Below are 57,671 nucleotides of genomic sequence, written 5' to 3' on the forward strand. Positions count from 1 at the left end.
TAATATTACATCCAAATGAAATTTTTTAAAATATTATGAAATCTAAAAAGTAAAATATAAAACATGAAAAAATCAATAAATATGTTTCACGTGAAACATCGTAATGAAATGTAAATATATAGATTTAAATAGACAAATAATTGTAGTTTTATTAACTACAATTATTTTATGATATTTTTTTCCATTAAGGAATTAGTGAGTTTCCTCATTGCTTCTTTATGGTTTTTTAGAAAATCTTCATGAGCAGTTTCATTTGTATAGTTTGTTACAACAAAAATTCCTCCAACAGGAATCTCAAACTCTTTTGCAACTTGCAATACTGCAAAAAATTCCATATTTTCTACTCCGATTCCATAAGCATTAAATTTTTTACTTAATGAAAAATTTGATGAGATATAGTTTGAACTATTTACAATTGTATCATTTTTTACAAATTTATTTTCTGATTCTAAAACATTATCTAATGGAGTATAAGAGTTATTTTCAAGAAATGATAATTCAATATTTGCAGCTCTTTTTGATTCAACTATATCAAATATATTATGTTCTCCGTACGAGCCAGCACTTCCAACAAAAAGTAAAAAATCTGGTTTATCAAAAAGACATCTTCTAGTTAAGTTTATAGACATTTCTATTAAGCCTACTCCCATTGGTTCAGCAAAACTAAAAGTTTCACTTCTTCCTGCACAAATTATCATTTACACTCCAATCTATAATTAACATTCATCTTAATTGGTTTGCTAGTTTGTTCAGGAACTGCAATAGCTGCATCAGAAGATTTTGCGCTATACATTACTTCTCTTGAGCCTCTAAAGTATGGATTTTGTAAAGAGTTAATATTTATATTTTTTACTTTACACTCTCTTTTTAAATCTGAAGATAAGTTTTTTGCATATTTTTCAGCCCAAGTTATTGCTTCAAATCTTAATAAATCAACTGCAACATTTGAAGAAGATTCCTTAACTTTCCACATTAGATTTGATACAATAATTGAAGTATCTCTATGTTCTTTTAAATTTATAAGGCCATTTATAAATCTACTAACTTTTTTAGGGTCATTTGATTTTATACTATATTTTATCTCTCCTAAATAACCATCAATTTTTGGAGTTTTACTAACATATCTATATCTTGGTCTTATGTTAAATACTCCAAGATTCTTCTCAATATACTTAACATTTTTTATATAATCATTATATCTATCAAGTTTATTTGATACTTCCTTCTCGCTATCAAGCTCTATTCTAACTTTTATATCAGAATTTAAAGTATCAGGTAGAAGTTTTTTTGAGAATGTTTTATTGAAATTCACTTCATATGATAGAAGTGAAAAAGGTAGAGTGGACATAAGTAGTCCACTTATTAGAATCTTTTTCATGTTAAATCCTTACGGGAATATTATTTTCTTTTAAGTAGTGCTTTAAATCCATTATATCAATCTCTTTAAAGTGAAATATTGAAGCTGCAAGTGCAGCACTTGCACCATGTTCAAATGCCTCTTTTATATGTTGCATTGTACCAGCACCACCACTAGCTATAACTGGTATATCAACAATTGATGAAATCTGTTCAGTAATATTAAGTTCAAATCCAGTTTTTGCTCCATCTGTATCCATAGAAGTAAGAAGAATCTCTCCAGCTCCTCTATTATATACCTCTTTAGCCCATTGTAATGCATCAAGTCCTGTATCTTCTCTACCACCTTTTACAAATACGTGATAAGAACCATCTTCAACTTTTTTTACATCAATTGCTACAACTATACATTGACTTCCAAATCTTTTTGCACCCTCATCTATAAAATCAGGATTTACAACAGCAGATGAGTTTACAGATACTTTATCACAACCTACATTAAGTAGTTTATATATATCATCAAGTTTTCTTATCCCTCCTCCCACAGTTAAAGGAATAAAAACCTCTTTTGCAACATCTTTAACAATATCAACAATAGTATCTCTATTTTCATGACTTGCAGTAATGTCAAGAAAAGTAATCTCATCTGCACCTTCATTGTTGTATCTTTTAGCTACTTCAACAGGGTCTCCTGCATCTTTTAATCCAACAAAGTTTACACCTTTAACTACTCTTCCATCTTTCACATCTAAACAAGGTATTATTCTTTTTGCAAAATTACTCAACATCTTTCCTTCCAATTAATCTGAAAAATCTTATCTAAATGTAAGTTAAAATCAGCTATACTATTGTCTTATGGAAAATATTAAAGCTAAGAAAAAATACGGACAAAACTTTTTAATAGATAAAGCTGTTTTAAACGGAATCATCCAAGCGATGCCCAACAATAATAATTATCTTGTTGAGATTGGGCCTGGCTTAGGTGATTTGACAGAAAAATTAGTCAAGTACAAAGATATGACTGCTTATGAAGTAGACACTGATTTAATTGGTGTTTTAAGGTCTAAATTTCAAGACGAGATAGCAAGTAACAGATTTAAATTAGTACACAAAGATGTACTACAAGCTTGGGAAGGGCAAAATACGTTACATGAAGGTAAATATGATTTAATAGCGAATTTACCTTACTATATCGCAACAAACATTATATTAAGAGCGTTAGAAGATGCTAATTGTGAGCATATAATAGTTATGATACAAAAAGAAGTAGCACAGAAATTTATTGCAAAAGTAAATGAAAAAGAGTTCTCTTCTTTAGGTATTATTTCACAATTATTAACAACCGATTCTAGGATACTTTTTGATGTACCTCCTGAATCATTCAACCCTGCTCCAAAGGTTGTTTCTTCTATACTATATCTTAGAAAAGATATGACTAAATCTTTAAGTGATGATTTTAAAAAGTTTTTAAAAGCCTGTTTTTCACAGCCAAGGAAAAAACTTTCTAAGAATCTTTCCTCACTTTTAGAAAAAGCAGAGATTTCTAAGATTTTTAGTGCACTTAATATAGATGAGAACAAAAGACCTCATGAAGTTAGCGCATCTTTGTATAGCCAAATGTATACAAAGGTTAAAAATGGAAGAGAAGAAAGTTCAAGAGGATAAAGTAGAACAGCAGCAGAAGCCAAAGCAACAACAGCAAAAAAGTTCAACAAATTCAAGACAGAGAAATAGTAGAAAACCGGCTTCAAGAAATAGTAATAATTCTACTACTAACAATAAAAACAATACTCCACAAGATAATAAAAAAAATAATAGTAATAATAACAATGCTACAACTCAGAGAAAAAGAAAACCAAGACCAAAACCACTAAAAGGTGATGGATGGATAGGTGATTTAAAAAAAGCACATCAAATAAATGAGAAAATTCATAGGGATAGACTGAACCCTCATTATAAATTAAATCTAAATACTAATGCAAAAGTTAGAATTACACCACTTGGTGGATTAGGTGAGATTGGTGGAAATATGATGGTAATTGAAACTGAAAAAAGTGCAATTATCGTTGATGTTGGGATGAGTTTTCCAGATAATGATATGCATGGTGTTGATATTTTAATTCCTGATTTTACATATATTAGAGAGATAAAGAATAAAATTGCTGGTATTGTAATAACACATGGACATGAAGACCATATTGGAGCTATGCCATATTTATTTAAAGAGATGCAGTTTCCTGTTTATGGAACATCATTACCTTTAGAAATGATTGGTTCAAAGTTTGATGAACATAAAATGAGAGAACATAGAAAACTTTTTAGAGCAATTCAAAAAAGAACTCCTATAAAAATTGGAGAGTTTGAAGTTGAATGGATGCATATTACTCACTCAATTATTGATTCATCTGCAATTGCAGTAAAAACAGAAGCAGGAACAATAATTCATACAGGTGACTTTAAAATTGACCATACTCCAATTGATGGGTATCCAACTGATTTACATAGATTAGCATATTATGGAGAACAAGGAGTTTTATTATTGACAAGTGATTCTACAAACTCACACTCTCCTGGATTTACAAAATCAGAAAAAACTGTTGGACCAACATTTGATAAGATTTTCTCTACTGCTAAAGGTAGAGTTATTATGTCAACATTTTCATCAAATATTCACAGAGTTGCACAAGCTATTGAAAGAGGAATTAAGTTTAATAGAAAAGTCTGTATTATTGGTAGGTCAATGGAAAAAAATCTTGATTTAGCTATGAGTTTAGGTTATATAAAATTTCCAAAAGAGTCATTCATTGATCCTCATGAAGTAAATAAATATAATGATGCAGAGGTTTTAATTGTTACAACTGGTAGTCAAGGAGAAGCTATGAGTGCTTTATACAGAATGGCTATTCATGAACACAGACATATTAAAATTAAACCTAGTGACCAAGTAATACTTTCTGCAAAAGCTATTCCAGGTAATGAAGCTAGTGTTTCAGGAATTATTAATCATTTATTAAAAGCTGGAGCAAAAGTAGCTTATCAAGATTTTAGTGATATTCATGTTTCTGGACATGCTGCTCAAGAAGAGCAAAAATTAATGTTAAGATTAGTTAAACCAAAATTCTTTATGCCAGTTCATGGTGAGTATAATCATGCATTAAAACATGGACAAACAGGTGTTGAGTGTGGTATTTTAGAAAGAAACTTATATATTATGAGTGATGGAGAACAAGTAGAAGTAACTCCAAAATATCTTAAAAAAGTAAAAACAGTTAAGACTGGAAAAGTATATATTGATAATCAATTAAATAATAAAATAGCAGATGATATAGTTATTGATAGACAAACTATGGCAAATGAAGGTGTTGTAATGATTGTCGCTCAAGTAAATGAAAATGAAAGAACACTTGCACAAAAGCCTAAAGTTACATCATTTGGTTTAGTTCCAGATAGACAAGATAGAAGTTTTGCAAAAGAGATTGAAGATATTCTTCAAATTGCATTAAAAAATGCAAAACCAGGTATCTTTAAAAACAATAGAATTTTAGAAGATGAAATTAGAAAAGTAGTAAGAAAACATTGTTTTAGAAAATATAAAAAATATCCAATGATTGTACCTACACTAATTGTTCAGTAAGGATAAAAAATGAATTATAAAGAGCTTGCAAAAGAGGTGTTATTGACTGAAGCAAAAGAGTTACAATTAGCAGCACAAAATTTAGATTTTGATTTTGAAAAGCTAATTGACTTAATTGTTAGCTCAAAAGGTAAGTTAATAGTTACTGGTGTTGGTAAATCTGGATTAGTAGGTAGTAAAATTGCTGCTACGTTAGCTAGCACTGGTACTAGTTCATTTTTTCTACATCCTACTGAAGCTATGCATGGTGATTTAGGTATGATTGGAAAAGATGATATTGTTTTAGGAATCTCATATAGTGGAGAGAGTGAAGAGTTAATTCAAATTCTTCCCCATTTAAAAAGATTTGATATTCCTTTGATTGCAATGGCAAAAAGTAAAGATTCAACTCTTGGTAAATATGCTGATTTCTTTTTGAATATTAATGTTACAAAAGAGGCATGTCCTTTAGATACTGCCCCAACCTCTTCTACTACATTAACTATGGCAATGGGAGATGTATTAGCAGTTTGTCTTATGAAAAAAAGAGAGTTTAAAAAAGAGGATTTTGCTTCATTTCATCCTGGAGGGAGTTTAGGTAAGAAACTTTTTGTAAAAGTTTCTGACTTATTACGAAAAGATAATTTACCTGTGGTTTCACGTGAAACAAAATTAAAAGATGCTATTGTAACAATGAGTGAAGGAAGACTTGGAAGTGTTATTGTAGTAGATGAGAATAAAAAAGTAGTTGCTTTATTAAGTGATGGTGATTTAAGAAGAGCACTTATGAATAAAGACTTCTCAATTGATTGTAATATAGAAGAAGTAGCTACATTAAATCCAAAAGTTTTAAATGATAAAAATATATTAGCAAGTGATGCTTTACAAATTATAGAAGACTATAAAATTCAATTATTAATTGTAGTTGATGATAACGAAAAGTTAGTTGGGGTTTTACATATTCATGATTTAATTGAAGCAGGTATAAAATAAGGAAAACCATGGCTAAAGATAAAAATACAAATAAAAATAGTGTAGAATTAATTAGATTAAATAAGTTTCTATCTCATAACAGTACTTACTCAAGAAGAGAAGCTGATAAGCTAATTGAAGAAGGTAGAGTATCTGTTGATGGAAAAGTTATCTCAAATCTAGCAACAAAAGTAACTGAAAATAGTCTTGTAAAGATTGATAAGAAAGTAATCAAAGCTGATAAAAATAGAATGTACACAGTAATTGTATATAATAAACCAAAAGGTGAGTTAGTAACTAAAAATGATCCACAAGGTAGAAAAACTATTTATGATAGCTTAGGTAAGAAATATAGACACTATATGCCAATAGGAAGACTAGATTATGCAAGTGAAGGTGTTATTTTACTTTCAGATAGTGTAGATGTTGTAAATAAACTTATGCACTCTAATTTAGAAAGAATATATAAATTAAAAGTTGATGGAGAGATAAACTATAAAGTAGAACACGCAATGATGGAAGGATTAGAGTTAGAAGATGCAACTTCTGGTGCTCATGAAAAATCATCAATTAAATCTATGTCTTTTGCTCCATTTGTTGCTTATCAGATAATTTCAAGTAATCATAACTTTTCTAAATTGAAAGTAGCAATTAGTGAAGGTAAAAATAGAGAGCTTAGAAGGTTTTTTGGACACTTTGGACTTAATGTTATGGATTTAAAAAGATTAGAGTTTGGAGGTATTTCGCTAAATAACCTACCAACAGGAAAAAGTAGATACTTAAGTAAAGAAGAGTATAGAAACTTAAGAAGATATCTAAATAGTGATGATGATTGATTTATCAAACCAATTAAGACCAACAACTCTACAAGAGTTTGTTGGTCAATCTCATATAATAGGAAAAGACAAAGCTTTATATAAGCTTTTGATGAAAAAAGAGATACCACATCTATTTTTTTATGGGAAGCCTGGCACTGGAAAAACTACTCTTGCAAAAATAATTGCAAAACACATAAATAGTGACTATTACTATTTTAATGCAACTACAATTAAAATTGATGAATTAAGAAAAGTTTTTGATAAATATAAAAACTCTTTAATAAAGCCTATTGTTTTTATAGATGAAGTTCATAGATTATCAAAAAATCAACAAGAGGTACTGTTACCAATAATGGAGAGTTATCAAGCTATAATTATTGGAGCAAGTACAGAAAATCCATTTTTTACTCTTACTTCTGCTATTCGTTCAAGATCTTTTTTATATGAGTTTAAGCCACTTACAAATATTGAATTAGATGGAATAATACAAACAGCACTAAAAAATAGTGGTATAACGCTAAGTAAAGAGGCAAGAGAGTACTTAATTGCATCAAGTAGTGGTGATGCTAGGGCAATGTTAAATTTGCTTAATTTTGCTTCTAAAATAGAAAACAATATAAGTTTTGATACTTTAAAAGAGTTGCGTTCAAATGTGATAGGTGATGGAGTTAGTTCAAGTGATAGTCACTATGATTTAGCAAGTGCAATGATAAAATCTTTAAGGGGTTCAGATATTGATGCAGCACTTTACTATTTAGGAAGATTAATCAATGGTGGTGAAAGTGTTGATTTTATAACTAGAAGAATGGTTATTTTTGCAAGTGAAGATATTGGTAATGCAAATCCAAATGCTTTGAATTTAGCAGTAAGTACAATGCATGCTTGTAATAAGATAGGTTATCCTGAAGCTAGAATAATACTTGGACAATGTGCAGTATATTTAGCCTCATCTCCAAAATCTAATAGCTCATATAATGCAATTAATAAAGCGTTAGCTGATATAAAACATGGTAGAATTTTACAGATACCAAAACATATAGATTCACTGCATAAAGGGTATAAATATCCTCATGATTATGGTGGATGGGTAGAACAAGAGTATCTTGAAGAGCCAGTAAGTTATTATGAAAGTCAAAATATAGGTTTTGAAAAGAATTTAAATGAATGGCTTAAGAAAATTAAAGGAAAAGAATAATGGATTTAATGCAATATTACTTATGGATAGTAGTATTTCATATCATGGCTATGATGTCATGGATGGCAATGCTTTTTTATCAGCCAAGATTGTATGTATATCACACAGAACATAAAAATAAACCAGATTTTGTAGAGGTTGTGAAGATTCAAGAGTATAAGATGTATAAATATATTGGTCTTCCTGCAATGTGGGCAACAGTAATAAGTGGTTTACTAATGATATATTTAAGACCAGAGATGCTTAATCTAAATGACCCATGGCTTTTTGCAAAACTATTTTTTGCAGGACTTTTAGTAGCTTACTCTTTTTCTATGGAGTATTTTAGAAAAAGATTAGAAAAAGGTATTTATCCAAAAAGTGGTAACTTCTTTAGAGCTTATAATGAAGTTCCTACTGTTTTATCTATTTTAATAGTTGGATATGTAGTAGTAAAGACTTTTTCTTTATTATTCACTTTTATTACCCTACTTTTTGGTGCTTTTATAATCTATAAAGTACTAAGACAAAAACCAAAAGATGAATCATGATGTTTGATAAAGTTTATACTTTAGATACAAATATTCTTTTAGAAGATGCAAAAAATATTTTTAAATTAAGTGATGAAGATAAAAACTTAATTGTATTACCAGAAACTGTTTTAGATGAGATTGACTCAAAAAAGAGTGGATTTGATGAGATTAATTTTCAAGCAAGAGAGTTTGCGAGGATTTTAGAAAATTCACAAATCATACAGAGTAAAAAAGTTAATGATTTTAAAATTGTAAGATTGAAACTTACAGATAATATTGAAGCAACAATTGATGTAATCTCAAAAGAAGAGTACATAATTAATAGTAAAAATGTTGCTTTAAATATTATAAATGATAGAAAGATACTAGAAATTGCTAAGTTTGCACAAACATATTATGAGTGTGATACTGATTTCTTATCTCTTGATATTATGGCAAGAACAAGAGCAATTTCAATGGATATTAAAACTGACTCATTACTTGGTTCAAGTGAAGAAGAGTTTAATTATGAGTTCATAAAAACTATTGAGATTAAATTTGAACAATTAGAAACTATTAGTAACTCCCCTATTCTTGATTATGACAGTGAATATAAACCATATAATTTCGCATATTGTTTTAAGATCAAAGGTTCTGACCAAGTTTTACTTGCATGTGTACAAAATAAAAAAATTGTTGTTCTTGATGAAACTGAAGTACGAAATCAAACCATTACTCCTTTAAATAAAGAGCAATTATTTTTCTCAAATGCTATTTTAAATCACTATTTTAATGTATTAATAATAGAAGCAAAAGCTGGGAGTGGTAAGACTTTATTAGCTTTAAGTGGAGCATTAAAATTAGTAAGACAAAAACATTTTCAAAGAATAATATATATTAGAAACTCAATAGAATCATTAGATAAAGGTGAAGATATTGGGTATTTACCAGGATATGAAGAGAAGTTTAAGATATATAATCACCCTTTAATGGATAGTTTAGATTATATTGTAAGAAGTGAGCATAAAAAGAAATCTAATAAGAAAAATTTTCAATATGATGAACTTGATGATGCAGAAGTAAATGCAAGAATAGAACAGCTTATTCAAAATTATAGTATTGAAACTATGTGGGTAGGAGAGATGAGAGGAAGAACTTTATCAAATGCATTTGTAATTATAGATGAAGCACAAAATATGTCTAATAAAACAATGCAAATGGTTTTATCAAGAATTGATAATAGCTGTAAAGTTGTAATTTTAGGAAGTAATAAACAAATTGATAACTTTTATGTAAATAAACACACGAATGCTTTAACTACTCTTTTAAAATCTACAAAAGAAGAGAGTGATTTAGTAAAACCATTTGCTATAAAACTAGAAAAAGTCTTAAGAGGTCCAATTACTGAATGGGCTGAGCAGATATTTAGTACAAAACACAAATAAAAATCATTTTAAATTAAATTTAGCTAAATTTTGATACCTTTACATAATAAAATATGTAAAGGTATACACAATGAAAATAGTATTCTTAGATAGAGCTACTTTAGGATTTGATATTTGCTTAGATGGTTTCAATAAGTTTGGGGAAGTAATAGTTTATGATGTTACAAAACCAACTGAAACACTAACTAGAGTAAAGGATGCAGATATTGTTGTTACAAATAAAGTTGTAATCAATAAAGAAATAATGGATAATTCTTCTATTAAATTAGTATGTATTGCTGCAACAGGAATGAATAATATTGACCTAGAATACGCTAAACTCAAAAATATTGAGGTAAAAAATGTTGCTGGTTATTCAACTGCAAGCGTAACACAACTTACATTCTCTTATGTATTTTATTTCATCCAAAAACTTAACTATTATACTTCATATGTAAATGAAGGCAATTGGCAAAAATCTGATATATTCACTCATATTGACAAACCATTTTACGAACTAGAAAACAAAAATTGGGGAATAATAGGACTTGGAAATATTGGTGAAAGTGTAGCAAATATTGCAAAATCTTTTGGTTGTAATGTGAGTTATTATTCAACTAGTGGTAAGAATAATAATACAAAATTTGAAAGTAAAAATTTAGATAACTTACTTAAAGAATCAGATATAATTTCAATACATTGTCCTTTAAATAATACAACTACTAATTTGCTTAATAAAACAAATTTATCTTTGATTAAAGATGATGCAATTCTTATGAATTTAGGACGAGGTGGAATAATAAATGAAGAGGATTTAGCAACTATTATTGATACTAAAAGGCTTTATTGTGGTATTGATGTAGTATCAAAGGAACCTATTGAAGAAAATTCACCTTTATTAAAAGTAGTAAATAAAGACAGGTTAGCATTGACACCTCATATTGGTTGGGCATCAATAGAAGCTCGTAATCGACTTATAAATTCTATTATAAATAATATAGAAGAATTTGTAAAATAATACATACTGTAATTTGTATTGGAGTACAAAATGAATTATTTACAATATACATCTAAAGAGATGTTCTCATCAACAGAGCTAATTAGAAAAAGTAAAATGGTTTTTGAAAAACTTAATAAAAATGAGATAGAAAAAGCAGTCATTTTAAGAGATGGAAAACCTAGTTTTATGTTACTTGATTTTGATACTTATGAAACTCTCATGCAAGAGTATATAAAATTAAAAGATAAGACAGATATTTGTGATGTAAAGAATAAACACAAAAAAGAAGAACCAAAAGAGCAAGCAAAAGTACATAAAGTAGTTCAAAGTGATAAAAATTCAATTGAAGAGATTGATGAGGAAGAACTAAAAAAAGCTTTTGAAGAGATTGAAAGTATAAACTTTGAAGAAAATAATAGTGCTTTAGATGAGGATAATTTTGAAGAGGTTTATATTGAAGAAAGACCAATTGATAAAAATGATGAATCCCTAAAAGATTTTTGGGATTAGGTAAATAATAATTTTTATTAATTGAAAAAAATAATTTTTAAATTTAAGTAATATTTTAGTATAATCAAAACTTATATTATATCTATAAGGATGGTTATGCTAAATAGACTTACAATATTAACAAAATTAAAGCTAAACAGCGCGTTGATAATTTTTTCATTGCTAGCTTTAGGCTTGATAATTTATAACATTTTAGACTCATTATCAAAAGAGTACAACAACTCTCTTGCTATTTCTAAACAGAGTGAAACATTAAGTGCAATTTATATTAATGGCTTGCTGTATAACTCTTCTTCTGGTGTTGTTTTTCAAAATCCAAACTCTGCTAAAGCAAAAAAAACTATGAAAATGGCTATAAAAAATGTTCAAGAGGCAGCTATTAAGTTTGAGAAAATAAATTATGATTTATATTTAAAGTTTAAGCCAAAAGTAATTAATTTTTTAAGTACAGCAAACTCTTTAAATAAAAAGGTAATTGAAGGTAAACTTTTAGAAAAAAATGATATGAAAAAGTCATTAAAAGCATGGAGAGATTTAAAGTTTACAATTACTGATATTATAAAAATAATAAAAAATAACTCTCATTTAGCACAGGATAAATATAACACTACAATAAATGAATCAATTGTTACTATTATAATTTTGATGGTACTGTTTTCATCTATGCTTCTAATATTTAATATACTATTATCAAAAAATATAGTTTCTCCCCTTGAAATATTAAAAGATGCAATGCAAAAATTGACAAGTTCAAATAGTAAAGATATAAAAATTGATATAAAAACTAAAGATGAAACAGCACAAATTGCACAAATTTTTAACAATTATATAAATAAAATAGAAAAAGAGCACCTAGAAGATAATGAAGTAATACAAGATGTTAATTTTGTAGTAAATGAGATTAAAAAAGGTAATTTAAGTGCTAGAGTTACTAAAACTAGTTCAAATGAGTCTATAAAAAAATTAGTTAATGCATTAAATAGTATGCTTAATACTTTAAATAATATTGTAAGCCATGCTATTGAGACATTAAATAAGTATCAACACGAAGATTTTACGCAAAAAACCTCTATAAACTCACAAGGAGAAATAGATTCTTTACTTAAAGGAATAGATTCCTTAGGCGAATCAATTTCTAATATGCTAGTTCAAAGTACAAAAAGAGGAGTTGAGTTAAAAAATAGTTCGGATATACTCCTTGAAAATGTTGATAAATTAAATGAAAGCTCGTTATTAACAGCAAAAAGTCTTGAACAAACTACAAATTCATTAGAAATTATTACTTCAAATGTAAAAAATAGTACTGCTAAAATTAATGATATGACTAACTTATCTAAAGATGTTAGTAATTCAACAAAAAAAGGAGAAGTTTTAGCTAAAAAAACAAGCTCTTCTATGGATGAGATTGATGAGCAAGTAACCTTGATTAATAATGCTATTACAGTAATTGATCAAATTGCATTTCAAACAAATATTTTAGCATTAAATGCATCAGTAGAGGCTGCTACGGCAGGAGAGTTAGGAAAAGGATTTACTGTTGTTGCACAAGAAGTTAGAAATTTAGCAGCAAGATCATCTCAAGCAGCAAAACAGATAAAAGATTTAGTTGAAAATGCAACTATAAAAGCAAAAGAAGGAAGAGATATCTCAGATGAAATGATAAATGGTTATAACACTTTAAATAAAGATATAGAACAAACATTACAATTAATAAAAGAGGTGTCTTTTTCTAGCTTAGAACAAGAAAAAAGTATTATACAAATAAACGACACAATTTCAAAACTTGAACAAAAAACGCAAAGTAATGCTACTACTTCAGCACAAGTACAAGAAATAGCATTTTCTACAGAAAAGTTAGCTACAAATATTGTAGAAGAAGCAAAAAGTAAAAACTTTATAGGAAAAGAGCAATTATAATAATATCAAACTCAAAAGAGTTTGATATTATAGATTATCTTTAATGTATTGATAGTCAGATATTATACTCCACTCTCTAACTTTTTTCATATACTCTTCTTGTGAATTGAATATCTCTTTTAAAAGTTTAGATTTTGAAGCCATATTATCTCTTAACTTTTTATTTGCATCTTTTAAAAGCTTTTTTACATCATCAGGAAAGCTTTTGATTTTTATTTCTGGATGCTCTTTTTTCATCTTTTGCCAAGCTTTAGCATTCATATCATAATTTTGAATGTACATATCATATGCAGCTAATCTAAAAGCTAAAACTAAAACCTCTTGTAATCTTTTAGGTAATTTATTAAATACTCTTTGATTGACAATAAATTGTAACTCTGAAGCTGGTTCATGCCAACCTGTATAGTAATATTTTGCAACTTTATGAAATCCCATATTTATATCCATTGATGGACCAACCCATTCTAATGCATCAATAGTATTTCTTTCAAATGCTGTGTAAAGTTCACCTGGTGGTATATTTGTAACTAATGCTCCTGCTTTTGCCATAATTTCTCCTGCAAAACCTGGGATTCTCATTTTTAAGCCTTTTAAATCATCAACTGATTTAATTTCATCTTTAAACCATCCACCCATTTGAACGCCAGTGTTACCACCAGGGAAAGATAATACTTTGTGTTTTTTATAAGCTTTTTGCATCAACTCTAAGCCACCTCCATGGTAAAACCATGCGTATTGTTCAGGTGCAGTCATGCCAAATGGCATAGAAGTAAAAGGTAAAGTGTTAATATCTTTTCCTTTCCAATAATATGAAGCACTATGTCCTAAATCATACTGCCCTGCTTTAACCATATCTAATACACCTAAAGGTGCTTTATGTTTATTTGCACTATCAACTCTAATTTGTAGCTGACCATTTGACATAACTTTTGCTAAGTGTGCTACTTGTAAAGAAGTATCAATTAGTGGTGTTGCTGTTTTACCCCAAGTGGTAGCCATTTTTAGTTTATAAACTTTCTGTTTTGCACATACTGTCATACTCATAGCAATAAGTAAAACAGATATTACTCCTAATTTCCCAATTAATTTTTTCATTTTTCTCCCTTTAAAAAAATTATTTAAGAATACACTCTTTTAAGCTTTTTTTCTTTTCCCATTTTAATGTTTTCAATTCTGGCTCTTCTAAAAAATCTTTTGTATATCCAATACATAAATAACCTATTAGTTTATGCTCTTTTGAAATATTTAAGATTTTATTGATTTTTTTTGGTTTTACTATTGATACCCAACCAAGTCCAATATTCATAGCTCTTGCTGTTAACCACATATTGCAAATTGCACAAACAACAGAGTATTCTCCACTTCTTTTCATATAAGTTTGCCCTAGTACTTGTTTTTTATTTTTTTTATAAAATACAGCAATATTTATAGGTGCTTCTTTTATACCTTCAAGCTTTAAACTTTTATAAAGTGGTCTTTTTTTAAATTTTTTAAAGCTTTTTTTATAGCTTTTATCAAACTGTTTGAAAACTCTATTTTTTATACTTTTATTTTTTACAATTTTAAAACGCCAAGGTTGAGAATATCCTACTGATGGTGCTTGTAAAGCAGATTCTAAAATAATTTTCAACTCTTTATTAGATACTTTTTTATCATTAAAATAGTTACCTCTAACATCTCTTCTAGAGTTAATTATTTTAGTTAAAGTATCTAACTCTTTAGTAGAAAAGTTTAACATTTAAGTGGTTTTAATTTTTCTAATAAAAAAGACTCAACTATTTCATCAATACTTTTTTCTTCATTTGCACTAAGAACAGCAATCTCTTTTTGCTTAAAATCAACTATATAATCAGTTTCATTTATAACAATGATGTAATCAATCCAGCAATTTGCTTCTTTTCTGTCTTTAAAAAAGTCACAATTTACTATTCTTCCTTCATCTAAGTCAATATAAGCCCAATAATTTGCTTCTTCAATGGCACTTATTATAGCTTCATGTCTACTGTTGCAGTCTACTGGAATTAGTATATTCATTTTTTCCCTCATAATTATTAGCTTCTAAAATAATATCTAATATTGATTTAAAGATGTATATTATTTAAGCAGTTTTTATAAATACTCTTTTTCAAACCATTTAGAAAATATAAATAATGACCAAAGATGTTGTTTAAACTTCTTATCCTTTGCAAGCTCGTATATCTCTTTTATATAAGTTTCATTAAATAGATCTGTTTGCTTATTTACTCGTAAAATTAAGTTTAATATTTCATCTTTATACTCTTTTTGAATCCACTCATTAAAAGGAGAATTAAATCCTTTTTTTGTTCTTCTAATAATTTTTTCAGGGATATATTTTGAAGCTATTTTTTTAAGAAGATATTTATTTGTATCCCCTACTTTTATTTTAGAATCAATACTAAACATATAATTTACTAAATTGTAATCTAAAAAAGGTGTTCTAACTTCTAAAGAGTTAGCCATAGATACCCTATCAACTTTACTTAATAAGCCCTGCCCTAGCCAAACTTTTAAATCTATATAACTCATCCAATCAACTGGGTCTTTTTTTGCCGTTTCACTTTTAAAAGTAGGTACTTTTTTAAATAGCTTTTTCTTTTGAATAGCTGTATAAACTTCTCCAAAACCATTATAAAGATTCTCTTTTTTAATTATTCTTCTTAAATATTCGCTCTCTTTTGTATTATTTTGTAAAGCAGATATTATACTGTTTAGGAAGTTTGTTTGATTTTTATGTAATGTTTTTTCAAACTCATAATATTTTAAAAATTTTGCATAATTATCATAGCCTAAAAATATTTCATCACTGCCTTCTCCACTTAATACAGTTTTTATTCCCATTTGTTTAATTTTTTTTGTTAAAAGAAATAAAGGAATAGCAGCACTATCTGCATGGGGCTCTTCTAGTGCTTCTAAAGTCTCTTCAAAGCTATTTATAAAATCTTTTTGTGATATAACTAATGGATGGTGAATTGAGCCAATATGCTTTGCTGTAAGTTGTGCATACTTTAGTTCACTATAATTTTCATATTCATCATACCCTACACTAAAAGTATGTATTTTTTTTCCTGAAATATTTGTGTAAAGTGCTGAAATCAAAGAGCTATCAATTCCTCCACTTAAAAGAGAACCCACTTCAACATCAGATGTTAGTCTTGTATTTACACTTTTATATAAAAGCTCTTCAATATCATTTATTGCAGTTTTTTCATCTTTTATTTTTTTATAGGTATTGATTTTGTAATACTTCTTAATCTCTAAAGTATTATTTTCTAAAAAAAGATAGTTTGCTGCTTTTAGTTTTTTAATATCTTGGTAAAAGGTATTTTCATCTAAACTTACAAAATATTGCATATATTGTGATAGTGCAACTTTATTTAGTTTTGGTTTTTTATCAAGTAGTTCTAATATTGATTTAATTGATGAGGAAAAGATAAACTTATTATCTTTAAAGTAGTAAAAAAATGGCTTTTTGCCATATCTATCCCTTGCACAAAAAAAAGTTTGTTTTTTCATATCAAAGATACAAAAACTAAACATTCCATTTAAAAAGTTTAAAAAATTTTTTTCATACTTCTGATAAAGTCTTATGATAACTTCTGTATCTGAGTGAGTTTGACATTTTAAATCATGCTCTTTGATTAACTCTTTATAATTATAAATTTCACCATTAAATACAAGTAGAATTTCATCAAAAACCATAGGTTGATTTGCATTGCTATGTAAATCAATAATTGATAATCTTGTATGAGCAAAGGTATTGTTTTGTATTTGTTTAATCTCTTGATAGTCTGGGCCACGATTTTCTATGAATTTTATTGCTTTATCAAATCTATCATCTATAAAGTTACCACCTAATATACCACACACTAAGCATCTCCTATAAAATATTTAATAATATATAAGTAAAAATATAGCAATCCTGAAAATAAAATAGTTGATATTAGTACACTTGCAGTTACATCATAAGGCTTACAGTTATATAAAGCTGCTAAATTTACATTATTTACTGCAAGAGGTACCATTAGCTGCATAACTAAAATTGAAGCCACATAGACGCTTAAATCACTTTGTAATACGATAATAATTCCAACTACTGGAAGAAGAATATGTTTTATAAATGATATATGCAAAGATAATTTCCAATTTATTGTTTTTAATTTTACTTCACTTAAGTAAACACCAAATACTATAAGTTGTAAAACCATAGCTGCATATGCACCCATTTGTAAAACTCTTGATATATCATTATGAATAGGAATTTGAAAATAGTTTATTAAGATTGCAAAAAAAGCAACCCAAAGTCCAGGAAGTTTGATAATTGAGCTTATTGATTTTTTCACACTAAAACTATCTTTTGCAAAAAAATATACACTAAATAAGTATATGAAAAACATATTTGCAATATTAATAATACTTGTATAAGGAACTGATTGTTCTCCAAATAGTGCAATCCCTAAAGGAACTCCTATATTCCCTGTATTCCCTACTAATGATACTGCTAAAAAAATAGTTTTATCTTTACTATTTTTAAAAATTGCATTTGAGAATAGTAAAAGCAGTGTTAAAACTGAAAAAATTGCACAATAAAAGATAAAAGGAGACATAATAAAACCATAATCAATAGGACTTTTTGTTAATCCCCAAAATACTAAAATAGGTTGAAGAAAATAAAATGATAAAATCACATAACTTTTTTCATCAATCTTCTCTTTAAAAGCTTTTTTTGTTATTAATCCAATAAGTATAAAAAAATAGACAGGAAGTACTGAGATTAATGTTTCGATAGAATACCTTTACTTATAAAATAACTACAATTTTATCATAAAGTAATATAATGTTTGATATATTTTCAATATGATTAAAGATTTACAAAAACTAAATATTTTATATGTAGAAGATGATGATTTTATAAGAGAGCATACAAGTTCACTTTTGAAATCTATTTTTAAAGATGTTCTTACTGCAAAAGATGGAAGTGAAGGTATTGATACATATAAAAAGCATCATAATAGATTAGATGCAATTATTACTGATATAAATATGCCAAAAATATCAGGTTTAGATATGGCTAAAAGAATTAGAAAAAACTGTAAACAAAAGACTCCAATAATCGCAGTTTCTGCTTATGATTGTGATGATTATGGTATAACAGAAATATCAAAGAATTTTGCTCACTATTTAAGAAAACCTATTCAAATAAAAGATTTATTAACTAGTATTGATAAGGCAATAAAAGGGGAAGTCGGAGATTACTGTAAGTAATCTTACGACATAATTCCTTTTATCATAAAGAAGATTGATGCAGATAAACAAGCAGCAGCAGGAACAGTAATAACCCAAGCAGCTACAATTTTCTTAACGGCATCTCTTTTTACATATTTAACTCTTTTTTTAGCTTTAAAGTCTCTTTTTTCTACTCTAACTTGTTCAATTTTTTCTTCAATAAGTTTATAAAGTTCTACAATTCTTATGTAATCAGATTTGCTCTTTTTCTCTTTATCTTCAAGCTCAATTAGTTCTTTTTCATGTTTATCTAAAGTTTTTTTATCTTTTTTAAGTTTTTTTCTAATATCACTTAAGATTTTTGATTCACTAGAGTCTAAGAACTCTCTTAAGAATCCTACTCCAAATACTCCACCAACAGCAATATGTGTTGATGATACAGGAAGTCCTAGTTGACTTGCAATAATAACAGTTACAGCAGCTGCCATAGCAATAGCATAAGCTCTAACTTGATCTAATTCTGTAATTTCTGAACCAACAGTTTTAATAAGTTTTGGCCCATAAAGTGCTAAACCAATAGCAATACCAATAGCACCTACTGCCATTACCCAAAAAGGTATACCAACTTGTGTTGAAACAGCAGAACTAACAACAGCATCGTTTATTGCTGCAAGTGGACCAATGGCATTTGCAACATCATTTGCACCATGGGCAAATGATAATAAAGCAGCAGCAAAAATAAGTGGAATTGTAAATAGTGAGTTTATTCCTGTTCTATTGTTTTCAATTTTACTTGCAGCTTTTGATATTAGTGGTTTTACTAGAAAATATACTGCTACTGCAATAAATAAACCAATAATAGATGCAGTTAAAAAGTCAAGTTTTATTAATCTTTTTACACCTTTTAAGATTAAATATGTAGAAAAAGCCCAAGACATCACAGCAACTAAATAAGGAACAAATTTTTTAGCAGAAGTTACCATATCTTTTTGGAACATAATATTTTTCTTAATAAAAAACAAAAATCCTGCAGCAATAATACCACCAAAGAGTGGAGAAATTATCCAAGAAGCAGCAATTTTACCCATTGTTCCCCATGAAACAATAGAGAAGCCAGCAGCTGCTATACCTGCACCCATTACTCCACCAACTATTGAGTGTGTGGTTGAAACAGGAGCACCTACTGAAGTTGCAAAGTTTAACCATATAGCAGCAGATAATAAAGCTGCAGTCATTGCCCATATAAATATATCAGGGTCAGAGATTAATGCAGGATCAATTATTCCTTTTTTTATAGTCTTAACAACATCTCCACCGGCTATTAATGCACCAGCTGCTTCAAAAGTAGCTGCTATTACAATTGCCCAGAACATTGTCATTGCTTTTGACCCAACTGCAGGCCCAACATTATTAGCAACATCATTTGCTCCAATGTTCATAGCCATATATGCACCAAATACTGCTCCAATAATTAAAAATGAATTATTTGGAACATTACCATGAGAAGTATAACTCCACAAAAATACAACAACTATAAATAGTAGTCCTAATGATAGTTTAGCAAAGCCTGGAAGTGTCTTATCTGTAGCTTTATCCATCTTATTGATAGTTTCAAAGTCCAATGTAACCCTTTATGTAACCATTTTGTAATTTAATTTATATAGTATTGTAATGGATAATTCTTTACATAACCTTTAAGAAAGCTTAAAAAATATATAGATTTAATATTTATAATATTTAAATTCTCTATATATTATTCTTTTTGAATTTAGAAATTTAATAGTATTTAAATAGTAAAATAAAATAATTAATTAATGAGTTCTTAAGATTTTATATATATAATGGCTATAAAATATAGAGAAAATACATAAAGGAGTAGTTATGTTAAGTATTAGAATTTTAACAAAAAACGATATTCCTAAAATTGAAGAAATGAAACAAGACTTTAATATATTTAGAGTAGTTGATACTAAAAAAGGTAAACTTGAAATGGTTGAATTCTTCAATAAAGATGGAGTATTTAGAGGTTTTGGTAGAGATACTAAAGCAGCTTATAAAAAAGCAAAAAGAGCGGTAATTAAATATTACAAAAGTAGTAAATAAAGAAGGGAATACCTTCTTTATTTTTAGTTACTTCTTCGTCTTCTATTTGAAGAATTAGATTTACTTCTATTTCTAAAGTTTCCACCTCTTCTTCTGTGGTTTCCACCTCTTCTATTATCTCTTCCTCCGTGTCTTGCAGCACTTTCAATTAGTTTTTGAATATCTTTATGCGATTTACCAATTGAGTTATTACCCTTAACATAAGTTGAGTTTGTAAGCATTGAAGCTAGTTTAAATGCAATTGTAGAAATATCATAATCTTCTTTAAGCTCTTCTACTATTTTAAGTGCAGCTTCATCAACCTCTTGCTCTTTAATTTTTCCAATTAAAGTAGTAGTTTTTTTATCTTTAACTGACTTGATATTTGGAATAGTTTTAGCTTCAAGTTTTCCACCAGTTGTTTTTTGAATCTTTTGTAACATTCTAAATTCATGAGGAGTTACAATTGAAACTGCCATTCCATCTTTTCCTGCTCTTCCTGTTCTTCCAATTCTATGAACATAACTTTCAGAATCAAATGGTAAGTGGTAATTAAATACATGCGTTACATCATTTACATCTAAACCACGAGCAGCAACATCAGTAGCTATTAGTACTTCAAGTCTTCCCTTTTTAAAAGCATTAATTGCTTCTTCTCTTTGTCTTTGTTCCATGTCTCCATGAAGACCTTTTGCACTAAAGCCTTGAGATACTAAAAATGTAGAAAGTCTATCAACTTCTTTTTTTGTTCGACAAAAAATAATAGATTTCTCTGGATTTTTATAATCATATAATCTTAGTAGGGCATCATCTCTTTCATACTCATCTACTACATAAAATGATTGTTTGATTTTTGAGTTTGTTATTTCACTTTTTGTAATAGTAATAAACTCTGGTTCATTTAATATATTTTTTGCTAATTGCTTAATTGCACTTGGCATAGTTGCTGAAAACATAAGTGTTTGTCTATTTTCTGGCATATATGTAAATATCTCTTTAATATCATCTAAAAATCCCATATCTAGCATTTCATCTGCTTCATCAAGAATCACAAAGTTAGGCTTGATTTCTATTTTTTTACCTCTTAATAAGTCTAAAAACCTACCAGGAGTTGCTATTAAAACTGAAGCATTAGAGATATGCTTTAATTGTCTGCTATATGATTGTCCACCATAAACTGTTGCAGTATTTATATTTAGATTTTTACCAAACTTAAATAACTCATCTGATACTTGCATCGCAAGTTCTCTTGTAGGAACAATTACAACTGTTTCTACTTCTTTATTGCACTTCATCATATTTAAAACTGGTAAACCAAATGCTGCAGTTTTTCCTGTACCTGTATGAGCTTGACCAACTATATCTTTTCCTTTTAAAATAACAGGAATTGCATCTTGCTGAATTGGACTAGGCTCTTTAAAACCTGCATCATCAATTGATTTTTGTAAATTTGTTTTGAAATTGAACTCTTTAAAAGTCACTTCTTACCTTCGTATATTTGAATTTAAAATACACTTTATATAACTTCTTTTTTGTTCTTTTTTTTAAAAAAATTTATGATAAATAATTGGGTGTCAATAATTTAAAATCTCTGAGTTGAAATCAAAGTAAAATAGGTATATAACTGTGTATAATTGCCCAATTATATCTAATTTTATATAAATTTAAGCTTTAGAGTTAAAGTAAGGCTTATTGCCCTACTTTTAACCTTTGTAGTTTTCTAAGTATTTTGTATCGTAGTTATTATTTTTAAAATCATCATTTTGCATCATTTTCATATGAAATGGAATAGTTGTTTTAATTCCTTCTACTTCAAATTCATTTAATGCTCTTTTCATAATATTAATCGCTTTATCTCTATCTCTTCCCCAAACAATTAGTTTTCCAATCATTGAGTCATAATATGGAGGAACATCATAGTTTGTGTAAACATGAGAATCAACTCTTACATTTCTTCCACCAGGAACCATCCATTGTTTTACTTTTCCTGGACAAGGTAAGAATGTAATAGGGTCTTCTGCTGTAATTCTACACTCAATTGCATGACCTCTAAATTTAATCTCTTCTTGCGGTGGAACTTTTTCCCCTTCAGCAACTTTAATCATAAGTTCAATTATGTCAATTCCTGATACCATCTCTGATACTGGATGTTCTACTTGAAGTCTTGTATTCATCTCCATAAAGTAGAAGTTTTGCTTGTCATCTGCTAAGAATTCAAATGTTCCAGCACCTTCATAATTTAAGTATTTAGTAGCTTTAACTGCAACATCTAAAAGTTTTTGTCTTGTTTCTTCATTTAATAAAATTGCAGGTGATTCTTCAATAACTTTTTGGTGTCTTCTTTGTAATGAACAATCTCTTTCACCAATATGAATTGCATTACCATGTGAGTCACCAACAACTTGAACTTCAATATGTCTTGGATTATTGATAAATCTTTCTAAATACATAGTTCCATCACCAAAAGCTGCAAGGGCTTCAGAAGAAGCTGACATGAATAGTTGATCAAATTCTGACTCTTCATTAATAAGTCTCATTCCTCTACCACCACCACCAGCAGCAGCTTTAGCCATAATTGGATAACCAATTTGCTTTGCAATTTCTCTTCCTTCATCTAGTGAATGAATAGCTCCTTCACTACCAGGAACAACAGGAACACCTGCTCTTACCATCTCTTCTTTAGCTTTTGATTTATCAGCCATTTTTTCCATAACTTCAACAGAAGGACCAATAAATTTAATACCATGTAATCTACAAATCTCAACAAAGTCTTGATTTTCAGATAAGAAACCATAACCAGGGAAAATTGCATCACAACCTGTCATTTCAGCTGCTGTAATTATTGCTGGAATATTTAAGTAAGAATCTACTGATTTAGCTCCACCAATACAAACTGCTTCATCTGCATGTTTTAAATAAGATGCATTCTTATCACCTGCACTATAAACTGCAACTGAAGTTTTTCCCATCTCTCTAATTGTTCTAATAGCTCTTTGAACAATTTCACCTCTATTAGCTATTAAAATTTTCTTAATTTCGGCCATATTTAGCTCTTTCTTATAATTTTTCTATTGTAAACAGTGGCATATCAAATTCAACTGGATCAGCATCATTTACTAATACTTCTAAAATTTTACAATCACACTCAGCTTCTACTTCGTTCATAATTTTCATAGCTTCTAAGATACATAAAGTATCACCTTTTTTAACTGTATCCCCTGGTTTTACAAATGCTGAAGAATCAGGTGATGGAGCAGCGTAAAATGTTCCTACCATTGGTGAATTGATAGTATCAGAACAAGTTTGAGTACTCTTTTCAGTAGTACAAGAAGTTTCAACTGGTGCACTTATACTTGGAGAAGGAGCAGCAATTTGTTGTGCTACAGGTGCAGAAGCAACTTCAACAGTTCCATCAAATCCTTTCCCCATAGAAATCTCAAAATCGCTCTCTTTTATTTTTAGTTTATTAAGTTCACTTTTGTCAAATACTTTAATTAGTTCTTTAATTTCTTTAAAATCCATGACGTACCTTTTTTGATTAATTTTCGCTATAATATAGCAAAAAAATGATTATAAACCAATTTAATCTATGGAGTTTAAGTGTTAAGTGATAGAAATTTTATAAATATTGCTCATGAGATAGCAAGTGCATCAAAATGTGTGTCAAAACAAGTTGGTGCAGTAATAGTAAAAGATGGAAGAATACTTTCAACAGGATATAATGGAACACCAGCTGGATATGTAAACTGTTGCGAACATTGGGAAGGTGAATATACAAAAGAGCACCATGATTGGTCAAAAACTTATGAGATTCATGCAGAGATGAATGCAATTATTTGGGCAGCAAGAAATGGAATTAGTATTGAAGGTGCCACTATTTATGTAACTTTAGAACCTTGTGCAGATTGTTCAAAAAATTTAATTGCAAGTGGTATTAAAAGAATAGTTTATGATAGAGCTTATGAACATACTAATTCAGATGTAGTTACAAAGTTCATAAAAGATAATGGTGTAATAATAGAACAAATTGTTCAATGCAGTTAGATAATCACACTTTTTATAAACAAGCTATTTTAAAATATGGAATAACAGCAAGGGGAGTTCACTGGAACTCCAAATTTTCCCAATATGTAAGGTTTGAGGTTATTTCAAAATATATAAATCAAGAGCAAAATATAAGTATTATTGATGCTGGTTGTGGTTTTGCAGAGTACTTAAATTTCTTACAAAATAGAAAACTTTATTTTAAAAGTTATATTGGAATAGATTGTGAAGAGCATATGATTCAAATCAGTAAAACAAGATTTCCAAACTATAAATTTTATAAGCTTGATGTATTAAATGATAAATTACCTTTTGCAGACTATTATATTTGTAGTGGAGCTATGAATTTATTGACTCAAGTACAGATGAAAAGTTTTATTAAAAACTGTTTTTTTGCAAGCAATAAAGGTTTTGTTTTTAATTTTTTAAAAACTCATAGCTTTACTAATATAAATAAAGATAATATTTTAAGTTATTGTAAAAAACTAAGTAATAAAGTTAGTGTAGAAGATAATTATTTAGAAAATGATTGTACTATTTTTCTTGAAAAATAGCCTAAAAAAGGCATTTTTGATAAGAATATCATAACTTTTTCATATTTGTAGTGTAAAATCTGTTATAACTAAAAGGAGTTTGCATGAAAATTGGATTATTTATACCTTGTTTTATGAATGAGCTTTATCCAGATATATGTATGGCAACACTTAAAATCTTAAAAGAACAAAATTTAGATGTTGATTACCCTATGAGTCAAACTTGCTGTGGTCAACCAATGGCTAATTCAGGCTGTTCAAAAGATGTTGAGACATTAGCAAAACAGTTTGTAGAGAACTTTAAAGATTATGATTATATTGTTGCTCCAAGTGGTTCTTGTGTTTCTATGGTAAAAGAGCATTATGAACCATTTTTTCACAATGATAGTGATTACAATAAAGTAAAAACATCAATATATGAGATTTGTGAGTTTTTACATGATATTATAAAAGTTGAGAAGTTTGATGTGAGTTTCCCTCATAAAGTAGGGGTACACAATTCATGTCATGGGCATAGAATGCTTAAACTTGGAAGTGCTAGTGAGCTTAATATTCCTTATGAATCTAAATTAAAAAATCTATTAGCCTTAGTAAAAGATATTGAAATAGTTTCTTTAAAAAGAGATGATGAGTGCTGTGGTTTTGGTGGAACATTTAGTGTAACAGAAGAGGATATTTCAGTTGCTATGGGGAAAGATAGAATTAAAGATCACATAGATTCTCAAGCACAAGTAATAACAGGTGCAGATATGTCTTGTTTGATGCATATGGATGGAATTATTAATAGAAATAATGAAAATATTAAAGTTATGCATATAGTTGAAATACTTGCAGGAGTTAAATATGAGTAATAAACATCCACAAAATGCAAAAGAGTTTGTTGCAAATGATGAAAGAATGCATTGGCATGACCAAGCTTTATGGTTTGTAAGAGAGAAAAGAGATAAGGCAACTAAATCTATTCCTGAGTGGGAACAAATAAGAGAGTATGCAAATAGTATCAAAACTCATACAATGGCAAATCTTGATAAATATTTATTAGAGTTTGAAAAAAATGCTACAAACAAAGGAATAACTGTTCATTGGGCAAAAGATGCGCAAGAACATAATGAGATTATGTATAAAATCTTATCAAAAAACAGTGTTAAAAAAGTAGTAAAATCAAAATCTATGTTAACTGAGGAGTGCCACTTAAATCCTTTTTTAGAAGAAAAAGGAATAGAAGTTGTTGATTCAGATTTAGGAGAAAGAATTGTTCAACTGAGAAAAGAGCCACCTTCTCATATAGTTTTACCTGCAATACATTTGAAAAAGCAAGATGTTTCTGATACTTTTCATGAAAAAATGGGAACACAAAAAGGTAATTATGACCCTACTTATCTAACAAGAGCTGCAAGAGCTGATTTAAGACAAAAGTTTTTAGATGCAGATGCAGGAATTACGGGAGTTAATTTTGCAATTGCAGATACAGGAGCAGTTGTAGTTTGCACAAATGAGGGTAATGCTGATATGGGTGCAAATTTACCAAAACTTCATATTGCTTCTATGGGAATAGAAAAAGTTATTCCAAGATTAGAAGATTTAGGAGTATTTACAAGATTACTTGCAAGAAGTGCCACAGGACAAGCTATTACTTCATATACATCTCATTTTGCTGGGCCAGTTGAGGGTGGACAGATGCATATTATAATTGTAGATAACAAACGAACACCTTTTTTACAGTCTCAAAAGTATCAAAAAGCATTAAACTGTATTAGATGTGGAGCATGTATGAATACTTGTCCTATTTATAGAAGAAGTGGAGGGCATTCATATGAGTATGTTATTCCAGGACCTATTGGTTCAACTTTAGGAACATTTAGAGACCCTAAGAAACATAAAACTCTATCATTTGCTTGTACTTTATGTGGTTCTTGTTCTCATGTTTGTCCTGTAAAAATTGATTTGGATTCACAACTGTATAATCATAGACAAGATTTAACAGCACAAGATATTATTGATTCTAAAAAGAAGTTTGCAATGAAAGCAACATCTTGGCTAATGTCTCATCCTTTATTATTTGATATTGCAGGAAAAGTAGCAAGAAAAATAGTTCCTATTCTTCCAAAATCATTTATTTATAATAAAGCAAATGTTTGGGGAAAACAAAGAGATTTACCACCAATGCCAAAAAATAGCTTTAAAGAGTTATATAAAAAAGGATTAGAAGATGACAAGTAAAGAGCAAATTCTAGCTAAAATTAAACAAAATAATGTTGTAAAAGATATGCCTCTTCCATCTTATGATAACTTTGGAATTACATTTGAAGATAAGTTTCATATGTTTTCTCAAATGCTTGAAAATGTTGGAGGAAAAGCCTTAGATATAAAAAAAGAAGATTTAGACCAAACAATTAAAGAGCTTTATCCTGAAGCAAAAATAGTAGCTACAAATGTTGAAACTTGTTCTTTAGGAACATTTGATGCAAATGCACAAGAGGATGTACATAATTTAAAAGATATTGATTTATGTATTGTAAAAGGAAATTTTGCCGTTGCAGAAAATGGTGCTGTATGGCTGAAAAATAAACAAAATAGACATAGAGGTTTATATTTTATTTCTGAAAATATTGTTATTGTAGTAAAAAAAGAGGATATTTTAAATAATATGCACGAAGCATATGAAAAGTTATCTTTTGATGAATCTGGTTATGGAGTGTTTGTTAGTGGACCTTCAAAAACTGCAGATATTGAACAATCTTTAGTAATTGGAGCACATGGACCAAAATCAGGATATGTAATTTTTATTTCATAATGATATAATATAGGCTTAAAGGATTATATTTTGAGAAAGATATTAGTTTTAAGCCTATTATTACTTACATATTTATTTTCACAAGAGCCTTCAAAAGAGGTTTTGCTTTTACACTCTTACCATAAAGGTTATAAATGGAGTGATGATATCTCCAAAGCAATTGAGAATAATTTTAAACCACACTCAAATATAAACTTAACAACAATTTATATGGATACTAAAAAGGTATCTAATGAAAAATATTTTAAAAAACTTTATAAACAGCAGTTTAAAAATAGAAAATTTGATGTAATTATTGCAAGTGATAATTCTGCTTTGGAGTTTTTAGTAGAGTATCAAAAAACACTTTTCCCTAATACTGCAATTCTTTTTTGTGGAATAAACTATTTTGATGAAAAACTTATTGAAAAAAATGGAATGCGAAAATATATAAGTGGAGTAATTGAACAAGTAGATTTAAAGAAAAACTTTGAACTAATCTCAAAGGTGCATCCAAAGTTAGATAAATTGATTATTATAAATGATAGGTCTAAAACAGGGCTTATTATGAAAGATGATTTACAAAAAATCATACCTGAATATGAAGAAAAATTTGAAATTGAGTATATTGATGATATGCAAATGAAAGAGTTAAAACAGCATGTATCTAAAACAAGTGATAACACAGCTTTACTTTTTGTACTTCTATTTAAAGATAAAACAGGAAAATTTTTTACTTATAAAGAGAGTTTAGAACATATAAAAAGTTTTTCTCATGTACCTATTTATGGCTTATGGGACTTTTATTTAAATTATGGAGTAATAGGAGGGCTATTAACATCTGCACAAGCACAAGGGGATGCTGTTTCAAAAATGGCATTAGAGGTTTTAAATGGGAAAAAAGTAGATGAGATTCCTATTTTAAAAGAGTCTCCAAATAGATATATTTTTGATTTTAATGAATTAAAAAAATTTGATATTAAAATAGATAAATATATTGATGAATTTAATATTGTAAATAGACCTTTCTCTTTTTATCGAAAATATAAACTATTAGTAAATATTACAATTGCAACAATGATTGTTTTTATAGTATTAATTATTTTGATGAAAGCTAATATTAATAGAAGAAAAAAGCTTCAACGGGATTTATCAAATAGATTAGAGTTTGATAAAGTTCTTCTTGATACTATTCCAAATGCAATTTATTATAAAAATGTTGATGGAAAGTTTATGGGATGTAATTTAGCTTTTGCAAACTTAATGGGTCTTTCAAAACAAAGTGTTGTTGGAAAAACAGCTTTTGATTTTTTTCCCCATGAAATTGCAATAAAAAATACAAAAATTGATGAAAAACTATTAAAAACACTTAAAACAGATACCTCAGAAATGGCTTTACATCTTAGTAATCAAGAGATAAAGTATTTTATTTTAAATAAAGCAGTATATAAAAATATAGATGGAAGAATTGGTGGAATAGTTTGTATTATGGATGATATAACAGAAAGAGTACAACAAAAACAGTTTTTAATTCAGCAAAGTAAATTGGCTGAAATGGGAGATATGGTTGCAGCAATTGCTCATCAATGGAATGAGCCATTAGTTGAGTTATCTGCACAAATACAAGATATACAAACTTCATACTTGTTAAATGAACTTAAAGATTGCCAAGTTGAAGAGTTTGTAAATGACTCAATGGTTCAAATTAAATATATGTCAAGAACTCTAAGTGATTTTAGGAATTTTTTAAAACCTTCTACTAAAAAAGTGATTTTTCCTATAAAAAAAGCACTTGATGAAATCAATGAAATTATAGGAAAACAGGTATTTTACTCAAATATTAATATGAAATTTAATTATTTAGATGATGAAGAGTTAGTTGTTTATGGATATGAAAATGAGTTTAAACAAGTGTTACTAAACTTAATAAATAATGCAAAAACCAAGATAATTGAAAACTCTTTAAAGGAAAATAGTAAAGGAAATATTATAATAAATATCTCAAAATCAAAAGATTATAATAAAATAGAGATTATTGATGATGGTGGTAAAATAGATGAAAAAATAATCTCTTCAATCTTTGAACCATATTTTACAACAAAAAAGGATGGTACTGGAATAGGTCTTTACATGGCAAAAGTAATTGTTGAAGATAAGATGCAAGGTAAAATCAAAGTAAAAAATATTGGAAATAGTGTGGTATTTACAATAAAAGTACCCTATAAAAAGGATTAATGTATGAATATATTGCTTTTAGAAGATAATAAAAAGTTAAATCAAACAATTACTAAAAGATTAAAATTAAAAGGGTATAAAGTTGATTCTTATCTTGATGGAAATGAGGCTTTTAACAGTATAACAGAAGGTTTTAGCTGTTTTATCCTTGATATTAATGTTCCAAATATTGATGGTATAAAAATACTTAAAAAAATTAGAGAGTTTTATGATGAGGTACCAGTAATAATTATAAGTGCATCTACAGAGTTAGAAGTAATTAAAGAGTCTTATGCTTTTGGCTGTAATGATTATTTAAAAAAACCTTTTTTTATTGATGAACTTGAGATAAAAGTACAAAGATTATGTCAAATAAAAAATGATTTAATCTATTTTGATGGTAACTGTTATTTTGACTATAAATCTTCAGTTGTATTTATAAATAATGAAGAACAGCGACTTACAAAAAAAGAGCGATTACTTATGAATCTATTTTTAACGAAAAGAAATCAAGTTTTATCATATGACACAATCCAAAATTATGTTTGGGAAGGAAGTTTTGCTTCACTTGAATCAATAAGAAGTTTAATAAGACGCCTAAGAAAGGCTCTTTCAAATAGATATATTGAAACTGTTGTTGATACAGGTTATATCTTTAAGAGTACATAAAAATTACATAATAATTTCAAAATATCATATCATTATCATATCAAGTAGTTACAATTTGTGTCAATACAACATAAAAGGAGATGTTATGATGTTAAAAAAGACAACTAAGTTACTTGTTGCTTCTGCGCTAGTTGCGGGACTAAGCACAGCAGCATTTGCGAAAGATAGAGTATATAAGTGGAAATTGGCAACTACTTGGGGTTCAACTCTATCTCCATTTATTGATGCACCTAAAAATATGGCAAAACTTGCAAAAGAGATGTCAAATGGTAGATTAGATATTAGAGTTGATGCTTCTAATAAACATAAAGCTCCATTTGGAATTTTAGATATGGTAAAAGGTGGTCAGTATGAAATGGGTCACTCAGCTTCTTACTACTGGAAAGGTAAAGATATTAATACTTTACCATTTACAACTATGCCATTTGGTATGACTGCACCTGAACAATATGCATGGTTTTATTATGGTGGTGGTTTAGAATTGATGCAAAAAGCATACAAAAGACATAAAGTACTATCTTTTCCAGGTGGAAACTCAGGAAATCAAATGGGTGGATGGTTTAGAAAAGAGATTAATTCGCTTGAGGACTTAAAAGGTCTTAAAATGAGAATTCCAGGTTTTGCTGGTGAAGTTATGGCAAAATTAGGTTTAGCCGTTACAAATATCCCATCAGGAGAACTTTATACATCTCTTGAAAGAGGAACTATTGATGCACTAGAGTGGGTTGGACCTGGTATGGATATTAAAATGGGATTCCATAAAATTGCTCCTTACTACTATACAGGTTGGCATGAGCCAGCAACTGAGTTACAATTTTTAGTAAATCAAAGACAATTTAAAAGATTACCAAAAGATTTACAAAAAATCTTAGTTACAGCAATGAGAGTTGCAGCATATGATATGTATATTCAAAATTATCATATGAGTGCAGATGCTTGGTCTAAAATTGCAACTGATTATCCAAATATCAAAATTAAAACTTTCCCTAAAGAAGTTATGGATGCTATGAAAAAGGCAAATGATGAACTTTTAGTTGAAAAAGCAAAAGAGAGCCCATTATTAAAAGAGGTTTTAGATTCACAAAAAGCTTATATGAAAAAAGCAAGAGAGTGGACTAAAATGTCTGATTATAAGTACTTAAAAGATAATTTATAAAATTACTTAATTACACACTAATTTGTAATAGTTTAAAATAGCCCTTTTAGGGCTATTTTTTTTCTTTTATAGGGTTTTATAATATGAATTAATTAAGTGTAAAACTTACATTTACTTAACTCATTTGAGAGAGTAAACAAAAAGGATTTTATGATGCTTTTAAAACTAGAAAAGGGTTTTGATAAGTTTGCAAATATCATCGGATATTTTACAGCAATTGTACTTGTATTGATGATATTAAATGTATTTTATGATGTTATTATGAGATACTTTTTTAAGTCAGGTAGCATTGCTATGCAAGAGATGGAGTGGCATCTTTTTTCAGTAGTAATACTTTTTGGTGTATCTTATACACTTAAAGAAGATGGTCATGTTAGAGTTGATTTGATATATGATAGATTAAAATCAAAAAAGAAAGCTATGATTAATATGATAGGTGCACTTACTTTTATTTTGCCTATCTCTTTATTAGTTATATTCTCTTCTATTGGTTTTGCACAAGAGGCTTTTGAATTTAATGAAATTTCTGGTGACCCAGGTGGATTAACACATAGATGGATTATTAAAGCAATGATTCCTCTATCTTTTACTTTTTTAATTATAACAACGGTTGGTTTTTTTATAAGAAATTTAAATATTTATTTAGGTTTACATGAGTACGAAGACCATTCAATAGCACATGAAGCACAAATGTATAAAGAGCAAATAAGTAAAAAAATGCAAGGGGATAAATAATGATTGGTATAATAATGTTTTTTACAGCACTATTTATGCTGTTAATTGGATTCCCTGTTGCTTTTACATTTGGTGCAGTTTCTGTATTTTTTGGAATAGTTGCTGGTATTGTTGAGATATATACATATGCTGATGCTAGTATGGGTATTACGGCTATAATCACTGATGGTTTTGCAGAAGGTATGTATATGTTTGATTTTATGCCACATAGGATTTGGTCTATAATGAACAATACTATTTTAATGGCAGTTCCAATGTTTATTTTTATGGGAATTGTTCTTCAAAAAACTGGACTTGCAGAAAGATTGCTAGAATCAATGGGCTTTTTATTTGGAGAAATAAGAGGTGGAGTTGCAATTTCAACTGTATTAGTTGGATCACTACTTGCTGCATCTACTGGTGTAGTTGGTGCTTCAGTTGTTGCAATGGGTGTTATCTCTCTTCCTGTTATGCTTAAGTATAAATATAATACAGAGTTAGCAACAGGAACAATTTGTGCTTCTGGAACATTAGGGCAAATTATTCCTCCTTCAATTGTATTAATTATCTTAGGAGATGTTTTTCAAGTTCCAGTAGGAGATTTATTTAAAGCAGCAATTTGGCCAGGTTTAACTTTAGTTGCAGCTTATATTCTTTTTATTTTAGTTGTTGCTTTTATAAGAAAAGATATGGCACCTGCAATTCCAGCAGACCCAAGCAGAGGAAGAAAATCTAAACAAGTAGTAAGAGCACTAATTGATATTATTCCATCTTTAACACTAATTATCTTAGTTTTAGGTTCAATTTTTGCAGGTATAGCAACTCCAACTGAGTCTTCAGCTGTGGGATGTTTAGGAGCTATTGTATTAAGTTTTATGTATAGAAGTTTTTCATTTAGTATGGTAAAAGCTGCGGCTTTGGAATCTGTAAAAATTACTTCAATGGTATTTGCAATTTTAATAGGTGCAACTGCTTTTTCAATGGTATTTACTTATACAGGTGGTGATGAGTTAGTTGAGCACTTTATGATGAGTTTACCAGGCGATGAAAAATGGGGATTTATTATCTTTACAATGATTGCAATTTTAATTTTAGGATTCTTTATTGATTTTGTTGAGATTTCTTATATTATTGTTCCAATTTTAGTTCCAATTGCAGCAAATTTAGATATAAATCCAGTTTGGTTTGCTATACTTATAGCAATGAATTTACAAACATCATTCTTAACTCCACCCTTTGGCTTCTCACTTTTTTACTTAAAAGGAGTTGTTCCAGCTACTGTAAGAACGATGCAAATTTATAGAGGTGTACTGCCTTTTATTGCAATACAAATTATTGTATTAGGACTACTTGCAGTATTCCCTGAATTTTTTGGAATAAATCCAAGTCTTTAGGATAAGAGTTAACTCTTATCCTAAGTATATTTTAGGATGAAGATTATGAGTAAAAAAGATATATTAAAACTTATTGAAAATCTTATATTTATTCAATGTGATAAGATGTTCTTTTTTATTGATGACCCCCAACAAAGAATCTACACCGTACCAAGACTTGAATAGTTACTTTTTTGATTTTAATATAAATATTGCAAATAGAATAAAATTAAGGATTAAAAATGTTAACTGGAAAGCATAAAGAGTTTTATAATAGTATAATTGAAAAAATACCCCAAGATATAGTATTTACAGATGATTTACATACCTTAGCTTATGGAACAGATGCCTCTTTTTATAGACTTATACCTAAAATTGTTATAAAAGCTGAGACTTCAAAACAAGTAGAAGATATATTAAAAGTTGCAAGTGCTATGAAATTAAGTGTTACTTTTAGAGCTGCTGGTACTTCTTTATCAGGTCAAGCAATAAGTGACTCTATTTTAGTTATTACTTCAAGAAATTGGACAGATTTTAAAGTTGCAAAGGATAAATCATATATCTCTTTGGCTCCTTCTTTAACTGGTGCACAAGCAAATAATATTTTATCTGAATATAGTAAAAAAATAGGCCCAGACCCAGCAAGTATAAATGCTGCAATGATTGGTGGAATAGCTGCAAATAACGCATCTGGTATGTGTTGTGGAGTATCACAAAACTCATATAAGACCTTAAAATCAATGAAATTGATTTTTAGTGATGGAACACATTTAGATACAGCAGATGAAAATAGTAAAGAAGAGTTTGCAAAAACTCATAAAGAGTTTTTACAAAGTTTGAAAATGTATGCACAAGATGTAAAAGCAAATAAACAACTAAATGAAAAGATTAGAAAAAAATTTAAGATGAAAAATACAACAGGGTATAGTTTAAATGCCTTAGTTGATTTTGATGATGAGTTTGAAATTTTACAACATCTAATTATTGGAAGTGAAGGTACTTTAGCTTTTATTAAAGAAGTAACTTACTATACAGTAGAAGATTATAAAGATAAAGCAAGTGCCTTGGTTTATTTTACTGATGTTAATGAAGCTTGTAAAGCAGTAACAAAATTAAAACTTGAAAAAGAGAAAAATATAATAAGTGTTGATGCTGTTGAACTTATGGATAGAGCAGGGCTTGCAAGTATTGAAGATGATCCAAAAATGCCATCATATATAAAAGATTTTGATGAAAATGTTACTGCTTTATTAATTGAAACAAGAGCAAGAGATGATAAACAATTAGATGTACAAATTAAGCAAATTGAAGATAGTTTAAATGAGTTTTCATTAGCAAGAGAGTTATATTTTACAAAAGATATTGAAGAGTATACACAATATTGGAAAATTAGAAAAGGGCTCTTCCCTGCTGTTGGTGCAGTAAGAAAAATAGGAACAACTGTAATTATTGAAGATATTGCTTTTCCAATTGAGTATCTAGCAGAAGGAACACTAAAACTTCAAGCACTATTTAAAAAGCATAATTATAATGAAGCATTGATTTTTGGACATGCTTTAGAGGGGAATTTACATTTTGTATTTACACAAGATTTCTCTACTGAAGAGGAGATAAAAAGATATGATGACTTTATGTATGATGTAACACAACTTGTTGCGGTACAGTATCAAGGTAGTTTAAAAGCAGAGCATGGAACAGGTAGAAATATGGCTGCTTTTGTTGAGTTAGAGTGGGGTAATACTGCTTATGAGATGATGAAAAAGATTAAATATCTATTTGACCCAAATAACATTTTAAATCCAGGTGTAATTATAAATGAAGATAAAAAAGCCCATATAAAAAATCTAAAACCTTTACCAAAAACAAATGAGTTAGTTGATAAGTGTATTGAGTGTGGTTTTTGTGAACCTGTATGCCCTTCAAATGTTTTAACATTAACTCCAAGACAAAGAATAGTTATTAATAGAGAAATCTCAAGATTAGAAGATGAAGAACATAATATTGAAAAAGCAAAACAGTTAAAAGAGTTATATCAATATGATGGAATAGAGACATGTGCAACATGTAGTTTATGTTCTACTGCCTGTCCTGTTGGAATTGATACAGGAAGTTTAACAAAGCATTTAAGACATGAACAAATTACTATAACACAAGATAGAGTAGCAAATATGATTACAAATAATTTCTCTGCAACTTTAACAGGGATGAAATTTGGATTAAAAGCTGCAAATTTAACTCACTCTATTTTAGGTACAAATATGATGAAAGGTTTAACTTCATCACTTAGAAAAATCTCTGGGAATAGAGTTGCTAGATGGAGTGAACACTTGCCAAAAGGTATTTCAATTAATACAAGGGTTGAACAAAAAGCTAGTGATTTAAAGGTTGTGTATTTCCCTTCATGTATTAATAGAACTATGGGTTTAAGTAGTGCTAGTAAAGAGGAAAAAGAGTTGTTTGATACAACTGTTGAGTTATTAAATAAAGCAGGATTTGAAATAATCTTTCCTAAAAATATTGATAATTTATGTTGTGGTATGCCTTTTTCATCAAAAGGTTTTACAAAACAAGCAGACGTAAAATCTAAACAATTAGAGAAAGCTTTACTTGAAGCTAGTAATAATGCACAGTATCCTATTCTTTGTGATACAAGCCCATGTACAAAAAAAATGGTAGAGAGTTTTAAAACTAATTTAAAACTTTTTGAGCCAATAGAGTTTGCTTTAGAGCATTTAGTAGATAAACTACATCTTGAAAAAATTGATGAAGCAATTACTATTCATACTACTTGTTCTTCAAGAAAAATGGGCTTACATGAGAAGTTTATAAAGCTTGCAAATATGTGTTCAACAAGAGTAGTTGTACCTGCTGATGTTACATGTTGTGGTTTTGCTGGAGATAGAGGTTTTAACTATCCAGAACTTAATCAAAGTGCATTAAGAAATCTTCCAAATAGTGTAAAAGATGTAAAGTATGCTTTTTCTACTTCAAAAACTTGTGAAATTGGTCTTAGTGAGTATTCAGGTATTGATTATAACTCAATATTTTATTTAATAAATAAGTGTTCAAAGGCTAAATAAAACCTAATTCTTACAATTGTTTTTTCATAAAAGTGATATTTACTATTTTTTTGGTAAAATATCACTTTTACGATAAAGGGATTAGATTATGAAAAAGCTATTAGGTACACTTTTATTATCAACAACTATCAGTTTTGCAGGTTTAGTAGATGCAGTTGCATTAGTTGTTAATGATGAACCCATCACACTTTTTGATATTGATAAAAGAATGGTTCAAGCAAAAGTAAGTAAAAAAGAAGCGGTAAGTTCTTTAATTGATGAGGTTTTATATGAACAACTAATTAAAGATAAAAATATCAATGTTGATGTTTTTGATATAAATAATTATTTAGAAAAAATTGCAGCTTCAAATGGTATGGATTTATATACTTTTAAATCTATTATTAAGCAAAAGTATAAGAATTACGAAGCTTATGAAGAAGAGATTAAAAGAAGAATTCAAAGAGAGAAATTAATAGGTAAGCTTGTAAGAGGAAACCTAAAAATTGCTACTGAAGAAGATTTGAAAATCTATTACGAAAATAATAAAAATCAGTTTACAACAGCAAAGACAATTGATGTAATTCAATATGCATCAAGAAATAAAGCTGCTTTAATAGCAGTTCAGAAAAACCCTATGGCTGTAAGTAATGAAGTAAGTCAAAGTAATATCTCTTTAGAGCAAGAGAAACTAAATTCTCAAATGAGATATCTTTTAAATGATACAAAAGTAAATCAATTTACTCCTGTAATTGCTGCTGATAATCAGTATGTAACACTATTAGTAAGAGAGAAAAAAGGAGTAAATACTTTAGCTTTTGAAGAGGTTAAAAATAAAATTTTTACAGTATTAATGCAAAAAAGAGAACAAAACTTTTTAAAAGAGTATTTTGAAAAATTAAAATTGACTGCTAATATTAAAGTTGTAAGATAAAAGGAAATAGATGTTTGAAGTTATTATTGGATTAGAAGTTCATGTTCAGTTAAATACAAAAAGTAAACTATTTTGCTCTTGTGCCACAAGTTTTGGAGAAGACCCAAATACAAATGTATGTCCAACTTGTTTAGGTTTACCAGGCGCACTTCCTGTATTAAATAAACAAGCAGTTCATAAAGCTATAATGTTAGGAACTGCTTTAAAATCACAAATAAATAAAAAATCAGTTTTTAATAGAAAAAACTATTTTTATCCAGATTTACCAAATGGTTATCAAATCTCTCAATTTGAAGTTCCAGTTGTGGGATTAGGTGAGCTTGTTATTGATTTTGAAGATGGTACAAGTAAAAAAATAGGAGTTACAAGAGCTCACTTAGAGAATGATGCAGGTAAAAATATTCATGCAGGTGATGTATCTCATGTTGATTTAAATAGAGCAGGAACACCACTTCTTGAAATAGTTTCAGAACCAGATATGAGAAGTGCTCAAGAGGCTATACTTTATCTTAAAAAACTTCATTCTATTGTAAGATATTTAGGTATTAGTGATGCAAATATGCAAGAGGGTTCTTTTAGGTGTGATGTAAATGTTTCAATTAGACCAAAAGGCGATGAAAAACTTTATACAAGATGTGAAATAAAAAATATGAATTCATTTAAGTTCATTGAAAAAGCAATTAAATATGAAGTTCAAAGACAAATTGAAGCATGGGAAGATGGATATTATGAACAAGAAGTTGTTCAAGAAACTAGACTTTTTGACCCAGAAAAAGGTGAAACTAGATCTATGAGGGGAAAAGAAGATGCGGCTGATTATAGATATTTCCCAGACCCAGATTTACTTCCTTTAATAATTACTGATGAGATGATTGAAAAGTACTCAAAAATTCCTGAACTTCCAGATGAAAAGAAATCAAGATTTGTAAATGAGTATGGATTAAAAGAGTATGATGCTTCGGTTATTACTGCTTCATTAGAAACTGCTAAATTTTTTGATGAGATGATGGAAGAGAAAATTAGTGGTAAAAATGCTGCAACTTGGTTAACTGTTGAATTACCAGCAAGATTTTCAGAAGGTGTAAATATAGAAAATTCACCAGTTCAAGCTAAAACTTTAGCAGCAATTGTAAAAAGAATTGAAGATGGGACAATCTCTGGAAAAGCAGCAAAAGAAGTACTTGATTACTTAATAAAAAAACCTGATATGCAAGTAGATGCTGTTATTGAGGAGCTTGGATTAAAACAAGTATCTGATGATGGTGCTATTTTAGATATTATTGATGGTATTCTTGCAGCAAATGAAGATAAAGTTGCAGAGTATAAATCAGGAAAAGAGAAGCTTTTTGGATTTTTTGTAGGTCAAACTATGAAAGCATCTAAAGGTAGTGCTAATCCACAAAAAGTAAATGAACTTTTAAAACAAAGATTATCATAATGAAAGAAGGCTCAGTAGCAGTTATAGGAGCAGGAAAGTGGGGACAAGCACTTCACTATGCTCTTAGTCAAAAGCAAGAGTGTTATATCACTTCAAGAACAAAAAGAGATATAAAAAACTTTACAGATTTACAAACAGCACTGAGTTGTGAATATTTAGTAATAGCAATCCCTGCACAACAAATAAGAACTTGGTTAAGTAATCATTTTGAGTTTAAAGGACAAAAAATTCTTGTAGCTTCAAAAGGAATTGAAGCTACTACTGGAAAATTTCTAAATGAAATTTATGAGGAGTTTATTCCTACACAGAATTTAGGTTTTATTTCTGGTCCTTCTTTTGCAGCAGAGGTAATCAAAGGGTTACCTTGTGCAATAGTTTTAAATAGTTTAAATAAACAATTATTTCTTGAGTTTGAGAAGTTTTTCCCTAATTTTATTAAAACATATTATAGTGATGATGTTATTGGCGCAGAGATTTGTGGTGCCTATAAAAACGTACTTGCAATTGCAAGTGGAATATGTGAAGGAATGGATTTAGGAAATAATGCTAGAGTTTCACTTATTTCAAGAGGTTTAGTAGAAATGCAAAGATTTGGTAGCCACTTTGGTGCAAAAATGGATACATTTATTGGATTAAGTGGTGCTGGGGATTTGTTTTTAACTGCAAGTAGTGAATTAAGTCGTAACTTTAGAGTGGGATTAGGCCTTGCAAATAATAAAACTTTAGATGAAATTTTAAAGCAGTTAGGGGAAGTTGCAGAGGGAGTTAAAACTTCTTATGCGATAAACTCTTTAAATAAAAAACATAATATTTATACCCCAATAGCAAATGAGGTTTATTCCATTTTAGAAGGAAAAAATCCAAAGGATAGTCTAAAAGACTTATTAAAAAACTAAAATTGGGTTATTATGAGCAATGTAAAACTATATACTAAAAAGTATTTAACCTTAGTATTTTTATTAATAGCAATTTTAAGTATATATATTTATATTGTTTATTCTAATTATACAAATAATAAAGAGCTTTTACTTGACTCTACAAGACAGAGTCAAATAAAGTTAGTTAAAGCTTATAAATCTAAAATCGATGAAAAACTTTTACAGAAAAAAAGAATCATAAAAGCAACTGCTAACTACATAAAGAAAAAAGATAGAATAAAAGACTACTTATTAATAAAAGAGACACTTGCTTTAGCTATACGAAATGGTGACTTTAGAAGTGTTTATATAGGATACTTTGATGACTATTTTATTACTGGAATAAACTGGATAGCTCCTAGTTGGTATAAAGTAACCAAAAGGCAATGGTATAAGCAAGTAGAAAATACAAAATCAATTGTAGTAACAAAACCATATTTAGATTCAGATTTAGACTCAAATGTAATCTCAATAGCAACTCCACTTTTTAAAGATGATAAGCTATATGCAGTTTTATCAAGTGATATTAAAATCGATGATTTTAGACATGATATACTATCTTTAATGCCTTTAAAAGAGGGCTTTGCTTTTATGATGACTAAAAGTGGAGATGTTGTTTTAAGACCTAAAAAATTCTCTTTTAATATTGATGAACAGTTCTTAAAAAGTATTAGTAAAGAGTTTTCTATAAATGATTCTGGTGTTAAAACATATAAAATAGAAGATGAAAACTATATTTTTACTTATGACTCTTTAGAAAATAGTGATTGGGTTTTTATAACAGTTTTAAGTGAAAAGAAGATTTTTGAAAAGATTGATAGCTCTTTATTTAGAAATCTACTAATTGCTGCAATATTGATGTCAATAGGAATTATTGCAGCTTTATATTTATCAAATATTCAAAGAAAACTTTTAAGAAATAAAAATCTTTTAGAGCTTTTTGCAAAAAGCTCTAGTTGGGGAGTTTTAATGACAGATAAAGAGGGTAAAGTAGTTTTTGTAAATAAATTTTATGAAAAAATATTCTCTTTAGCTAATAAATCACTTTATGAAAAAAATATTTTAGAAATACCACATAAAATTGGTAATACTTACTATTTTGAAAATGATACACATTTTTTTACACAAGCAAAAAATAATCCTATAAAAATATCAACATATAAAGTAGGAAATGAAAATATTTTTAATTTTCAAGTAACTCCACTACTTAAAGCAAATAGATATTTTGAAGGTATTATTGTAACAGTTAATGATATTACAAATGAAAGACTTATAGAGAAGAATAAACAAAAACAAGAGAAGATATTTATTCAAAATAGTAAGATGATAGCTTTAGGTGAGATGGTTAGTGCAATATCTCATCAATGGAAACAGCCTTTAAGTTCTTTACTTTTATTACTTAATAATATAGATGAAAAAATACAAGAAAAAGATTTTGAAGATATTAATGAGTATATTTTACGTTCAAGGAAAAATATTGAACTTATGAGTGAAACTATGGATGCATTTAGAAGTTTTTATAAAGAACAAATAGAGGTAAAAGAGTTTGACTTAGTACAAATTATAAATGAAATAATCAATATTAGTTCTGCTCTTATAAAAATGAATTCAATATCTATTAACTTCTATTATAATAGTTCTTATGAGTATAAGGTGCATGGTTATCCTACATATTTAAAACAGGTTTTAATAAATTTAATCTCGAACTCTAAAGATGCACTTGTAGAGAAAATTAACAGTAGTGACTTTGATGAAGCTAAGATATCTATATATTTAGAAAAACATGATTATAATATAATATTAAGGTTTCAAGATAATGCTAATGGAGTAGATTCTTCTAAAGTTTCAGATATTTTTACTTCTGCATATACAACAAAAGGTGAAAAAGGAACAGGAACAGGTCTTCATCTTTGTAAGTTATTAATTGAAGAGAAAATGAAAGGAAAGATATTTTTAGAAAGTAATAAGAATCCAACCTCTTTTGTTATTGAACTAAAGGAGAGTAAATGATAAAAAAGCTAGAGACGATTTTAAAAGATATAAATGTACTATTAGTAGAAGATGAAGAGGATTTAAGATTTATTTTGCATCGTTCAATTTACAAGTACGTAAACTCTATTATTGAAGCAAAGGATGGAACAGAAGGATTAGAAAAGTTTTTATCCAATGATATTGATTTAGTTTTATCAGATATAAATATGCAAAGAATGAGTGGACTTAAGATGTTAAAAAAAATTAGAGAGTATAACTCTTTAGTTCCTGTGATTTTTTTAACAGCTTATGACACTGATGAAAATATCTTAGAAGCAATTAGTTTATCTAATAGCTATTTACTTAAAAAACCTTTTGAAAAAAAGCAATTACTTACTACAATTCAGATGGTTATTGGTCAACAAAGAAGTTCTGAAGAGTTTATTGAATTACAAAATGGCTTTACTTATTCTCTTACTAATAAAGAGTTGTATTTAAATAAACAATTAGTATCATTAACTAAAATAGAAAAAAGATTACTTGATATATTAATTCACAATAAAGAACATATAGTAACTTTTGAGATGATTGATAATTATGTGTGGCAAGAAAAAGGTGCGACACAAGAGACAATTAGAGCTTTTATAAAAAAACTTAGAAAAAAAACTTATCCAGAATTAATTGAAAATGTCCAAGGTATGGGCTACTTACTAAAAATCTAAAACAGCATAAAAAATTCATAGTTTGTTCACACTTTACTTATACAATTAGATTAAGTAAAAAATTTAAGGAAAGACTATGAAAAAGAGAAACTTAATCTTAATAGGTTTAATTTTTTCAAATTCGCTACTTTTTGCAGGACAAAAAGCTTATTTAAATAGTGACCAAAAGGTATTTTTAAATGCAAATTCGAAAAAAGTGATTGGAAAAATTGACACTGCTACACCAGTTGAAGTTTTAGGAACAAAAGGGGACTTTAAAAAGATAAAAGTAAGTGGATGGGCTGCTTATGGATTTGAGAATGTACTTTTTAAAGATGTAGGAAAAAGAGTTTTCTATTTAGTACTTAATGATAACAAAACTAAAAAACCACAAGTTCATGACAAAAAAACAGATACATATGACACACAATGGAAAAATGTATCATATACACTTTGGATAAAAAAGGGCTCTTTGGCTAAGAGTATTGATAGTGTATATGCAAAAGGTAAAGAGCTATTTGCTAATAGATGTGGTGCGTGTCATGCTGCACCTGAGTTAGAGCACTATACAGTAAATCAATGGCCTAGTATTATTAAATCAATGAAACCAAGAGCTGGGTTAACTGATGCAGATATGCAATATGTTGTGAAATATGTTCAAGCACATGGAAAATAAGGAGTAAGTTATGGGTAATATTAAAAGAAGAGAGTTTCTTAAAGGAAGTAGTGCAGCAGCTGCTAGTGCACTTTTATTTAACAATTTATCAGCAAATAGTTTAATAAGTGGTCCAGTTGCAAATAAATCTAAATCAATAAGTGGTTCTCACTTTGGAGCATTTAGAGCTCACGTTAAAGGAGGACAATTTACAGGTGTTACTGCTTTTGAAGATGACCCAAATCCATCTCCAATGATTAATGCCTTACCAAGTAGAACATATGCAAAAACAAGAGTTGAGTATCCTATGGTTAGAGAAGGGTTTTTAAAACACGGACATAAAAGTGATACTTCAAAAAGAGGAACTGAGAAGTTTGTAAGAGTAAGTTGGGAAAAGGCACTTGATTTAGTTGCTTCTGAAATACAAAGAGTACAAAAAAAGTATGGATATAAAAGTATTTACGCAGGAAGCTATGGGTGGTATTGTACAGGGAAACTTCATAATCCACAAACACTAATGAATAGAATGATGAAAATTTCAGGTGGTTATGTGGGAAGAATAGGGGATTATTCAACAGGTGCCGCTCAAATTATTCTACCTCATGTTTTAGGAAGTATTGAGGTATATGAACAACAAACTTCTTGGCCGTTAGTTTTAAAACATGCAAAAAATGTAGTATTTTGGGGAGCAAACCCATTAGTTACTTGTCAGATTGAGTGGGATGTAGCTGGGCATGGAGCATTTCCTTACTTAGAGCAACTAAAAAAAGCTCACAAAAAAGGTCAAATTGATGTATATTCAGTTGATCCAGTGAAGAATGATACTGCAATGTATTTTGATTCAACAATGATTAAACCAAAACCAAATACAGACGTAGCAATGATGCTTGGTATGATGCACTATTTACATACAACAAAACAGTATGATGAAGAGTTTATCAAAAAGTATACAGTTGGGTTTAAAGATTTTGAAGACTATTTACTAGGAAAAGTTGATAATACACCAAAAACATTGAAATGGGCATCAAATATTTGTGGTGTTAAAGAAGAAGAGATTAAAAAATTTGCTCAAACATTAAAAGATAAAAAAAGTATGCTAATGGCTGGATGGGGAGTTCAAAGAGCTGACCATGGGGAACAGTTTCACTGGACTTTAGTTACATTAGCTTGTATGCTTGGGCAAATTGGTGTTCCAGGGTGTGGTTTTGGATTTAGTTATCACTATTCAAACGGGGGAACTCCTAGTTCACACGCACCAGGATTAGGAGGAATTTCTACAAATATAAATAGTTCAAGACAAGGACCATGGACAAAATATGAACCATATAATATCCCTTGTGCAAGAATGGTAGATATGATTTCAAACCCTGGAAAAGTTATTGACTTTAATGGTAGAAAAATAGAGTATCCTGAAATAAAAATGGTTTACTGGACAAGTGGAAATCCATTCCACCATCACCAAGATAGAAATAATATGATTGAAGCTTGGAAAAGATTAGAAACATTTATCGTGCATGAGCCACACTGGACACCAACAGCAAGAATGGCAGATATTGTTCTTCCAGCAACAACAGAGATTGAAAGAAATGATATTGAAATCATTGGAGATTATAACAGCAGTCATATTATAGCTATGAAAAAAGCTATTGAGCCAGTAAAAGAGTCAAAAGATGATTATGAAATTTGTAGACTAATTAGTAAAAGACTAGGGTATGAAAAAGAGTTTACAGATGGTAAAAAGACACAAATGGATTGGATAAAAGAGTTTTATAACAACTCAAAAATGCAAGGTGAAAATAAGGGTATAAAAATGCCTTCATTTGAAGAGTTTTGGGAAAAAGGTTATGTGAAGTTTGAAGTAAGGAAAGAAGATAAAAACTTTACTAGATATGAAAAATATAGACAAAATCCAATGTTGCATCCATTAGGGACACCATCTGGAAAAATTGAGATTAGTTCAAGAGTAATCAAGAAATTTAATTATGATGATTGTTTACACTATCCAAGTTGGATAGAGCCAGCAGAATGGTTAGGTTCAAAAGAGTCTAAAAAATATCCATTACATGTGTTATCTCCACATCCAAAATATAGACTGCACTCACAGTTATCAAATACTTGGATTAGAGATTTATATGAAGTAAATGGAAGAGAACCAATTTGGATTAATCCAGAAGATGCTAAAAAAAGAGGTATCAAAAATGGAGATATTGTAAAAGTTTATAATAAAAGAGGTTCAACTCTTGCTGGAGCAATAGTAACAAATAATGTACTTCCAGGAGTAGTAAAAATGGATGAGGGTGGATGGTACGACCCTAAAGAACCTGGAAAAGATAAAACAATGTGCAAACATGGTGATGTAAATCAACTTACAATTGATAAAGGAACATCAAAACTAGCACAAGGAAACATTTCAAACACTGCTTTAGTAGAAATAGAAAAATATACTAAGCAAGCACCAGAAATAACAGTTTTCGATAAACCTGCAATTGTATAGTTTTAGAGGCTAAAGTTTTATACTTTAGCTTCTTTTATTTAACTAAAAAGTATAATTATTAATCTTTTAAAAAAGTAATTATATGAAAACAATAGAGTTTTATGAACTATCTTTTATGCTTCTTCCTTTAGCCTTCGTAACTTACTTTTATTATAAATATACCAATGATAAAAAAGAGATAGCTTATGCAAGTGTAAGAATGGTTTTACAACTTATTTTAATTGGATATGTACTAATTTTTATATTTAAAACAAAAGATATACTTATTGGCTCTTTTATACTTCTTTTTATGCTTATTGTATCAACTTTTATTATTTTAAGAGTAACCAAAGACAAGAGTTTTAAAAACTATACCTCTATTTTTATAGCTACATTTGTATCATCTTTTATACATCTTTTTTTAATTATAGAATTTGTATTAAACTTACAGAGTTTTTATGAACCAAGATATGTTATTCCAATTGCTGGGATGATATTTGCAAACTCTATGAATGTTATTTCTTTAAGTATTGAAAGGTTTGAAAAAGAGTTAAGTAGAAATGAGAGTTTTGAACAAGCAAGAAAGATTAGTTTTAAGGCTTCAATGATTCCTCAAATAAACTCACTTTTAGCCGTAGGTTTAGTAGCCTTACCAGGTATGATGACAGGACAAATCTTATCAGGAGTTGACCCCTTAATTGCAGTAAGATACCAAATTATGATAATGCTAATGGCTATTTCAAGTGGTGGAATGTCAACTATTTTTTATTATATGCTAAAATCTAAAATATCTTTTAATAAATACAATTCTACACGATAAATCCATACTATTTTTATATATTTAAATAAAAATGGTTGAAAAATGAAAATATTATTACTTGAAGACGATATGGTTTTAAATGAGATTATTGAAGAGTATTTAATTGAAAATAACTATGATGTGAAAGCAACTACTAATTCACAAGAGGCTTTAGAGTTAATCTATGATAATCTTTTTGATATTTTACTTTTAGATGTTAATGTACCTTATTTAAATGGATTTTCTTTATTAAAAAAGTTAAGAGAAAACTCTATTTATGTACCTACGATTTTTATTACATCAAAGAATCAAGCAGATGATATGCAAGAAGGATTTGAGGCAGGTTGTGATGATTATATTAAAAAACCTTTTGAGTTAGATGAGCTAAATTTAAGAATTAGAAATCTAAAAAGATTATATAGTATAGATTCCGAATTTGTACAAATTACTTCTACAATTGCTTATGATGTTAATAACAGGATTATTCAAAAACAGAAAATAAAATATCAACTTTCAAAAATGGAAGCAAAAGTATTTGAATATCTTTTAAAGAATAAAAATAGAGCAGTATCCATACAAGAAATAGGTTTAAACAATTGGGTTTATGATGAAGTACCAATTGATACTACAATTAGAACTTATATTAAAAACTTAAGAAAAATTGTTGGAAAAGATACTATTGAAACTATAAAAAGTATTGGCTATAAATTAAAGACAGCATAAAGCTGTCTTTATCCAGAATATTTTGCTGGTTTATTTAAATCCTCTAATAATCTATCATAATTACTCTTTTTTATACTAGATTGAGAATTTTGTTTTGTAAAAGTTTTATGCATCTTTATACATTGCTCTTTTGTCATTGATTGTTTCATATTTTGCATATCATGATGATTCATGTTTGAAGCAAAAAGTGCACTTGTAAATAAAGATACTCCTAAAATTGTAAGTTTTTTCATCATACATCCTTTTTCTTGATTTGTAGTATGATTTTAGTAGTTTAATATGGAAAAAATATGGAAAATAAAAAGTCTTCATAAAAGAAGACTTTTTAATGAGAAATATGAGTTTCTAAGATTTTATCAGTTCTTTTTAAAGCTAATATATAAAAAATAGCAGGAATAATTATAAGTGTTAAAAAGGCAGAAGAAACCATTCCTCCAATCATAGGAGCAGCAATTCTTTGCATTACTTCACTTCCTACTCCATTTATATACATAATAGGAATAAGACCTCCTAAGATAGCAAATAAAGTCATAAGTTTTGGTCTTAGTCTTAAAACGGCACCTTTAAAAACTGCATGGAAAATATGTTCTTTAGTAAATTGACATCCTTTTTGTTTTAATTCAATCATTGCTTCATGCAAATATACAAGCATAACTATTGAAGTTTCTGCTGCAACACCAAGAAGAGCAAGAAAACCTACAATAACTGCAATTGAAATATTAAAGTTTAAATATTCAAGATAAAAAATACCACCTGTTAGTGCAAAAGGAAGAGTAAAGAAAATAATAAATGTATATGTTACATTTTTTAGTGCAAAATAGATTAATATAAATATAATCATTAATGTTAAAGGAATAATATATGTAAGTTTTTGCATAGCTGATTCTAAATATTCACTTTGTCCTGCCCACTCAAAATAGTAACCAGTTGGTAACTGTATATCTTTTAAAATTTCTTTAGCACTGTCTTTATACTCTTTTGCACTAACTCCACTTTTAGGAGTAATATAGATAAAGTTTACATTTAATGCCTTTTCTGATTTTATAACAGAAGGACCTTCTTCATACTTTAAATTAGCAAATAGTTTTAAAGGCTGGAAACCTAATTTTGTTTTTATTTGAAGATTTTGTAAACTTGTAATATCTTCTCTTTGTGTAGTTTCATATCTTAAACTAATAGGGTATCTTTCTAAACCTTTATAAAAAGTAGATACTTGTGTTCCTGAAACTCCTAAAGATATTGTATTTAAAACATCATCTTTAGTAATAGAGTATCTTGAAAGCATTTTATCATCAATATCAATATTTAAATAGTATCCAGAGTTTATTTTATCAGATGATACTGCAAGAGTTTTATCATAGTTTTTTAATTTTTGTTCTATCTTAAGTGCATAGTTTTCTAAAGTTTCATGGTCATTTCCATATAGTTTTATTCCAAGAGGAGTTCTAATACCAGTTAAAAGCATATCTATTCTTCCTCTAATAGGATAAGTCCAAGAGTTAATAAGTCCTGCAACTCTTAGTTTTTCATCCATTTCTTGCATAAGTTTTTTGTATGTCATACCTTCTCTCCACTTCTCTTGAGGTTTAAAAGTAACAATTGTTTCAATCATTGCAAGTGGTGCAGGGTCTGTTGCTGTATTAGCTCTTCCTGCTTTTCCAAATACTGTATCAACTTCTGGAAAAGATTTTAGAATTTTATCTGTTTTTTGAGTTAACTCTTTTGACAAATCAACACCTAAACCATAAGGAGTTACAGGCATATACATAAAAGTTTGTTCATTCATCATAGGCATAAACTCCCAGTTTTGTTTTTTATAAACTGGATATGCTAAGATTATAGTTCCTAAAAATAAGGCTACAATTAAATATCTAAATCGTAAAGATAGTTTTAATAGTGGTGAATAAAGTTTTACAAAAAATCTATTTAAAAGATTTTTATCTTCACTTAAAATTTTACCTTTAATAAAAAATATCATTAAAATAGGAACAATAGTTATTGATAAAATAGCTCCACTAATCATAGCAAATGTTTTTGTAAAGGCAAGGGGAGTAAAAAGTCTTCCTTCTTGTCCTGTTAAAGCAAAGATTGGTAAGAAAGATACAACAACCAAAATCAAAGCAAAAAATATTGGACGTCCTACTTGTTTTGCAGATTTTATAATTATTTCAACTCTTTGTTTATTTGAAATATCTTGATTCTTTTGTAAATGTTTATGGGCATTTTCTACCATTACAATTGTTGCATCAACCATAGCTCCAATTGCGATTGCAATACCACCTAAACTCATGATATTTGAACCCATTCCAAATATTTTCATAAATAAAAAAGTTAAAAGAACAGTAATTGGAAGAGTAAGAATAATAATTAGTGCTGACCTTACATGAAATAAAAATAGTGCTGTAACAACCATTACTATAATAGACTCTTCTATTAATGTAGATTTTAAAGTATCAATGGCTTTATCAATTAATGAGCTTCTATCATATGTTTCAACTACTTCAACTCCATTAACCTTTAAACTTTCTAGTTTCTTTTTTACATTTTTGATTACTTTATAAGGATTTTCTCCATATCTAACAATTACAATCCCTCCAACAGTTTCTCCTTGGCCATTTAAATCTGCCATTCCTCTTCTGTTTGTTGAGGTTATATTTACATTTGCAATATCTTTAATCTTTAAAGGAATATTATTTTGAGTTTTTATAGTAATATTTTCAATATCATAAATACTTTGTAAATAACCTCTTGCTGTAATAATATGTTCATAACCATTTTCTAAAATTATTCTTCCACCCTTATCATTATTACTCTTTTCAAGGGCTTTTTTTATCTCATCAATACCAATATTGTATTGCACCATTTTGTTTTGATTTAAAGTAATTTCGTAGTTTTTTATAAATCCACCAATTGATGCAATTTCACTAACTCCATCTACTCCTAAAAGAGCATATTTATAATAGTAATCTTGTAAAGTTCGTAACTCATCTAAACTTTTTGTATCTGATTTAAGTGCATACTCATAAGCCCAGCCAACTCCAGTAGCATCAGGCCCAATAGTAATTTTTGCATTTGAAGGAAATTCACCTTGAAGTTGAGATAGTTGCTCTAATATTCTATTTCTTGATTCATAAAGGTCTGTATTATCCTTAAAGATAATATAAATTAATGCATTAGAAAAAGAACTCATAGCTCTTACTGTTTCAATATTTGGTAAACTCATCAAGTTTGATATAAGAGGATATGAAACTTGTTCTTCAATGGTTTTAGGACTTTGTCCTGCCCATTTAACCTGTACAATCACTTGTGGAGGAGATAAGTCAGGTAAAGCATCTAAACTAGTATTTTTAACAGCCCAAAAAGAACCTAAAGTTAATACTATAATAGAAAAAAGAACTAAAAATTTGTTTTTTATACTATAAGATATTATATTCTCAACCATAACTTATTTCCTACCAATCTTCATCATTGTCTTCATAAAGACCATTTGTAACTGCATCACTATCAAGTAAAAATAGTGAATTATTTATTACTTTTTGTCCCTGTTTTAGACCACTTAGAATTTGATATTTATTTGATGAAACTCTTTTTACTTCAACCTCTATTGGTTCAAACTCACTTTTTGAAATTGGTTCAAAAACATAATATTTATTTGCTTTATTTAATACTGCTGTTTTAGGCAGAGTTAGCATACTGCTATTTGCAATTTCTACTTTTACTTTTGCAAACATATTTGGATAAATCTTTTTGTCTTTATTATCTACAGTCATTCGTATATCAACAGTTTTACTTTTTGAATCAATATTTGGGTAAATAAAATCAATTTTTGAGTCAATAGGCTGCTTTAATCCATCAAAAAATATTTTTGTTCTTTGACCTACTTTTATATCTTTTAAATCACTTTCATAAATTTTTGCAACTACCCAAAGCTTATCTATATTTGCAAGTTGTAAAAGAAGATTCCCTTTTTTTGCAAAAGATTTATAGTTTATATTTTTTTGTAAAACAATAGCATTTGTAGGAGAGTAAAAAGTAACGTCTTTAAACTCATTTTTTAAGTTTTTAAGCTTATTAATCTCTTTTTTATTTATAGCTAAAACTTCCAGTTTATCAAGGGTACTTTTGTATAGTTGTTTATCTAAACTTTTTGCAACTTTTAACTCTTTTGTAATATTATAAATATCATCAGAATAGATAGAAAATAGAGCTTGACCTTTTTTTACATCCATATATAACCTATTTGCATTTAGTTTTGTAATATATCCATCAAACCTAGTTACAATATCAATTACTTTATCTTCGATAATTAAACTATTTGCATAAAACTCTTTTGTAAAAGATATATTCTCTTTTTTTACGGTTGTTATTTTTTTATTAAAAAGTTGTTCCACTTCAATTATTTTTGCATTTGCTAAAGTTAATCCAACTAAGCATATAGTAAGTAGCTTTTTCATCTATTTCCCTTCATAATATATTGCTTTTGCTAAAGCAGTAAAGTATTTTGTTTTTTCATCTAGTGCTGCAATTTTCAAACTAATAGTTTTATTTAGATTTTGAATTATTTTTGTTGTATTGTTTTTAAATCTATTATCAATATTTAAACTCTTTTCAATAGCTTTTTGTAGCAAAACAATATCTTTTGTGATTAATTCATGATTTATATAACTATTATCTAGCTCTTTTTGTAATATTTTGTTTGTAATGATAAAGTTTTGTTTTAAAGTTTGTAAATCATCTTTTGTTTTTAAATATTGAAGTTGTGCTTTTTTAACTTTTATATTTTCTGTATTATAAATAGATAAAGGAATAGAAACAGAAATATTTACATAATCTTGATACTCTGTTCTATTTGCATAAGTTGCATTTAGTTTAATATCAGAAGTTTTTGAGGCTTCTTCAAATGCTTCTTGTTGTTTATTTAACTTTAGTTGTTGTTGCAAAGCCTTTATTTTAGGATGATTATTTGCTTTTAATTTAAGATATTTTTTATTAATTGTTGTATCTATATCAATATGATTTATATTTTTATATGTTATTTCTTCTAAATTTAGTTTAAGTGTTTGAAGGTTTGTATCTAAATTATTTAATACAATATCAAAATTCTTTGTTGCAATTTTTGTATCAAATAGAGATTTAACATCTATTTTAGAGGTTTGATACTTATAATTTTGTAATTTTTCAATCTTTTTTAGATTACTCTTTTGTTTTAATATAAAATCTCTTTTTTCTTTTAAGATAGCTATTTTATAAGCAAGTTCATAAATTTTTGATTTTAATAATAGTTTTTTATCCTCTAAACTAAGAGCTAAAATAGTTTTATTTGTAATTTGAATTGATTCATTAATCTCTAGTTTATCAGTTATAGGAATAGCCTGAGTTATTCCTATTGACTGTGCTTGCATTGGTTCTAAATTTCTTTTATCATAGTTTTCATTTGTATGAATACCTGTTAAACCTAAAGATAGAGTTGGATTTGTGTATTTTGTTGCAAGCATAATATTCTCATTTGCAATCAAAATAGACTTTTCTATACTTTTAAGTTCACTGTTTTTTAATATGGCACTATTTATTAAAGTATCAATACTAGTTGCGGTTAAACTTGATATAAAAAGAGTGATTACAAATAGAGACTTTTTCATTATAAGTTCACACTTCCTCTTAATTTGTGAACTTTTCCATCACTTGTTTTAAATTTTAATTGATATTGCCATGTTCCACCCATAGAGAAATTAATATCAATTTTATATTTGTCTTTTACAAGTTTAGCCTTGTCTTTAAACTCCATATATGGCATACCTGGCATCTCTGGCATATAAAATTTTGCTTTTGCCTTTGCATTTGTAACTACCTTACCATCTTTAAAAATTTGGATATATAAGCTATTATTTCCAACAACTAATGATTTTTCTGATGTAAGTTTTACCTCATAACCATTTTTATTTCCAGATTGTGAAAGTGAGGATGCACTTGCAATACCAAATGCTAAGATTAGAATAGAAAAAAGTTTTAAAAAACTTTTCATAAGAACTCCTTTTTGTTATTTTAAAGGAATTCTTACATTTTTATTGTGCAGTTAACGTGGAATTTAGTGTCAAAGTAAAAGTTGTTCCAACATTTTGTGTAGAATCAACATCAACATCAATATTATACTCTTTACATATTGTATATACTATATTTAAACCTATTCCAAACCCCCCTTGAACATCATTTGCTCTATAGAATCTTTTGAAAATATCTTTTAAATTCTTTTTATCAATTCCTATTCCACTGTCTTTAACTATAAGTTTATTATTTTTTAAAATAATTGTCACATTTCCATCAATTTTATTATACTTTATTGCATTTGATATAAGATTGTTACTTAATCTAATGAAGCTCTCTTTATCTATATAAAAAGTAGTAGGTTCAATTTGTGTGATTATCTCTATTCTTTTTTTAGAAGCTAAGGCTTTAAAGTATTCAATTTGTTCATTTAAAATCTCATCAATTTTTAAAATTTTTGGCGACTCTTTTTTCTTATCTTCTAAGAAAAGATAGATTAAGTCTTTATATATTTCTGATATTCTTTTTGCACTTAGATTTATTCTTTGAAGATTTTTTTCACTAAGTGATGAACCTTTGCTTGTACACATTAAAATAGCTGTAATTGGTGTATTTAGTTCATGTGTTGTATCTTTTATAAAGTTATTTAACTTAAGTCTTTCATTTGTAATAGGTTTGATAAACATTTTTGCTAAATAAAACCCAGTTACAAATAAAAATGCAAAGATTAACAAAAAGGAGATAAAAATTTTCTCTTTTAATTGAAGTATCTTTTTATAAAAAATATTCTCTTTTATAACTACATAATTAACCCCTAGATGTCCTAATGCAGAATCATCAATAAGAATAAAACTATTTTTATATTGCTTTATCTTTTTTGTAAAATCTATATCATCTTCAATATTACCTACAAGTCTTTTAAATTTGTGATTATATAATGCAAAATCAAAATCAATATTTTTTCTAATTTTTTCAGGATTGATTTTTTGGTTTGTCATATGTGCATATATTATAGTTGAAGAGATTTTAGATGCAACACTTTTCATATTTGATGTAATCAAATCATAATATAAGTTTGATTCAACTTTGTAAAAAAGCCATGCAATAATTGTAAGTAAAATAAATGATGAGCCAAGATATAGGCTTAGAAATCTAACTAATGCAGATTTTTCACTTCTTGTTAAAACTATAACCAACTCCTTTTCTTGTTTGAATATACTCATCACTTAAGATTTTTCGTAAATTCTTTATATAAGTTCTAAGAGTTGAAGAACTTGGAGTCTCTTCATATCCCCAAACATTTGATATAAGTTCATCATGGCTTACAATTTTATTTGCATTGTTTATTAAGTATATTAAGATTTTTGATTCTTTTTGTGGTAAATGATGAATAATCCCATCGTTATTAAGTATTAAATCTTTTGTGTCAAAGGTAATATTTTCATCAATTATTAAACTATTTGCATCAATATTAAAAGTTTTTTTAATATTTTCAATTCTTAATCCTAACTCTTCAAGCTCAAAAGGTTTTTTAATATAATCATTACAACCTACATCAAAACCTTTTTTTAAATCATCAATTTGATTTAGCGAAGTAATAAATATAGAAGGTGTTGTAATACCCTCTTGTCTTAATCTTTTTAAAATTTCAAAGCCATTTATATTTGGAACATTTACATCTAAAAGTAATAAATCATAAATATTTGAAAATAGATTACTTAAAGCATCTTCTCCATCATAGGTTGAAGTTACTGTAAACTCTTTAGTTTCAAGATATTCTGTGATAATTTCATTTAAAATAAGGTCATCTTCTAATAATAGTATATTCATAATTAATCCTAAAAGTTAAGGCAAGTATAACATAATTATAAATAAGATTTCTACACAAACAGTACACATAAGTATCTTATAATGTTTTTATAAGAAAAATGACACGAGAAGGAGATATTATGAAGTTCACATCTAAGGTTTTAGCAGGATTGTTAATGCTAGTAGGTTTATTAAGTGCATCGCCACATGCAATTGATAAAGCACATTCAGAAGTAGGGTTTTCAGTTAAGCACCTTATGATTACAAATGTAAAAGGTGAGTTTAAAGAGTTTGATGCAAAAGTAGATTTTGATTATAAAACTAAAGTGTTTAAATCTTTAGAAGCGACAATTAAAACAAAATCAATAGATACAGGTATTGAAAAAAGAGATAATCATTTAAGAAGTGCAGATTTCTTTTTAGCACAAAAATATCCAGAACTTAAGTTTGTAATGAAATCATATGCTAAAAAAAGTGATGATGAAGGTATCATGATTGGTGATTTAACAATAAGAGGTGTTACAAGAGAAGTAAAATTAGAAGTTGAGATTGGTGGAACAATAAAAGACTTAGAGGGTAATAATAGAGTTGGTTTCTCACTTGAAGGGGAAATTGATAGAACAAAATATGGACTTAAATGGAATAAAGCCTTAGAGTTTGGTGGAATTGCAGTAAGTGAAGAAGTAGATATTGAAGTTCAAGTTCAAGCAGTAGAACTTTAATTTTAAAATTATAAAAATCAAAAGGGTTCATGATGAAAAGTAATACAAAATTAAAGCTAGCAGGAGCTATGCTAGGCGCAGCACTTACTACAACAACAGCAATTGCAGGAAATGGGGGAGCTTGTGGTGCTGGTAAATGTGGTGCAGACACGAAAAAAATAGAAAAGAAAGGTGCTTGTGGCTCTGGTAAATGCGGTGGAGATATGCAAAAAGAGATGAAAAAAAGCATGAAAGGCTCTTGTGGTGCTGGTAAGTGTGGAGGTGACATGAGAAGTAGCGATATGAAGAATGATATGCAAAATAGTAGTATGAGAAAAGATAAAAAAGTTACTGGTTCTTGTGGAGCTGGTAAATGTGGAAGTAATTAAGAAATTAATATGATTAGTTTAAAAGGTTGTGGTTTAGGTTTAAGAAGTGATTTTTTATTAAACTTAGAGCATAGTAATTTCTCACCTGATTGGTGGGAGATTACTCCTGAAAACTGGATGCATATGCCAAGAGTTTATGAAAAAGCTTTTGAAAAAATAGTGTTTTCTAAGCCTACTGTTGCTCATGGTTTATCTTTATCTATTGGTTCAGCTGACAATTTAAATAGAAGTTTTGTAAAAAAAATGAAAGAGTTTTTAGATAGATATAATATAGAGTTTTATTCTGAACACCTTAGTTTCTCATCTTTTAATAAAAAGCAAACTTATGAACTTTTACCTTTACCTATGACAAAAAGAATGGTAAATATTATAAGTGATAGAATAAAAGAGGTTGAGGATATAATTCAAAGAAATCTAATTTTAGAAAATGCAACATACTATTTTGTTCCTTATGCAAAGATGCAAGAAGTTGATTTTATAAATGAAGTATTAGAAAAATCAGGTGCAAAACTGCTTTTGGATGTAAATAATGTATTTGTAAACTCTGTAAATCACTCTTTTAAAGCAAGAGAGTTTATAGACCAAATTGATAAGAGTAAAGTTGCATATATGCATATAGCAGGACACTACTTTGATGAAGAATCAAATCTTAAAATTGATTCTCATGGTATGCCAATTTGTAGTGGAGTTTGGAAACTTTTACAGTACACTTTAAATCAGGTAAATGCTCCTGTTATGATTGAAAGAGATAACAATATACCACCTTTACAAGAACTTGTAACTGAATATAATAAGATGAAAAAGATTTATAAAAGGTTTAATCATGCCTAATATAGAAGAAGATATTCAAAATGAGTTTATCAATATAGTGACAAAAAGAAACAAAGAAGAGTTTAAAGATGCATATAATGTATATCAAAAGTTAGTCTATTATAGATACGAAGAGGTTATAAAAAATACTT

The 57,671-nt window shown here is 28.2% G+C and carries 55 protein-coding genes (1 of these 55 running past the window's edge); 36 read left to right on the forward strand and 19 right to left on the reverse strand.

All coding sequences use genetic code 11. The annotated features are described in order from the left end of the window. Positions 1-161: 161 nt before the first annotated feature. Genes CP960_RS09880 through hisF form a run of 3 tightly spaced genes read right to left on the reverse strand, consistent with a single transcriptional unit; the run spans position 162 to position 2,141 of the window. Positions 162-698: a phosphorylase family protein gene (locus CP960_RS09880; protein ID WP_101185247.1), complete on the reverse strand. Its 537-nt coding sequence runs from the start codon at positions 696-698 to the stop codon at positions 162-164. Beyond that, a complete protein-coding gene (locus CP960_RS09885; RefSeq protein ID WP_101185248.1) occupies positions 695-1,378 on the reverse strand; it encodes an SIMPL domain-containing protein in 684 nt (227 codons plus the stop codon). The genes CP960_RS09880 and CP960_RS09885 overlap by 4 nt, the downstream gene beginning before the upstream one ends. A 1-nt stretch (position 1,379) precedes the next feature. Next, positions 1,380-2,141, reverse strand: coding sequence for an imidazole glycerol phosphate synthase subunit HisF (gene hisF / locus CP960_RS09890; RefSeq protein ID WP_101185249.1), 762 nt, complete (start codon positions 2,139-2,141; stop codon positions 1,380-1,382). A gap of 70 nt (positions 2,142-2,211) precedes the next feature. Between hisF and rsmA the strand changes: the two genes are divergently transcribed. The 10 genes from rsmA to CP960_RS09940 all read left to right on the forward strand — a co-directional run bounded on the left by rsmA (position 2,212) and on the right by CP960_RS09940 (position 13,296). Next, positions 2,212-3,021: a 16S rRNA (adenine(1518)-N(6)/adenine(1519)-N(6))-dimethyltransferase RsmA gene (rsmA, locus tag CP960_RS09895; protein WP_101185250.1), complete on the forward strand. Its 810-nt coding sequence runs from the start codon at positions 2,212-2,214 to the stop codon at positions 3,019-3,021. Next, a complete protein-coding gene (locus CP960_RS09900; protein ID WP_191321649.1) occupies positions 2,993-4,990 on the forward strand; it encodes a ribonuclease J in 1,998 nt (665 codons plus the stop codon). Before rsmA ends, CP960_RS09900 begins: the two co-directional genes overlap by 29 nt. A gap of 9 nt (positions 4,991-4,999) precedes the next feature. Beyond that, entirely contained in the window at positions 5,000-5,962 is a 963-nt protein-coding gene (locus tag CP960_RS09905) for a KpsF/GutQ family sugar-phosphate isomerase (protein ID WP_101185251.1), read from the forward strand. A gap of 8 nt (positions 5,963-5,970) precedes the next feature. After that, the gene (locus CP960_RS09910) at positions 5,971-6,777 is read left to right on the forward strand and encodes a pseudouridine synthase (RefSeq protein ID WP_101185252.1); all 807 of its coding nucleotides are present in this window, start codon (positions 5,971-5,973) and stop codon (positions 6,775-6,777) included. Further along, positions 6,770-7,954 (forward strand): replication-associated recombination protein A, encoded by a 1,185-nt coding sequence (locus CP960_RS09915; protein WP_101185253.1) that lies wholly within the window; start codon positions 6,770-6,772, stop codon positions 7,952-7,954. The genes CP960_RS09910 and CP960_RS09915 overlap by 8 nt, the downstream gene beginning before the upstream one ends. 8 nt (positions 7,955-7,962) lie before the next feature. After that, a complete protein-coding gene (gene hemJ / locus CP960_RS09920; RefSeq protein ID WP_191321658.1) occupies positions 7,963-8,484 on the forward strand; it encodes a protoporphyrinogen oxidase HemJ in 522 nt (173 codons plus the stop codon). Further along, positions 8,481-9,890: a PhoH family protein gene (locus CP960_RS09925; protein ID WP_228152054.1), complete on the forward strand. Its 1,410-nt coding sequence runs from the start codon at positions 8,481-8,483 to the stop codon at positions 9,888-9,890. The genes hemJ and CP960_RS09925 overlap by 4 nt, the downstream gene beginning before the upstream one ends. 70 nt (positions 9,891-9,960) lie before the next feature. Then, positions 9,961-10,887, forward strand: a complete 927-nt coding sequence (locus tag CP960_RS09930; protein ID WP_101185255.1) for a D-2-hydroxyacid dehydrogenase — start codon at positions 9,961-9,963, stop codon at positions 10,885-10,887. Positions 10,888-10,917: 30 nt separating this feature from the next. Then, positions 10,918-11,379, forward strand: coding sequence for a hypothetical protein (locus CP960_RS09935; protein ID WP_101185256.1), 462 nt, complete (start codon positions 10,918-10,920; stop codon positions 11,377-11,379). A gap of 96 nt (positions 11,380-11,475) precedes the next feature. Beyond that, positions 11,476-13,296, forward strand: coding sequence for a methyl-accepting chemotaxis protein (locus tag CP960_RS09940; protein ID WP_162919046.1), 1,821 nt, complete (start codon positions 11,476-11,478; stop codon positions 13,294-13,296). Positions 13,297-13,323: 27 nt separating this feature from the next. On the opposite strand, the gene CP960_RS09945 is transcribed toward CP960_RS09940, so the two are convergent. The 5 genes from CP960_RS09945 to CP960_RS09965 form a co-directional block, all read right to left on the reverse strand. Beyond that, on the reverse strand, positions 13,324-14,391 hold the full coding sequence (locus CP960_RS09945) for a TRAP transporter substrate-binding protein (protein WP_101185258.1): 1,068 nt from the start codon (positions 14,389-14,391) through the stop codon (positions 13,324-13,326). A 19-nt stretch (positions 14,392-14,410) separates the two neighbouring features. Next, the gene (gene bluB / locus CP960_RS09950; protein ID WP_101185259.1) at positions 14,411-15,034 is read right to left on the reverse strand and encodes a 5,6-dimethylbenzimidazole synthase; all 624 of its coding nucleotides are present in this window, start codon (positions 15,032-15,034) and stop codon (positions 14,411-14,413) included. Beyond that, positions 15,028-15,330 (reverse strand): hypothetical protein, encoded by a 303-nt coding sequence (locus tag CP960_RS09955; RefSeq protein ID WP_101185260.1) that lies wholly within the window; start codon positions 15,328-15,330, stop codon positions 15,028-15,030. Before CP960_RS09955 ends, bluB begins: the two co-directional genes overlap by 7 nt. Before the next feature lie 75 nt (positions 15,331-15,405). Next, positions 15,406-17,184, reverse strand: coding sequence for an asparagine synthase (glutamine-hydrolyzing) (gene asnB / locus CP960_RS09960; RefSeq protein ID WP_101185261.1), 1,779 nt, complete (start codon positions 17,182-17,184; stop codon positions 15,406-15,408). Next, on the reverse strand, positions 17,184-18,101 hold the full coding sequence (locus CP960_RS09965) for an AEC family transporter (RefSeq protein WP_101185262.1): 918 nt from the start codon (positions 18,099-18,101) through the stop codon (positions 17,184-17,186). The genes asnB and CP960_RS09965 overlap by 1 nt, the downstream gene beginning before the upstream one ends. 70 nt (positions 18,102-18,171) lie before the next feature. Here CP960_RS09965 and CP960_RS09970 point away from each other — a divergent pair, with 70 nt between their 5' ends. Beyond that, positions 18,172-18,579, forward strand: a complete 408-nt coding sequence (locus CP960_RS09970) for a response regulator (RefSeq protein WP_101185263.1) — start codon at positions 18,172-18,174, stop codon at positions 18,577-18,579. Between the two features lie 2 nt (positions 18,580-18,581). Here the strand turns inward: CP960_RS09970 and CP960_RS09975 are convergent, their stop codons facing one another. Continuing rightward, positions 18,582-20,162 carry an inorganic phosphate transporter gene (locus CP960_RS09975; protein ID WP_101185264.1) on the reverse strand — a complete coding sequence of 527 codons (1,581 nt, stop codon included), beginning with the start codon at positions 20,160-20,162 and terminating at the stop codon, positions 18,582-18,584. Positions 20,163-20,421: 259 nt separating this feature from the next. On the opposite strand from CP960_RS09975, the gene CP960_RS09980 reads away from it, so the two are divergent. Continuing rightward, a complete protein-coding gene (locus CP960_RS09980; RefSeq protein WP_101185265.1) occupies positions 20,422-20,643 on the forward strand; it encodes a hypothetical protein in 222 nt (73 codons plus the stop codon). A gap of 23 nt (positions 20,644-20,666) precedes the next feature. On the opposite strand, the gene CP960_RS09985 is transcribed toward CP960_RS09980, so the two are convergent. The 3 genes from CP960_RS09985 to accB form a co-directional block, all read right to left on the reverse strand. Then, positions 20,667-22,103, reverse strand: a complete 1,437-nt coding sequence (locus CP960_RS09985; RefSeq protein WP_101185266.1) for a DEAD/DEAH box helicase — start codon at positions 22,101-22,103, stop codon at positions 20,667-20,669. Between the two features lie 222 nt (positions 22,104-22,325). Beyond that, positions 22,326-23,666 (reverse strand): acetyl-CoA carboxylase biotin carboxylase subunit, encoded by a 1,341-nt coding sequence (locus CP960_RS09990; protein WP_101185267.1) that lies wholly within the window; start codon positions 23,664-23,666, stop codon positions 22,326-22,328. A gap of 13 nt (positions 23,667-23,679) precedes the next feature. Continuing rightward, a complete protein-coding gene (gene accB / locus CP960_RS09995; RefSeq protein ID WP_101185268.1) occupies positions 23,680-24,144 on the reverse strand; it encodes an acetyl-CoA carboxylase biotin carboxyl carrier protein in 465 nt (154 codons plus the stop codon). 78 nt (positions 24,145-24,222) lie between these two features. On the opposite strand from accB, the gene CP960_RS10000 reads away from it, so the two are divergent. The 20 genes from CP960_RS10000 (at position 24,223) to CP960_RS10095 (ending at position 47,768) form a co-directional block, all read left to right on the forward strand. Further along, positions 24,223-24,666, forward strand: a complete 444-nt coding sequence (locus tag CP960_RS10000; protein WP_101185269.1) for a deoxycytidylate deaminase — start codon at positions 24,223-24,225, stop codon at positions 24,664-24,666. After that, the gene (locus tag CP960_RS10005; RefSeq protein ID WP_101185270.1) at positions 24,657-25,220 is read left to right on the forward strand and encodes a class I SAM-dependent methyltransferase; all 564 of its coding nucleotides are present in this window, start codon (positions 24,657-24,659) and stop codon (positions 25,218-25,220) included. Before CP960_RS10000 ends, CP960_RS10005 begins: the two co-directional genes overlap by 10 nt. Positions 25,221-25,303: 83 nt before the next feature. Further along, positions 25,304-26,050: a (Fe-S)-binding protein gene (locus tag CP960_RS10010; RefSeq protein ID WP_101185271.1), complete on the forward strand. Its 747-nt coding sequence runs from the start codon at positions 25,304-25,306 to the stop codon at positions 26,048-26,050. Continuing rightward, entirely contained in the window at positions 26,043-27,419 is a 1,377-nt protein-coding gene (locus tag CP960_RS10015) for a lactate utilization protein B (RefSeq protein WP_101185272.1), read from the forward strand. Before CP960_RS10010 ends, CP960_RS10015 begins: the two co-directional genes overlap by 8 nt. Beyond that, positions 27,409-27,993, forward strand: a complete 585-nt coding sequence (locus tag CP960_RS10020; RefSeq protein WP_101185273.1) for a LutC/YkgG family protein — start codon at positions 27,409-27,411, stop codon at positions 27,991-27,993. Before CP960_RS10015 ends, CP960_RS10020 begins: the two co-directional genes overlap by 11 nt. Positions 27,994-28,023: 30 nt before the next feature. Continuing rightward, positions 28,024-30,207, forward strand: a complete 2,184-nt coding sequence (locus CP960_RS10025; RefSeq protein ID WP_101185274.1) for a sensor histidine kinase — start codon at positions 28,024-28,026, stop codon at positions 30,205-30,207. Between the two features lie 3 nt (positions 30,208-30,210). Next, on the forward strand, positions 30,211-30,855 hold the full coding sequence (locus CP960_RS10030) for a response regulator transcription factor (RefSeq protein ID WP_101185275.1): 645 nt from the start codon (positions 30,211-30,213) through the stop codon (positions 30,853-30,855). Between the two features lie 88 nt (positions 30,856-30,943). Then, a complete protein-coding gene (locus CP960_RS10035) occupies positions 30,944-32,011 on the forward strand; it encodes a TRAP transporter substrate-binding protein (RefSeq protein WP_101185351.1) in 1,068 nt (355 codons plus the stop codon). Between the two features lie 153 nt (positions 32,012-32,164). After that, positions 32,165-32,746, forward strand: coding sequence for a TRAP transporter small permease subunit (locus CP960_RS10040; protein ID WP_101185276.1), 582 nt, complete (start codon positions 32,165-32,167; stop codon positions 32,744-32,746). Further along, positions 32,746-34,119 (forward strand): TRAP transporter large permease, encoded by a 1,374-nt coding sequence (locus CP960_RS10045; protein WP_101185277.1) that lies wholly within the window; start codon positions 32,746-32,748, stop codon positions 34,117-34,119. Before CP960_RS10040 ends, CP960_RS10045 begins: the two co-directional genes overlap by 1 nt. A 221-nt stretch (positions 34,120-34,340) precedes the next feature. Then, entirely contained in the window at positions 34,341-37,178 is a 2,838-nt protein-coding gene (locus tag CP960_RS10050) for an FAD-binding and (Fe-S)-binding domain-containing protein (protein WP_101185278.1), read from the forward strand. An 88-nt stretch (positions 37,179-37,266) separates the two neighbouring features. Then, positions 37,267-38,091 (forward strand): peptidylprolyl isomerase, encoded by an 825-nt coding sequence (locus CP960_RS10055; protein WP_101185279.1) that lies wholly within the window; start codon positions 37,267-37,269, stop codon positions 38,089-38,091. A gap of 10 nt (positions 38,092-38,101) precedes the next feature. Further along, a complete protein-coding gene (gatB, locus tag CP960_RS10060) occupies positions 38,102-39,529 on the forward strand; it encodes an Asp-tRNA(Asn)/Glu-tRNA(Gln) amidotransferase subunit GatB (protein ID WP_101185280.1) in 1,428 nt (475 codons plus the stop codon). Continuing rightward, a complete protein-coding gene (locus CP960_RS10065; protein ID WP_101185281.1) occupies positions 39,529-40,425 on the forward strand; it encodes an NAD(P)H-dependent glycerol-3-phosphate dehydrogenase in 897 nt (298 codons plus the stop codon). Before gatB ends, CP960_RS10065 begins: the two co-directional genes overlap by 1 nt. A gap of 12 nt (positions 40,426-40,437) precedes the next feature. After that, a complete protein-coding gene (locus CP960_RS10070; protein WP_101185282.1) occupies positions 40,438-42,456 on the forward strand; it encodes a sensor histidine kinase in 2,019 nt (672 codons plus the stop codon). After that, positions 42,453-43,139: a response regulator transcription factor gene (locus tag CP960_RS10075; RefSeq protein WP_101185283.1), complete on the forward strand. Its 687-nt coding sequence runs from the start codon at positions 42,453-42,455 to the stop codon at positions 43,137-43,139. Before CP960_RS10070 ends, CP960_RS10075 begins: the two co-directional genes overlap by 4 nt. 76 nt (positions 43,140-43,215) lie before the next feature. Then, positions 43,216-43,794 (forward strand): hypothetical protein, encoded by a 579-nt coding sequence (locus CP960_RS10080; RefSeq protein ID WP_101185284.1) that lies wholly within the window; start codon positions 43,216-43,218, stop codon positions 43,792-43,794. Between the two features lie 10 nt (positions 43,795-43,804). Further along, positions 43,805-46,267 (forward strand): trimethylamine-N-oxide reductase TorA, encoded by a 2,463-nt coding sequence (gene torA, locus CP960_RS10085; protein WP_101185285.1) that lies wholly within the window; start codon positions 43,805-43,807, stop codon positions 46,265-46,267. An 82-nt stretch (positions 46,268-46,349) separates the two neighbouring features. After that, the gene (locus CP960_RS10090) at positions 46,350-47,066 is read left to right on the forward strand and encodes an ABC transporter permease (RefSeq protein WP_101185286.1); all 717 of its coding nucleotides are present in this window, start codon (positions 46,350-46,352) and stop codon (positions 47,064-47,066) included. Between the two features lie 42 nt (positions 47,067-47,108). Next, on the forward strand, positions 47,109-47,768 hold the full coding sequence (locus tag CP960_RS10095; RefSeq protein ID WP_101185287.1) for a response regulator transcription factor: 660 nt from the start codon (positions 47,109-47,111) through the stop codon (positions 47,766-47,768). Between the two features lie 8 nt (positions 47,769-47,776). Here CP960_RS10095 and CP960_RS10100 read toward each other — a convergent pair whose 3' ends face one another. The 7 genes from CP960_RS10100 to CP960_RS10130 all read right to left on the reverse strand — a co-directional run bounded on the left by CP960_RS10100 (position 47,777) and on the right by CP960_RS10130 (position 55,640). After that, positions 47,777-48,001: a hypothetical protein gene (locus CP960_RS10100; protein ID WP_101185288.1), complete on the reverse strand. Its 225-nt coding sequence runs from the start codon at positions 47,999-48,001 to the stop codon at positions 47,777-47,779. A gap of 92 nt (positions 48,002-48,093) precedes the next feature. Continuing rightward, positions 48,094-51,210 (reverse strand): efflux RND transporter permease subunit, encoded by a 3,117-nt coding sequence (locus CP960_RS10105; protein WP_101185289.1) that lies wholly within the window; start codon positions 51,208-51,210, stop codon positions 48,094-48,096. A gap of 10 nt (positions 51,211-51,220) precedes the next feature. Continuing rightward, positions 51,221-52,222 carry an efflux RND transporter periplasmic adaptor subunit gene (locus tag CP960_RS10110; RefSeq protein WP_101185290.1) on the reverse strand — a complete coding sequence of 334 codons (1,002 nt, stop codon included), beginning with the start codon at positions 52,220-52,222 and terminating at the stop codon, positions 51,221-51,223. Further along, positions 52,223-53,407: a TolC family protein gene (locus CP960_RS10115; RefSeq protein ID WP_101185291.1), complete on the reverse strand. Its 1,185-nt coding sequence runs from the start codon at positions 53,405-53,407 to the stop codon at positions 52,223-52,225. It abuts the gene before it with no gap. Then, a complete protein-coding gene (locus tag CP960_RS10120; RefSeq protein ID WP_101185292.1) occupies positions 53,407-53,790 on the reverse strand; it encodes a FixH family protein in 384 nt (127 codons plus the stop codon). Before CP960_RS10120 ends, CP960_RS10115 begins: the two co-directional genes overlap by 1 nt. Before the next feature lie 40 nt (positions 53,791-53,830). Continuing rightward, positions 53,831-55,006 (reverse strand): sensor histidine kinase, encoded by a 1,176-nt coding sequence (locus CP960_RS10125; protein WP_101185293.1) that lies wholly within the window; start codon positions 55,004-55,006, stop codon positions 53,831-53,833. After that, positions 54,981-55,640 (reverse strand): response regulator transcription factor, encoded by a 660-nt coding sequence (locus CP960_RS10130; RefSeq protein ID WP_101185295.1) that lies wholly within the window; start codon positions 55,638-55,640, stop codon positions 54,981-54,983. The genes CP960_RS10125 and CP960_RS10130 overlap by 26 nt, the downstream gene beginning before the upstream one ends. Before the next feature lie 119 nt (positions 55,641-55,759). Between CP960_RS10130 and CP960_RS10135 the strand changes: the two genes are divergently transcribed. The 4 genes in view from CP960_RS10135 to CP960_RS10150 are tightly spaced (at most 32 nt apart) and all read left to right on the forward strand, a layout consistent with a single transcriptional unit that may run on beyond the window. Beyond that, the gene (locus CP960_RS10135; RefSeq protein WP_101185297.1) at positions 55,760-56,341 is read left to right on the forward strand and encodes a YceI family protein; all 582 of its coding nucleotides are present in this window, start codon (positions 55,760-55,762) and stop codon (positions 56,339-56,341) included. A 32-nt stretch (positions 56,342-56,373) separates the two neighbouring features. Further along, positions 56,374-56,709 (forward strand): HvfA family oxazolone/thioamide-modified RiPP metallophore, encoded by a 336-nt coding sequence (locus tag CP960_RS10140; RefSeq protein ID WP_101185299.1) that lies wholly within the window; start codon positions 56,374-56,376, stop codon positions 56,707-56,709. A gap of 9 nt (positions 56,710-56,718) precedes the next feature. Next, complete coding sequence (locus CP960_RS10145; RefSeq protein ID WP_101185301.1) at positions 56,719-57,540, forward strand: DUF692 domain-containing protein; 822 nt, start codon at positions 56,719-56,721, stop codon at positions 57,538-57,540. Beyond that, positions 57,533-57,671, forward strand: the start of a protein-coding gene (locus CP960_RS10150; RefSeq protein ID WP_101185302.1) for an HvfC family peptide modification chaperone. 554 nt of this gene lie beyond the right edge of the window; the window shows 139 of its 693 coding nt (coding positions 1-139); the start codon lies at positions 57,533-57,535; its stop codon lies beyond the right edge, outside the window. The genes CP960_RS10145 and CP960_RS10150 overlap by 8 nt, the downstream gene beginning before the upstream one ends.

The organism is Malaciobacter halophilus, from assembly GCF_002837275.1.
GTDB lineage: Bacteria > Campylobacterota > Campylobacteria > Campylobacterales > Arcobacteraceae > Malaciobacter > Malaciobacter halophilus.

Bases quoted from the DNA above. Each gene is read 5' to 3' on its own strand.
- CP960_RS10045 (WP_101185277.1), top strand. From the start codon at position 32,746: ATGATTGGTATAATAATGTTTTTTACAGCACTATTTATGCTGTTAATT.
- CP960_RS09970 (WP_101185263.1), top strand. From the start codon at position 18,172: ATGATTAAAGATTTACAAAAACTAAATATTTTATATGTAGAAGATGAT.
- CP960_RS10080 (WP_101185284.1), top strand. From the start codon at position 43,216: ATGAAAAAGAGAAACTTAATCTTAATAGGTTTAATTTTTTCAAATTCG.
- CP960_RS09880 (WP_101185247.1), bottom strand. From the start codon at position 698: ATGATAATTTGTGCAGGAAGAAGTGAAACTTTTAGTTTTGCTGAACCA.
- hemJ (WP_191321658.1), top strand. From the start codon at position 7,963: ATGCAATATTACTTATGGATAGTAGTATTTCATATCATGGCTATGATG.
- CP960_RS09940 (WP_162919046.1), top strand. From the start codon at position 11,476: ATGCTAAATAGACTTACAATATTAACAAAATTAAAGCTAAACAGCGCG.
- CP960_RS09955 (WP_101185260.1), bottom strand. From the start codon at position 15,330: ATGAATATACTAATTCCAGTAGACTGCAACAGTAGACATGAAGCTATA.
- CP960_RS10020 (WP_101185273.1), top strand. From the start codon at position 27,409: ATGACAAGTAAAGAGCAAATTCTAGCTAAAATTAAACAAAATAATGTT.
- torA (WP_101185285.1), top strand. From the start codon at position 43,805: ATGGGTAATATTAAAAGAAGAGAGTTTCTTAAAGGAAGTAGTGCAGCA.
- CP960_RS10005 (WP_101185270.1), top strand. From the start codon at position 24,657: ATGCAGTTAGATAATCACACTTTTTATAAACAAGCTATTTTAAAATAT.
- CP960_RS09900 (WP_191321649.1), top strand. From the start codon at position 2,993: ATGGAAGAGAAGAAAGTTCAAGAGGATAAAGTAGAACAGCAGCAGAAG.
- CP960_RS10040 (WP_101185276.1), top strand. From the start codon at position 32,165: ATGCTTTTAAAACTAGAAAAGGGTTTTGATAAGTTTGCAAATATCATC.
- CP960_RS09935 (WP_101185256.1), top strand. From the start codon at position 10,918: ATGAATTATTTACAATATACATCTAAAGAGATGTTCTCATCAACAGAG.
- CP960_RS09910 (WP_101185252.1), top strand. From the start codon at position 5,971: ATGGCTAAAGATAAAAATACAAATAAAAATAGTGTAGAATTAATTAGA.
- CP960_RS09885 (WP_101185248.1), bottom strand. From the start codon at position 1,378: ATGAAAAAGATTCTAATAAGTGGACTACTTATGTCCACTCTACCTTTT.
- CP960_RS10055 (WP_101185279.1), top strand. From the start codon at position 37,267: ATGAAAAAGCTATTAGGTACACTTTTATTATCAACAACTATCAGTTTT.
- CP960_RS09915 (WP_101185253.1), top strand. From the start codon at position 6,770: ATGATTGATTTATCAAACCAATTAAGACCAACAACTCTACAAGAGTTT.
- CP960_RS10065 (WP_101185281.1), top strand. From the start codon at position 39,529: ATGAAAGAAGGCTCAGTAGCAGTTATAGGAGCAGGAAAGTGGGGACAA.
- CP960_RS10100 (WP_101185288.1), bottom strand. From the start codon at position 48,001: ATGAAAAAACTTACAATTTTAGGAGTATCTTTATTTACAAGTGCACTT.
- gatB (WP_101185280.1), top strand. From the start codon at position 38,102: ATGTTTGAAGTTATTATTGGATTAGAAGTTCATGTTCAGTTAAATACA.
- CP960_RS10120 (WP_101185292.1), bottom strand. From the start codon at position 53,790: ATGAAAAGTTTTTTAAAACTTTTTTCTATTCTAATCTTAGCATTTGGT.
- bluB (WP_101185259.1), bottom strand. From the start codon at position 15,034: ATGTTAAACTTTTCTACTAAAGAGTTAGATACTTTAACTAAAATAATT.
- CP960_RS10075 (WP_101185283.1), top strand. From the start codon at position 42,453: ATGATAAAAAAGCTAGAGACGATTTTAAAAGATATAAATGTACTATTA.
- CP960_RS10105 (WP_101185289.1), bottom strand. From the start codon at position 51,210: ATGGTTGAGAATATAATATCTTATAGTATAAAAAACAAATTTTTAGTT.
- CP960_RS10030 (WP_101185275.1), top strand. From the start codon at position 30,211: ATGAATATATTGCTTTTAGAAGATAATAAAAAGTTAAATCAAACAATT.
- CP960_RS10050 (WP_101185278.1), top strand. From the start codon at position 34,341: ATGTTAACTGGAAAGCATAAAGAGTTTTATAATAGTATAATTGAAAAA.
- CP960_RS09980 (WP_101185265.1), top strand. From the start codon at position 20,422: ATGTTAAGTATTAGAATTTTAACAAAAAACGATATTCCTAAAATTGAA.
- rsmA (WP_101185250.1), top strand. From the start codon at position 2,212: ATGGAAAATATTAAAGCTAAGAAAAAATACGGACAAAACTTTTTAATA.
- CP960_RS10135 (WP_101185297.1), top strand. From the start codon at position 55,760: ATGAAGTTCACATCTAAGGTTTTAGCAGGATTGTTAATGCTAGTAGGT.
- CP960_RS09905 (WP_101185251.1), top strand. From the start codon at position 5,000: ATGAATTATAAAGAGCTTGCAAAAGAGGTGTTATTGACTGAAGCAAAA.
- accB (WP_101185268.1), bottom strand. From the start codon at position 24,144: ATGGATTTTAAAGAAATTAAAGAACTAATTAAAGTATTTGACAAAAGT.
- CP960_RS10015 (WP_101185272.1), top strand. From the start codon at position 26,043: ATGAGTAATAAACATCCACAAAATGCAAAAGAGTTTGTTGCAAATGAT.
- CP960_RS10130 (WP_101185295.1), bottom strand. From the start codon at position 55,640: ATGAATATACTATTATTAGAAGATGACCTTATTTTAAATGAAATTATC.
- CP960_RS10010 (WP_101185271.1), top strand. From the start codon at position 25,304: ATGAAAATTGGATTATTTATACCTTGTTTTATGAATGAGCTTTATCCA.
- CP960_RS10110 (WP_101185290.1), bottom strand. From the start codon at position 52,222: ATGAAAAAGCTACTTACTATATGCTTAGTTGGATTAACTTTAGCAAAT.
- CP960_RS09925 (WP_228152054.1), top strand. From the start codon at position 8,481: ATGATGTTTGATAAAGTTTATACTTTAGATACAAATATTCTTTTAGAA.
- CP960_RS10115 (WP_101185291.1), bottom strand. From the start codon at position 53,407: ATGAAAAAGTCTCTATTTGTAATCACTCTTTTTATATCAAGTTTAACC.
- CP960_RS10035 (WP_101185351.1), top strand. From the start codon at position 30,944: ATGTTAAAAAAGACAACTAAGTTACTTGTTGCTTCTGCGCTAGTTGCG.
- CP960_RS09990 (WP_101185267.1), bottom strand. From the start codon at position 23,666: ATGGCCGAAATTAAGAAAATTTTAATAGCTAATAGAGGTGAAATTGTT.
- CP960_RS09945 (WP_101185258.1), bottom strand. From the start codon at position 14,391: ATGAAAAAATTAATTGGGAAATTAGGAGTAATATCTGTTTTACTTATT.
- CP960_RS10145 (WP_101185301.1), top strand. From the start codon at position 56,719: ATGATTAGTTTAAAAGGTTGTGGTTTAGGTTTAAGAAGTGATTTTTTA.
- CP960_RS10095 (WP_101185287.1), top strand. From the start codon at position 47,109: ATGAAAATATTATTACTTGAAGACGATATGGTTTTAAATGAGATTATT.
- CP960_RS10070 (WP_101185282.1), top strand. From the start codon at position 40,438: ATGAGCAATGTAAAACTATATACTAAAAAGTATTTAACCTTAGTATTT.
- CP960_RS09930 (WP_101185255.1), top strand. From the start codon at position 9,961: ATGAAAATAGTATTCTTAGATAGAGCTACTTTAGGATTTGATATTTGC.
- CP960_RS10090 (WP_101185286.1), top strand. From the start codon at position 46,350: ATGAAAACAATAGAGTTTTATGAACTATCTTTTATGCTTCTTCCTTTA.
- CP960_RS10140 (WP_101185299.1), top strand. From the start codon at position 56,374: ATGAAAAGTAATACAAAATTAAAGCTAGCAGGAGCTATGCTAGGCGCA.